The 57,162-nt window shown below is 70.5% G+C and carries 47 protein-coding genes (2 of these 47 only partly in view); 20 read left to right on the forward strand and 27 right to left on the reverse strand.

The genetic code is table 11. The annotated features are described in order from the left end of the window. Both F3T56_RS08250 and F3T56_RS08255 read left to right on the forward strand, forming a co-directional pair. Positions 1 to 1,077, forward strand: partial view of a sodium/solute symporter gene (locus F3T56_RS08250; RefSeq protein ID WP_149824037.1) — the 3' portion only. 669 nt of this gene lie to the left of the window's left edge; 1,077 of the gene's 1,746 nt are visible here — the last part of the coding sequence; the start codon falls outside the window, past its left edge; it ends in the stop codon at positions 1,075 to 1,077. A gap of 50 nt (positions 1,078 to 1,127) precedes the next feature. Then, positions 1,128 to 2,360 (forward strand): sensor histidine kinase, encoded by a 1,233-nt coding sequence (locus F3T56_RS08255; RefSeq protein WP_149824038.1) that lies wholly within the window; start codon positions 1,128 to 1,130, stop codon positions 2,358 to 2,360. 43 nt (positions 2,361 to 2,403) lie between these two features. Here F3T56_RS08255 and F3T56_RS08260 read toward each other — a convergent pair whose 3' ends face one another. The 7 genes from F3T56_RS08260 to F3T56_RS08290 form a co-directional block, all read right to left on the reverse strand. Continuing rightward, complete coding sequence (locus F3T56_RS08260) at positions 2,404 to 2,559, reverse strand: hypothetical protein (protein ID WP_149824039.1); 156 nt, start codon at positions 2,557 to 2,559, stop codon at positions 2,404 to 2,406. A 14-nt stretch (positions 2,560 to 2,573) separates the two neighbouring features. Further along, the gene (locus F3T56_RS08265) at positions 2,574 to 4,433 is read right to left on the reverse strand and encodes a serine/threonine-protein kinase (protein ID WP_149824040.1); all 1,860 of its coding nucleotides are present in this window, start codon (positions 4,431 to 4,433) and stop codon (positions 2,574 to 2,576) included. 16 nt (positions 4,434 to 4,449) lie between these two features. Continuing rightward, positions 4,450 to 5,859 carry a PASTA domain-containing protein gene (locus tag F3T56_RS08270; RefSeq protein ID WP_246203492.1) on the reverse strand — a complete coding sequence of 470 codons (1,410 nt, stop codon included), beginning with the start codon at positions 5,857 to 5,859 and terminating at the stop codon, positions 4,450 to 4,452. 235 nt (positions 5,860 to 6,094) lie between these two features. Continuing rightward, entirely contained in the window at positions 6,095 to 7,039 is a 945-nt protein-coding gene (locus tag F3T56_RS08275) for a cytochrome c oxidase assembly protein (RefSeq protein WP_149824042.1), read from the reverse strand. A gap of 210 nt (positions 7,040 to 7,249) precedes the next feature. Further along, positions 7,250 to 8,275 (reverse strand): 6-phosphofructokinase, encoded by a 1,026-nt coding sequence (locus F3T56_RS08280; RefSeq protein WP_149824043.1) that lies wholly within the window; start codon positions 8,273 to 8,275, stop codon positions 7,250 to 7,252. Positions 8,276 to 8,532: 257 nt separating this feature from the next. Beyond that, on the reverse strand, positions 8,533 to 9,261 hold the full coding sequence (locus tag F3T56_RS08285; protein ID WP_149824044.1) for a type 1 glutamine amidotransferase: 729 nt from the start codon (positions 9,259 to 9,261) through the stop codon (positions 8,533 to 8,535). Between the two features lie 23 nt (positions 9,262 to 9,284). Continuing rightward, entirely contained in the window at positions 9,285 to 10,523 is a 1,239-nt protein-coding gene (locus F3T56_RS08290; RefSeq protein WP_149824045.1) for a MurT ligase domain-containing protein, read from the reverse strand. Positions 10,524 to 10,674: 151 nt separating this feature from the next. On the opposite strand from F3T56_RS08290, the gene def reads away from it, so the two are divergent. Then, complete coding sequence (def, locus tag F3T56_RS08295; protein WP_172638851.1) at positions 10,675 to 11,214, forward strand: peptide deformylase; 540 nt, start codon at positions 10,675 to 10,677, stop codon at positions 11,212 to 11,214. 116 nt (positions 11,215 to 11,330) lie between these two features. Here def and F3T56_RS08300 read toward each other — a convergent pair whose 3' ends face one another. After that, entirely contained in the window at positions 11,331 to 11,978 is a 648-nt protein-coding gene (locus F3T56_RS08300) for a TetR/AcrR family transcriptional regulator (RefSeq protein WP_149824047.1), read from the reverse strand. 177 nt (positions 11,979 to 12,155) lie between these two features. Between F3T56_RS08300 and F3T56_RS08305 the strand changes: the two genes are divergently transcribed. Continuing rightward, entirely contained in the window at positions 12,156 to 13,385 is a 1,230-nt protein-coding gene (locus F3T56_RS08305; RefSeq protein WP_149824048.1) for an acyl-CoA dehydrogenase family protein, read from the forward strand. A gap of 31 nt (positions 13,386 to 13,416) precedes the next feature. On the opposite strand, the gene F3T56_RS08310 is transcribed toward F3T56_RS08305, so the two are convergent. Beyond that, positions 13,417 to 14,646: a cytochrome P450 gene (locus F3T56_RS08310; RefSeq protein WP_149824049.1), complete on the reverse strand. Its 1,230-nt coding sequence runs from the start codon at positions 14,644 to 14,646 to the stop codon at positions 13,417 to 13,419. A gap of 296 nt (positions 14,647 to 14,942) precedes the next feature. Between F3T56_RS08310 and F3T56_RS08315 the strand changes: the two genes are divergently transcribed. Continuing rightward, on the forward strand, positions 14,943 to 15,551 hold the full coding sequence (locus F3T56_RS08315; RefSeq protein WP_149824050.1) for a thiaminase II/PqqC family protein: 609 nt from the start codon (positions 14,943 to 14,945) through the stop codon (positions 15,549 to 15,551). Between the two features lie 61 nt (positions 15,552 to 15,612). Here the strand turns inward: F3T56_RS08315 and F3T56_RS08320 are convergent, their stop codons facing one another. From F3T56_RS08320 to F3T56_RS08340, 5 genes are all read right to left on the reverse strand, one after another. Next, complete coding sequence (locus tag F3T56_RS08320) at positions 15,613 to 15,846, reverse strand: DUF6213 family protein (RefSeq protein ID WP_149824051.1); 234 nt, start codon at positions 15,844 to 15,846, stop codon at positions 15,613 to 15,615. A 25-nt stretch (positions 15,847 to 15,871) separates the two neighbouring features. Continuing rightward, positions 15,872 to 17,257, reverse strand: a complete 1,386-nt coding sequence (locus F3T56_RS08325; RefSeq protein ID WP_149824052.1) for an NADP-dependent succinic semialdehyde dehydrogenase — start codon at positions 17,255 to 17,257, stop codon at positions 15,872 to 15,874. 65 nt (positions 17,258 to 17,322) lie between these two features. Next, positions 17,323 to 17,793, reverse strand: coding sequence for an NUDIX hydrolase (locus F3T56_RS08330; protein WP_149824053.1), 471 nt, complete (start codon positions 17,791 to 17,793; stop codon positions 17,323 to 17,325). After that, entirely contained in the window at positions 17,790 to 19,328 is a 1,539-nt protein-coding gene (locus tag F3T56_RS08335) for an ATP-dependent DNA ligase (protein WP_149824054.1), read from the reverse strand. The genes F3T56_RS08330 and F3T56_RS08335 overlap by 4 nt, the downstream gene beginning before the upstream one ends. A gap of 177 nt (positions 19,329 to 19,505) precedes the next feature. Then, positions 19,506 to 20,489: an NAD(P)/FAD-dependent oxidoreductase gene (locus F3T56_RS08340; protein ID WP_149824055.1), complete on the reverse strand. Its 984-nt coding sequence runs from the start codon at positions 20,487 to 20,489 to the stop codon at positions 19,506 to 19,508. A 78-nt stretch (positions 20,490 to 20,567) separates the two neighbouring features. On the opposite strand from F3T56_RS08340, the gene F3T56_RS08345 reads away from it, so the two are divergent. The 6 genes from F3T56_RS08345 (at position 20,568) to F3T56_RS08370 (ending at position 25,907) form a co-directional block, all read left to right on the forward strand. Then, on the forward strand, positions 20,568 to 21,152 hold the full coding sequence (locus F3T56_RS08345) for a helix-turn-helix domain-containing protein (RefSeq protein ID WP_149824056.1): 585 nt from the start codon (positions 20,568 to 20,570) through the stop codon (positions 21,150 to 21,152). Between the two features lie 111 nt (positions 21,153 to 21,263). Further along, positions 21,264 to 22,241, forward strand: a complete 978-nt coding sequence (locus F3T56_RS08350; protein ID WP_149824057.1) for an NADPH:quinone oxidoreductase family protein — start codon at positions 21,264 to 21,266, stop codon at positions 22,239 to 22,241. Further along, complete coding sequence (locus tag F3T56_RS08355) at positions 22,238 to 23,422, forward strand: acyl-CoA dehydrogenase family protein (RefSeq protein WP_149824058.1); 1,185 nt, start codon at positions 22,238 to 22,240, stop codon at positions 23,420 to 23,422. Before F3T56_RS08350 ends, F3T56_RS08355 begins: the two co-directional genes overlap by 4 nt. After that, on the forward strand, positions 23,419 to 24,528 hold the full coding sequence (locus tag F3T56_RS08360) for an acyl-CoA dehydrogenase family protein (protein ID WP_149824059.1): 1,110 nt from the start codon (positions 23,419 to 23,421) through the stop codon (positions 24,526 to 24,528). Before F3T56_RS08355 ends, F3T56_RS08360 begins: the two co-directional genes overlap by 4 nt. Before the next feature lie 194 nt (positions 24,529 to 24,722). Next, positions 24,723 to 25,580, forward strand: coding sequence for a phosphatidylinositol-specific phospholipase C/glycerophosphodiester phosphodiesterase family protein (locus tag F3T56_RS08365; RefSeq protein ID WP_149824060.1), 858 nt, complete (start codon positions 24,723 to 24,725; stop codon positions 25,578 to 25,580). Positions 25,581 to 25,712: 132 nt separating this feature from the next. Further along, positions 25,713 to 25,907 carry a hypothetical protein gene (locus tag F3T56_RS08370; RefSeq protein WP_149824061.1) on the forward strand — a complete coding sequence of 65 codons (195 nt, stop codon included), beginning with the start codon at positions 25,713 to 25,715 and terminating at the stop codon, positions 25,905 to 25,907. 330 nt (positions 25,908 to 26,237) lie between these two features. Here the strand turns inward: F3T56_RS08370 and F3T56_RS08375 are convergent, their stop codons facing one another. From F3T56_RS08375 to F3T56_RS08390, 4 genes are all read right to left on the reverse strand, one after another. Continuing rightward, complete coding sequence (locus F3T56_RS08375) at positions 26,238 to 27,416, reverse strand: phosphodiester glycosidase family protein (RefSeq protein WP_149824062.1); 1,179 nt, start codon at positions 27,414 to 27,416, stop codon at positions 26,238 to 26,240. A 150-nt stretch (positions 27,417 to 27,566) separates the two neighbouring features. Further along, entirely contained in the window at positions 27,567 to 27,923 is a 357-nt protein-coding gene (locus F3T56_RS08380; RefSeq protein WP_149824063.1) for a DUF779 domain-containing protein, read from the reverse strand. A gap of 51 nt (positions 27,924 to 27,974) precedes the next feature. Continuing rightward, positions 27,975 to 29,459, reverse strand: coding sequence for an alginate lyase family protein (locus F3T56_RS08385; protein WP_149824111.1), 1,485 nt, complete (start codon positions 29,457 to 29,459; stop codon positions 27,975 to 27,977). Between the two features lie 180 nt (positions 29,460 to 29,639). Beyond that, positions 29,640 to 31,706, reverse strand: a complete 2,067-nt coding sequence (locus F3T56_RS08390; RefSeq protein ID WP_149824064.1) for a pectinesterase family protein — start codon at positions 31,704 to 31,706, stop codon at positions 29,640 to 29,642. 402 nt (positions 31,707 to 32,108) lie between these two features. On the opposite strand from F3T56_RS08390, the gene F3T56_RS08395 reads away from it, so the two are divergent. The 5 genes from F3T56_RS08395 (at position 32,109) to F3T56_RS08415 (ending at position 37,167) form a co-directional block, all read left to right on the forward strand. After that, the gene (locus F3T56_RS08395) at positions 32,109 to 33,122 is read left to right on the forward strand and encodes a substrate-binding domain-containing protein (protein WP_149824065.1); all 1,014 of its coding nucleotides are present in this window, start codon (positions 32,109 to 32,111) and stop codon (positions 33,120 to 33,122) included. 244 nt (positions 33,123 to 33,366) lie between these two features. Continuing rightward, positions 33,367 to 35,763 carry a sensor histidine kinase gene (locus F3T56_RS08400; protein WP_149824066.1) on the forward strand — a complete coding sequence of 799 codons (2,397 nt, stop codon included), beginning with the start codon at positions 33,367 to 33,369 and terminating at the stop codon, positions 35,761 to 35,763. A gap of 49 nt (positions 35,764 to 35,812) precedes the next feature. Then, the gene (locus tag F3T56_RS08405; RefSeq protein WP_020114533.1) at positions 35,813 to 36,241 is read left to right on the forward strand and encodes a roadblock/LC7 domain-containing protein; all 429 of its coding nucleotides are present in this window, start codon (positions 35,813 to 35,815) and stop codon (positions 36,239 to 36,241) included. Position 36,242: 1 nt separating this feature from the next. Next, entirely contained in the window at positions 36,243 to 36,599 is a 357-nt protein-coding gene (locus F3T56_RS08410) for a DUF742 domain-containing protein (protein WP_149824067.1), read from the forward strand. Beyond that, entirely contained in the window at positions 36,586 to 37,167 is a 582-nt protein-coding gene (locus F3T56_RS08415; protein ID WP_149824068.1) for a GTP-binding protein, read from the forward strand. The genes F3T56_RS08410 and F3T56_RS08415 overlap by 14 nt, the downstream gene beginning before the upstream one ends. A gap of 4 nt (positions 37,168 to 37,171) precedes the next feature. On the opposite strand, the gene F3T56_RS08420 is transcribed toward F3T56_RS08415, so the two are convergent. The 4 genes from F3T56_RS08420 to F3T56_RS08435 form a co-directional block, all read right to left on the reverse strand. Further along, positions 37,172 to 37,777, reverse strand: coding sequence for a TetR/AcrR family transcriptional regulator (locus tag F3T56_RS08420; RefSeq protein ID WP_149824069.1), 606 nt, complete (start codon positions 37,775 to 37,777; stop codon positions 37,172 to 37,174). Between the two features lie 28 nt (positions 37,778 to 37,805). Next, entirely contained in the window at positions 37,806 to 39,824 is a 2,019-nt protein-coding gene (locus F3T56_RS08425) for a galactose-binding domain-containing protein (protein ID WP_149824112.1), read from the reverse strand. 313 nt (positions 39,825 to 40,137) lie between these two features. Next, entirely contained in the window at positions 40,138 to 41,253 is a 1,116-nt protein-coding gene (locus F3T56_RS08430) for a LacI family DNA-binding transcriptional regulator (protein WP_149824070.1), read from the reverse strand. A gap of 164 nt (positions 41,254 to 41,417) precedes the next feature. Further along, a complete protein-coding gene (locus tag F3T56_RS08435; RefSeq protein ID WP_149824071.1) occupies positions 41,418 to 41,807 on the reverse strand; it encodes an HGxxPAAW family protein in 390 nt (129 codons plus the stop codon). A gap of 121 nt (positions 41,808 to 41,928) precedes the next feature. Here F3T56_RS08435 and F3T56_RS08440 point away from each other — a divergent pair, with 121 nt between their 5' ends. Beyond that, positions 41,929 to 42,390 carry a MarR family winged helix-turn-helix transcriptional regulator gene (locus tag F3T56_RS08440; RefSeq protein ID WP_149824072.1) on the forward strand — a complete coding sequence of 154 codons (462 nt, stop codon included), beginning with the start codon at positions 41,929 to 41,931 and terminating at the stop codon, positions 42,388 to 42,390. A gap of 126 nt (positions 42,391 to 42,516) precedes the next feature. Here the strand turns inward: F3T56_RS08440 and F3T56_RS08445 are convergent, their stop codons facing one another. After that, complete coding sequence (locus F3T56_RS08445) at positions 42,517 to 45,693, reverse strand: glycoside hydrolase (protein ID WP_149824113.1); 3,177 nt, start codon at positions 45,691 to 45,693, stop codon at positions 42,517 to 42,519. 433 nt (positions 45,694 to 46,126) lie between these two features. On the opposite strand from F3T56_RS08445, the gene F3T56_RS08450 reads away from it, so the two are divergent. The 3 genes from F3T56_RS08450 to F3T56_RS08465 all read left to right on the forward strand — a co-directional run bounded on the left by F3T56_RS08450 (position 46,127) and on the right by F3T56_RS08465 (position 50,110). Then, a complete protein-coding gene (locus tag F3T56_RS08450; protein WP_149824073.1) occupies positions 46,127 to 47,377 on the forward strand; it encodes an RNA-guided endonuclease InsQ/TnpB family protein in 1,251 nt (416 codons plus the stop codon). A 289-nt stretch (positions 47,378 to 47,666) separates the two neighbouring features. Continuing rightward, positions 47,667 to 48,278, forward strand: coding sequence for a hypothetical protein (locus F3T56_RS08460; protein WP_149824074.1), 612 nt, complete (start codon positions 47,667 to 47,669; stop codon positions 48,276 to 48,278). A gap of 110 nt (positions 48,279 to 48,388) precedes the next feature. After that, complete coding sequence (locus F3T56_RS08465; protein WP_149824075.1) at positions 48,389 to 50,110, forward strand: hypothetical protein; 1,722 nt, start codon at positions 48,389 to 48,391, stop codon at positions 50,108 to 50,110. 72 nt (positions 50,111 to 50,182) lie between these two features. On the opposite strand, the gene F3T56_RS08470 is transcribed toward F3T56_RS08465, so the two are convergent. The 4 genes from F3T56_RS08470 to F3T56_RS08485 form a co-directional block, all read right to left on the reverse strand. Then, positions 50,183 to 50,824, reverse strand: a complete 642-nt coding sequence (locus F3T56_RS08470) for a cutinase family protein (RefSeq protein ID WP_149824076.1) — start codon at positions 50,822 to 50,824, stop codon at positions 50,183 to 50,185. Between the two features lie 80 nt (positions 50,825 to 50,904). Then, positions 50,905 to 52,137, reverse strand: coding sequence for a PucR family transcriptional regulator (locus F3T56_RS08475; RefSeq protein WP_149824077.1), 1,233 nt, complete (start codon positions 52,135 to 52,137; stop codon positions 50,905 to 50,907). 125 nt (positions 52,138 to 52,262) lie between these two features. Further along, positions 52,263 to 53,231 carry an alpha/beta hydrolase gene (locus F3T56_RS08480; protein ID WP_149824078.1) on the reverse strand — a complete coding sequence of 323 codons (969 nt, stop codon included), beginning with the start codon at positions 53,229 to 53,231 and terminating at the stop codon, positions 52,263 to 52,265. A 33-nt stretch (positions 53,232 to 53,264) separates the two neighbouring features. Beyond that, a protein-coding gene (locus tag F3T56_RS08485) for a type I polyketide synthase (protein WP_149824079.1) crosses the window boundary here: on the reverse strand, positions 53,265 to 57,162 show its 3' portion. 344 nt of this gene lie beyond the right edge of the window; 3,898 of the gene's 4,242 nt are visible here — the last part of the coding sequence; its start codon lies off the right edge, out of view; its stop codon occupies positions 53,265 to 53,267.

A 57,162-nucleotide genomic window follows, 5' to 3' on the forward strand; every position in this document is an offset into this window, starting at 1 on the left:
CGCGTCGACGAGAGCCTCGACCTCAAACTCGCGAGTCCACTGACCGTCACCGCCTCCGGCACGATCGACGGCCGCCGCTACGAGGACCGTCGCGTCGACCTGCCCACGGGCACCCACCGCGTCGAGCAGGGCACCCGACTGACCTTCACCAAGGGCGACACCGTCCCGGTCGCCGACCGCGGCAGCAACGGCGGCATGTCCACCTCCCTCGCCGCGGGCCGCGAGGAACGCCCGCTGTACGCCACGTACGGGCTGATCCTCGCCACCTTCCTCGGCACCATGGGCCTGCCCCACGTCGTCGTCCGCTTCTACACCAGCCCGCACGGCGTGGCCGCCCGCCGCACCACGGTCGTCGTCCTCGGCCTGATCGGCGCCTTCTACCTCCTCCCACCGCTCTACGGCGCCCTCGGCAGGCTCTACGCCCCCGAGCTCACCCTCACCGGCGACGCCGACGCGGCCGTACTCCTCCTCCCGGACCGCATGATCGGCGGCCTCGGCGGCGACCTGCTCGGCGCGCTGGTGGCGGGCGGCGCCTTCGCGGCGTTCCTGTCCACCGCGTCCGGGCTGACCATGGCCGTAGCCGGCGTCCTCACCCAGGACGTACTGCCCTCACGCGGCGTACGGCACTTCCGGCTCGGCACGGTCCTCGCCATGGCCGTACCGCTCGCCGCGAGCGTCCTGGTGGGCGGCCTCCCCGTCGCCGACGCGGTAGGCCTGGCCTTCGCCGTGTCCGCCTCCTCCTTCTGCCCGCTCCTCGTCCTCGGCATCTGGTGGCGCCGCCTGACCCCGCCGGGCGCCGCCGCCGGCATGCTGGTCGGCGGCGGCTCGGCCCTCCTCGCCGTCGCGGCCACCATGGCCGGTTTCCCCGGCACCGGCGCCCTCCACGCCCTCCTGGCCTGGCCCGCCCTCTGGTCGGTGCCCCTCGGCTTCCTGACGATGGTCTTGGTGTCCCTGGCCACGCCGGGCAAGGTGCCCGCCGAAACGGCCTCCATCCTGGCCCGCTTCCACCTGCCGGAGGAACTGGTGGGCGGACAGTCGAGAGCCGCGTCGAAGGAGATCGAACTGTGGCGTCGGTGAGGACGGAACCCTTGAGCGGTGAGCGGTGTACCACATGCAGGAGGTGAACGATGAGCGGTGAAGTCAGCGGGTTCCTGGCCGGGTTCTTCGTGGCCGTACTACCCTTTCTCGCGGCCGGCTTCTGGCTGGGGCGCCGTACCGCCCGGCCCCGCAGCAGCCTCGGCGGACTCGGTACGCCCGTCGAGCACGCCACCTTCCAGACCTTGCACACCGCGACGCTCGCCGCGCCCCCGCTGCGCGCCGGCCTCACCGAGGAGACGGCCCGCAAGTCCGCCAAGCGGCTGCGCACCCTGCTCGGCACGGACGCGCTGTGCCTCACGGACCATGAGTCGGTCCTCGTCTGGGAGGGAGTGGGGGAACACCACCGCGCCGAGATCATGGGACGGCTGGCGGGCCCCCTGGAGAGCGGCCGGGGCGAGGCCTTCCGCCTGACCTGCGACATCCTCGACTGCCCGGTGCGCTGGGCGGTTGTCGCCCCCCTCACCGTCGACGACCGCGTCCACGGCGCGCTCGTCGCCTGCGCGCCCCTGGAGTCCGCCGTGCTCGTACGGGCCGCCGGCGAAGTCGCCCGCTGGGTCTCCGTACAGCTCGAACTCGCCGATCTCGACCAGTCCCGCACCCGCCTCATAGAGGCCGAGATCAAGGCCCTGCGCGCCCAGATCTCCCCGCATTTCATCTTCAACTCGCTCGCGGTGATCGCCTCGTTCGTCCGCACCGACCCCGAGCGCGCCCGCGAACTCCTCCTGGAATTCGCCGACTTCACCCGCTACTCGTTCCGCAGGCACGGCGACTTCACCACCCTCGCCGACGAACTCCACGCCATCGACCACTACTTGGCACTCGTCCGGGCCCGCTTCGGCGACCGTCTCTCCGTCACCCTCCAGATCGCCCCGGAGGTCCTGCCGGTCACCCTGCCCTTCCTCTGCCTCCAGCCCCTGGTCGAGAACGCCGTCAAGCACGGCCTCGAAGGCCGGACTGTGACTGCCGCGGGCAAGAGCCACATCAGCATCACCGCCCAGGACGCGGGCGCCGAGGCGCTCGTCGTCATCGAGGACGACGGCGTCGGCATGGACCCCGCGCTGCTCCGCCGCATCCTGGCCGGCGACGTCAGCCCCTCGGGCGGCATCGGCCTCAGCAACGTCGACGAACGGCTCCGCCAGGTCTACGGCGACGACCACGGCCTCGTCATCGAGACCGCGGTCGGCGCGGGCATGAAGATCACCGCCCGACTGCCGAAGTACCAGCCGGGCGTACACCCGGACGGAGGAATACCCGGTGTCTGAAGGCCCGGAGTCCGAAGGCCAGGCACTCTCCGGGGCGCGGGCCTCAGGTGCGCGACGCCACCATCCCGAGCGTCAGCAGGCCGAGGACGACCCATCCGAACCACAGCCAGCCGTTGCTGCCGAGCGCCACCGAGTAGGCCGTCACCACGACCAGCCCACCTACGGTGAGCACCCCCATGGCCTTCGTCGAACCGGGCATCGCGACACCCCTTCTCAGGCTTCTTCTCCCTCCATGGTGCCCCCACTGGAGGAAATGACCGTACAGACGACGTAATGGGCGCCCTTTTTCCAGCCGTCCTCGCTGATCCAGTACTGGGAGCCGGTGACGGCGTCCTCGTAGCCGTACTCCTCCGGGGGCATGTTCCGCGCGCAGGCGGCCAGCGCCTTGGTGGTCGCCTCTTCGTAGGTCGTGCCGGCGGGCATCTCGTGGAAGCCGAGGACTTTCTGCTGATGGGGGCCCTGGCACGAGACGAGCCGGACCTTGGTTTCGGAGATCGGTTCGAGGCAGTCCTGCTTCTGCATGGTGGCCGCATCGACGAACACGGTGCTCCCCACCTGGCGGTGGCGCCCGATCGGCCCGTACACCGGCCTGCGCTCGCCCAGCAGCAGACAGGCGACACGGTGCCCAGCGGCGTCGAAGCCGTCGTCGGTCGGGGGCACCGGGTAGGAGCGGATGTCCACGAGATTCCCGCGGTCCTCCTCGGTGAGCTGTTCGCACAGGGCGGCCCCGCCCGCCTCGGCGTCCTCGGCGGAGGACGCCTCGTAGAAGGCCATCACCTGTCCATCCACCGCGGACCCCGTGCACTGGGGCACCAACCGGAGCCGCGGCGTGCCCTCGAACCGGGCGGCCGTCCAGGTGACGTCCACGCAGTCGCCGTCCTTCAGGGGCTCGGCCAGCCCGACGGCCTCCCCGTACGGCAGCGCCTCTCCACCGCTGCCGCCGTCCCCGCCCGGCAGGTTCCCCATCGCGTACCAGGCACCGCCCACCAGCAGGGTCAGGCCCAGTGCGGTCGCGACGCCGGCGAGCAGGGCCTTGCTGCGGTGAAAGCGGTGCCGCCCGGTGGAACCGGAGGGGTTCTCCGGCGGATACCACGGTGTCTCGTGCCGCACTCCGGAGCCGATGATCTCGGGCTCCACCGTGTGCGTCCTCTCGCTGGCCCACTGCGGCTGGGAGCCGAGGTCGGGCTCCGTGCGGGGGTGGACCTGGGGCGTCACGATGGCGGAGAGCGCGGCCTCGGTCTCGGCGGCGTTGATCCGGCGCACGGGATCCTTGGCGAGCATGGCGGCCAGCAGCGACTCCAGGGCACCCGCGCGCAGCGTCGGCCGCGGTTCCTCCAGGACGACCGCGGTCAGGGCCGCGATCTCCGAGTCCCGGTCGAAGGGCCCGTACCCCTCCACGGCGTAGTACAGCGTGCAGCCCAGTGAGAACAGGTCGGCCGCGGCGGTCGGCGGCCCGCCCTGCGCCCGCTCGGGCGCCAGATATCCGGCGGTGCCGACCAGGACATGGGTAAGGGTGTACCGGGTCTCCTGGGTGTCGGGCTGGACGGATATGCCATAGTCGGTGAGCAGGACCCGGGCGTACGGCGATCCGATGCGGTCGGGGGCGAGCAGGATGTTGGCGGGTTTGACGTCCCGGTGCATCACGCCCCGCTCGTGCCCGGCGGTGAGCGCGTCCAGCACGGCGAGCCCGATACGGGCACACTCGGCCGGCGCGAGGGGCCCGCGCTGGGTGACGAGCGCCTTCAGATCGAGGGCGCCCGGCACGTACTCCATGACGATCCACGGCAGTTCCTCGTGCTCCAGGACGTCGTGCACGGTGACCACGTGCGGGTGGCCGCGCAGTCCGGCGGCGTGCCGGGCCTCCGCGCGGGCCCGTGCGACCCGGGCTGTGCGGTCCCGCTCCGCCTCACCGGGACTGCGGAACACGATCTCCTTGAGCGCGACCTCGCAGTCCAACTGCTGGTCGTGCGCGAGCCAGACATGGCCCATGCCGCCGCTGCCCAGCCGGTTCAGCAGGAGGTAGCGGTCGGCGATGACCCGGCCGACTCCCGAATGCGGTGCTCCTGACTGCATCGGTCACTCCCAGGGGTCAGATCCATACGGGCTGGGCCGGGTCCTCTACGGGGGCTCCGGGATCGCCTCCGGGGTCTCCGGGATCGCCCGAGTCTCCGGGATCTCCCGGGTTCTCGGACGGGGGATCGCTGGACGGTTCGGGATCCGGCGGCGGGGCGACGCTGGTGGGACTGACCTCTGGCGTACTGGGGTCGGGGTCCGGCGGGGGAGGGAGCGCACTCGACTTGGAGGGCGTCGGGGTGGAGGTGGGGGTCGGTTTCGGCGTGGGAGTAGGCGTGGGCGTCGGGCTCGGTGTGGGCTTCTCGGGGCTGGACCTGGTCGCCGAGGGTGTGTCGCTGGGCTCCGGCGAGGACTCGGTCTGCGAGGGCGTGTCGCTGGACTCCGGCGACTCGGTCTCCGTGGGGGTGCCGGTGCCGTGCGTCGGCGAGGAGTCCGTCCCCGAGGGATCGGTCGGACCGGGACCCGTACCTGTGCCCGTGCCCGTCTCCGTGGGCTCGGGCCCGCTCGGTGTATCCGTATTCCTGCCGGGCCAGTCCACGTTCAGCGCCACGGCCGCACCGAACGTCAACTCGGTGCCCGGCCCGGGCTGCGACCCGGTCACCGGCGCGTCACCCGGCGGCATCTCGTCCCCGGCGACCGTCACCGCGAGGCCCTTGGCGGCCATGGCCGCACTGGCCTGGCCGAACGTCATCCCCTGCACGCGCGGCACGGCCTGCCGCTCACGCGTGTCGAACGTCTCGTCGGACTCGCCCGTAGAGCCGACCTCCCGGCTGATGCCCCTGTCGGAGTCCTCGACGTCGACGAGCTTGATCTCCTTCAGCTGCTCGGGCGCCGGCTTGACGACGACCGGGGCGGACTCGTCGTAGCCGTCCCACTTCTTGTTGTCGTCGTCGAATTCGACCTTGATGTCTTTGGGGTCCTCGTCGAACGCCTGCAGCGGGTTTCCGCAGCTGCACTTCACGGCGGGCAGACCCTGTTCGTCCACCAATACGGCGATGCCCGCCTCCAGCAGTGCATCGAACGGGACCCCCTTGCCCCCCTTGTAGTCGTGATTCTTCACAAGGGTGTCGTGACGCAACAGAACGGGCGTGAGATCGTCGAGATAATTCCCGATGCCATCGATTTCGACGCCCGCGATGTCGGCCCATACCTGAGCCTTTTTCTTGTTCTTGGGGTCGCTGAGGAAATCCTCGAGCTTGTCGACGTCGCAGACCTTCGGCTTCCGCGTGCCCCCGTACAGCCCCGGTGTGTTGCCCTGCTGCAGGCCGCTGTGCGGCTCCTGGGAGGTGATGCCGGGCTCGTCCCGGCCCAGCCGCTCGCCCTCGTCGAAGAAGGGCGCCAGGGACGGCACGCCCGCGGCCACCGCCTTCACCGCGAAGAACGTCGGAACCGAGTCACCGCATCCGCTGAGGATCACCACCCCCATCACCAGGACGGCTATCCTCCGGACGGCCGATTTCCCGGCCTTTCGCAAACATGTTCGCAAGCATGCGTGAATTGTCATGACCGCTCCCCCTGGCGGTTTCCCCCGTCGCCCCGCAGAGCGGAAGCAGGGCTCACGCATCATGCTACTGAATGGCAAAGCCTCTCAGTCAAGGAAAATACAAATGTGCGGTCGTGTGGCCAGACAAAAGAAATGGGGCCGGAAAAAGAATTGTGACTCAGCGACTGCGTGCGTTGAGTGAGGCCAGATAGGCGTTGTACGCCTCGAGTTCCTTGTCGCCGTCCCGGTCGGCCGCCCGGTCCTGACGCCGGGCCTGGCGCGACTCGGAGCCGTACCACTGGAAGAGCAGCGCGAGCAGCACCAGCACCGAGGGGATCTCGCTGAACGCCCAGGCGATGCCACCGGCCGCGTTCTGGTCGGCGAGCGCGTCGATGCCGAGGGAGGCGGGCGGGTTCTCGTACGTCTTCACCATCGGCGTGGACGCCATCATCAACGCGATGCCGAAGAACGCGTGGAACGGCATGCCCGCGAACAGCTCCAGCATCCGCATCAGATAGCCCGGTCGGTGCGGCCCGGGATCCACGCCCATGATCGGCCAGAAAAAGAACAGCCCGACCGCGAGGAAGTGGAGCATCATCGTGACGTGCCCCGGCTTCGACCCCATCAGGAAGTCGAACATCGGCGTGAAGTACAGCGCGTACAGGCTCGCGATGAACATCGGGATCGTGAACGCCGGGTGCGTGACGATCCGCATGTACCAGCTGTGCAGCAGCATCAGCAGCAGCTCACGAGGCCCCTTCCGCCCCTTGCCCGCCACCGGCAACGCCCGCAGCGCCAACGTGATCGGCGCCCCCAGCAACAACACGATCGGTGCCAACATACTGATCACCATGTGCTGCACCATGTGCACGCTGAACATGACCATGCCGTAGTCATTCAGCCCGGTGCAGGTCACGAGCAGCACGAGCAGCACACCGACGACGAAGGAGACGGTACGCCCGACGGGCCACTTGTCCCCCCGCCGCACGAGCCGCACGACCCCCCAGCCGTACAGCCCCAGCCCCAGGAGGCAGGCGACGAGGAAGAACGGATCCGCCGACCAGGCAAGCCCTCGCCCCAAGGTGAAGGGCAGGAGATCCATGCCATGCCCGCTGTGATCCATGACGCCGGCTCCAGATTCGTGGGGTTGAACGCAGTCCAGACTAGAACCGCCCAGGTCGATCACTACGACCGGGGGCCGGTACAACGCGCCCCGAAAGGGGCGCGTGGCTGTGTCGAATATGCGGCTCCGCTGCGTGGGCGCGACAAGCCCCCACAAACCCGCACCCGCCGAACAACCTGCTGAACCGAGCTCGTAGTCGCGGGCCGAAACCTAAAGCACGCACTCCGCCTCGGCGTACCGCTCCTCCGGCACCGTCTTCAGCGTCTCCACGGCCTCGGCCAACGGCACCGTCACGATGTCGGTACCCCGAAGCGCCGTCATCTTCCCGAACTCCCCCCGGTGCACGGCCTCCACCGCATGCCACCCGAAGCGAGTCGCCAGCACCCGGTCGTACGCGGTCGGAGTCCCGCCTCGCTGCACATGCCCGAGGATCACCGGCCGCGCCTCCTTGCCGAGGCGCGCCTCCAGCTCCACGGACAGCTGCCGCGCGATCCCCGCGAACCGCTCGTGCCCGTAGATGTCCTTGCCGCCCTCGTCGAACTCCATGGACCCGGCCTTCGGCTTGGCCCCCTCCGCCGCCACGACGATCGCGAACCGCTTGCCCGCCTCGAAGCGTTCGCCGACACGCGCCGCCAACTCCTCGATGTCGAAGGGCCGTTCCGGTACGACGATGGCGTGCGCGCCGGCCGCCATGCCGGAGTGGAGCGCGATCCAGCCGGTGTGGCGGCCCATGACCTCCACGACGAGGACACGCTGATGGGACTCGGCGGTGGTCTTCAGCCGGTCCAGCGCGTCGGTCGCCACGCCCACGGCCGTGTCGAAGCCGAAGGTGACGTCCGTGACCGCGATGTCGTTGTCGATGGTCTTCGGCACACCCACGACGGGCAGACCGTTGTCCGACATCAGCCGGGCCGCCTTGAGCGTGCCCTCACCGCCGATGGGGATGATCGCGTCGAGGCCGAGCTCCTCGAGATGGCCCTTGGCCCGCTGCACACCGTCCCGCAGATGCGAGGGCTGGACCCGGGAGGAGCCGAGGATCGTGCCGCCGCGGGCCAGGATGCCGGCCACGGCGTCGAGGTCGAGCTTGAGGTAGTCGCACTCCAGGAGGCCTTTCCAGCCGTCCCGGAAGCCGATGACCTCGTCGCCGTGGTCGACGACGGCACGGTGCACGACGGACCGGATGACGGCGTTCAGCCCGGGGCAGTCGCCGCCGGACGTGAGGACACCAATGCGCATAGCCCGAATACCTTCTCGACGTGGGCCGGGTCCGGACCGCGCTGTCCGGCAGGAATCCCCGCCACCCTACCGGCGGCAGGGGCCGTCGCCGTAGCGGGCGTCCGCCTGCTGGACGCCCCCGCACAGGTGAGCGGAGCCCTGGTCAGACGGGCTGTCACACGTGAGCGGAGGCACCTTCAGACGGGCTGCCGAACGGGTTCTCGGGCGGCTCCCGCAAGGCTGCTGAGGAACCGTTTCTCACCCTCTTCGACCCAGCGTCACGCGGGCTGCGTGGCCGCCGCGATGCGCTCGCCCCGCAGCGCCTCGAACCAGCGGTCGTCGGTCGGCGGCAGCGCGTTCACATCGAGCGCCAGCTTCAGCAGCAGGTCGGCGATCTGCGGGTTCCGCGCGAGCACGGGACCGTGCATGTACGTGCCGAACACGGTGTCGTTGTACGCGCCCTCCGTGCCGTCCCCCGTGCCGTTGCCCTTGCCGAGCCGCACGTTGGCGAACGGGCGGGCGGTGGGGCCGAGGTGGGTGATGCCCTGGTGGTTCTCGAAGCCGGTCAGCTGGGGCAGACCGAGGCGCGGGTCGATGTCCGCGAGGACGTCACCGACGCACCGCTCGCCCTCACCACGCGTCGTGACCACGTCGAGCAGCCCGAGGCCCGGCTCACGCTGCCCGAGGTCGTTGACGAACTCGTGGCCGAGGATCTGGTAGCCGGCGCAGACCGCGAAGACGATCGCGCCGTTGTTCACCGCCTGGTACAGATGCCCGTCGCGGCGCAGCCGCTCGGCGGCGAGCCGCTGCGGACGGTCCTCGCCGCCGCCGATCAGATAGATGTCGCCGGAGGTCGGGATCGGCTGGTCGCTGCGCACGTCCAGACGGGCCACGTCGAGGCCGCGCTGGCGCGCCCGACGCTCCACGACCAGGACGTTGCCCTGGTCGCCGTAGGTGCTGAGCAGGTCCGGGTAGACCCAGACGACCCGCAGGCTGTTGTCACTCATGAGTTCCCCTCGAGTCCTCGTGGTCAGTTGCCGACGCGGCGGCGCAGGTCCTGGAACGCGGTGTAGTTCGCGATGACCTCGATCCGGCCCGGCGGGCACATCTGCACCGCCTGGTCGAGGCTGTCGCAGACCTGGAAGTGCTGGTTCGCGACCTCCAGACGTACCGCGAGATCCAGCTTCCGGTCGCCGAGGACGAAGATCGGGTGGCCGGTCAGCCGGGTGTAGTCGACGTCCCACAGCCAGGAGGTGTCGGTGCCGTCGGCGCCGCGCGCGTTCACCGAAAGGATCACCGGCGACGGCGGCGGGTCGATCAGCGAGAACGTCTCCAGCCAGCCCGCCGGGTTCTTGGCGAGCAGCAGTCTGAGGTCGCGCTCCATGAACTGCACCACGTCGTAGCGCCCGGCCACGGCCTGCACCTGATACATGCGTTCCAGGGCGACCTGCGGCGGCACACCGAAGACGGCGGCGACGGCGGCCGACGAGGCGGCGTTCGCCTTGTTGGCGCGGCCCGGCAGCTGGAGGTGGATCGGCCAGGCCGAACCGTGCGGGTCGAGGACGTGGTCGCCGGAGAGCGCCCAGCTCGGCGTGGGGCGGCGGAAACCGCACTCACCGCAGAACCAGTCGTCGCCCGGCCGCTGCATCACACCGCCGCAGGACGGGCACGACCAGGCGTCGTCCTTCCACATCTGGCCGACGGCCACCCAGATCACGTTGGGGGAGGACGACGCGGCCCACACCACCAGCGGGTCGTCGCAGTTGGCCACGATGACGGCCTTGGTGCCGGCCAGACCCTCACGCCAGGCCTCCGCCATCATGCGGGTCTCGGCGGCACGGTCGAGCTGGTCACGGGAGAGGTTGAGCAGCGCGATGCACTTGGGGTCCGTGTCCCGGGCCACACCGGCGAGGTACTTCTCGTCGACCTCGATGACACCGAACTTGGCGTCCGAGTTCCCGGCGAGCGCCGAGGTGATGCCCGCGGGCATGTTCGCGCCGAGCGCGTTCGAGACGACCGGGCCGGCGGCGCGGAGCGCTTCCGCGATCAGCCGGGTGGTCGTGGTCTTGCCGTTGGTGGCGGAGACCAGGACGACGTCGAGGCTCTGCGCGAGCCGGGCCAGGAGGTCGGGGTCGAGTTTGAGCGCCACCCGGCCGCCGATCACCGATCCGCTACCGCGTCCCGCGGCACGGGATGCCGCCGCGACCGCCTTGCCCGCCGTCACGGCCAGCTTGGCCCGCGGCGTCAGCGGGTCCGAGTTGCCTGCCATCAGTTCTCGATCCTCCTTGCGTACAGAGCCGCGCCCAGTCCCGGCAACGTGTGGACCAAAGCCTATCGAGATCCACTCACGTGCCCGAATCCCGCCGGGGCGTTGCACTGGCTCGGCGGGTGATGTCGGGGGTGAACGTACTCTTGCGGCCATGCGACATGGCTCGATTCCGGGCGCCCGAGGGCGTGTTCTTCCCATGACACTGTTCGGGGACCCCGTGCTGCACGCCCCGTGTGAAGAGGTGACGGAGTTCGGGAGTGAACTGGAGCGGCTTGTGGAGGACATGTTCGCGACGATGTACGACGCGCGGGGTGTCGGGTTGGCCGCGAATCAGGTGGGCCGGAATGTGCGGGTTTTCGTCTACGACTGCCCCGACGACGAGGATGTGCGGCATGTCGGGCATGTGGTGAACCCTCGGCTGGTCTCGGTGGAGGGGATTGTGCTGCGGGGGCCTGAAGGATGTCTGTCGTTGCCCGGGCTGGAGGCGGGGACCGAGCGGTACGACGAGGCCGTGGTCGAGGGGTTCACGGTGGACGGGGATCGGGTGCGGGTGCGGGGGAGTGGGTTCTTCGCGCGGTGCCTTCAGCACGAGTGCGATCACCTTGAGGGCAGGGTGTATGTGGACCGGCTTTCGGGGTGGCGGCGTTCTTGGGTGAGGAGGAAGATCGCCAAGGCGCCGTGGGGGCGTTGAGTTCGTTGGCGGCTGCGGGTTCGTCGTGGTTGCTCGCGCCCACGCGGCGGAGCCGCACATCGACACAGCCCCGCGCCCCTGACGGTGCTGCCCCCGGGCGCGCTGACAAGGCACCCTCAGAAACCTGGACCGCCCACCTTGTCCCCCGCCGCTGCCAACCGCCCCCACAACAGATCCGCCAGGCTGCGGACCAGCTCCGCCCTCGTGCACGGGCGTTCGCCCAGCCACCAGTCGCCTGCCGCGAACATCATGCCTACGATGCCGTGGCCCCAGACCCGGGCGAGTCGGTGGCTGTCGGGGCCGAGGTCGAGGCGGTCCTCGATGACCTTGCCGAGTTCCTCGCCCATACGGCGCAGGAGGGGGGCGGAGTGCTTGCCGACGTCGAAGCCCTGGTCGACGCCGGGCTGGCCGCCCTCGGCGGGGTGCATCAGGAAGCGGTACACCTGGGGGCGGGCCTCGATGGCCGCCAGATAGGTGTCGAGGGTGGCCTCGACGCGTTCGCGACGCTCCGCGGGAGCGTCCAGGGCGGCCCGCAGGGAGTCGAGGAGGGCGTCGGTGTGGCGCTTGGCAAGGGCGGCGTAAAGTCCGCCCTTGTCGCCGAAGTGGCGGTAGAGGATCGGCTTGGTAATGCCCGCCTCGGCGGCGATGGCGTTCATCGACGCCCCCGGGCCGTCGCGGAGCACCACTCGGTCCGCGGCTTCCAGCAGCTCGCGCCGACGGCGGTCGGCGGACCGTTCCTGATCGGTCCGCTGCGTGGTGTCCATGATGTCTCCCCCAGGCTGATTTCGGTGACGCCTGCGCAAAGTAACACTGATTGGCACGTCCCGATCGAACGGGCTACCGAGCCCGACCCGGGAGTTGACTTTTCCTACCGACCGGTAACAGACTCAAGTTACCGCAGGTAACATCTTAGTGCAGTGCCCGGAAATGCTGGAGGGGTCATGGCTGAGTTCACCATGGAGCTGAATGAGGAGCAGAGGGAGGTCCGCGACTGGCTCCACGGGTTCGCCGCCGATGTGATCCGCCCCGCCGCCGCCGAGTGGGACGAGCGCGAGGAGACGCCCTGGCCGGTCATCCAGGAGGCCGCCAAGGTCGGCATCTACTCCCTCGACTTCTACGCCCAGCAGTACTTCGACCCCACCGGCCTCGGCATCCCCATGGCCATGGAGGAGCTGTTCTGGGGTGACGCCGGCATCGCCCTCTCCATCGTCGGCACCGGCCTCGCCGCCGTGGGCGTCCTCGCCAACGGCACCGAGGAGCAGATCGGCACCTGGATCCCCCAGATGTACGGGGACGCCAACGATGTCAAGGTCGCCGCATTCTGCTCCTCCGAGCCCGACGCCGGATCCGACGTGGCCTCCATGCGCACCCGCGCGGTGTACGACGAGGCCAAGGACGAGTGGGTGCTCAACGGCACGAAGACCTGGGCGACCAACGGTGGCATAGCCAACGTGCACGTGGTGGTGGCCGTGGTCGACCCCGAGCTCGGCTCCAAGGGCCACGCCTCCTTCATCGTCCCGCCGAACACGCCCGGTCTGTCCCAGGGCCAGAAGTTCAAGAAGCACGGGATCCGTGCCTCGCACACCGCCGAGGTCGTGCTTGAGGACGTACGGGTTCCGGGTTCCTGCCTCCTCGGAGGCAAGGAGAAGCTCGACGAGCGGCTGGCGCGGGCCCGCGAGCGGGCGAAGGCCTCCGGCGGCGAGCGTGTGAAGAACGCGGCGATGGCCACGTTCGAGGCGTCCCGTCCGGCTGTCGGTGCCATGGCTGTGGGCACCGCCCGTGCCGCGTACGAGGTGGCTCTCGACTACGCCAAGACCCGTGAGCAGTTCGGGCGTCCCATCATCGACAACCAGGGCGTCGCCTTCCAGCTCGCGGACATGCGGACGGCTGTGGACGCGGCGCGGTTGCTGGTCTGGCGGGCTTCGTGGATGGCGATCAACGGGAAGCCGTTCACCGCGGCCGAGGGGTCGCAGTCGAAGCTGTTCGCGAGCGAGACGGCCAAGAAGGTCACGGCCCAGGCCATTCAGATACTGGGCGGCAATGGGTACACGCGTGAGTACCCGGTGGAGCGGATGCATCGGGATGCCGCCATTTACACGATCTTCGAAGGTACGAGTGAGGTTCAGCGGTTGGTGATCGCTCGCGCGTTGTCGGGAATGCCCATCCGCTGACGATGTCTGAGCGGGGTCGACTGCACGATCCTCACCAGGAGACGGGGACGGCTTCTGGGCCGCGGATCAGCGTGCCCCGGCGCCAGGTGACCTCCTCCGGCGGGACCGCGAGCTTCAGGCCCGGTACGCGGTCCAGGAGCGTGTTCACGATCAGTTCCGTCTCCAGCTTGGCCAGGTTGGCGCCCGCGCAGGAGTGGGCGCCGTAGCCGAAGGCCAGGTGCGGGTTCGGGGTGCGGTCGAAGTCGATGCGCTCGGGGTCCGGGAAGACGTCCGGGTCGCGGTTGGCGGCCAGGTAGGAGACGTAGACCGGGTCGCCCGCGCGGATCCGGACGCCGTGGAACACCACGTCTTCCAGGGCGATGCGGGAGAGGCCGACGGCGTTGCGGTGCGGGATGTAGCGCAGCAGCTCGTCCAGGGCCTGCGGGCGCAGGCCGGGTTCGTCGCGCATGCGGGCGAGCAGGTCGGGGCGGGTCAGGAGGATGAAGAACATCTGGCCGGTGTTGTTGGTGACGGCCTCGCCGCCGATCTGGAGGGGTCCGGCCAGGTCCATCGCCTCCTCCGCGCTGATGTCGCCCCGGCCCACGGCCGCCCCGAGCAGGGAGATGACGTCCTCGCCGTCGGAGTCCCGGTGCGCGGCGACGGCCTCCGCGAAGTACGCCTCCATGTCCCGCTTGGCCCGCTCGCCGGCCTCGATGCCGTACGTGGAGGATCGGATCCGCCGCGTCCAGTCGTGCATGTCCTCACGGTCCGCCTCCGGGACGCCCATCAGCTCGCAGTTCACGGCGATCGGGAAGGGCTCCAGGACCCGCTCGATCAGGTCGGCGGGCGGGTCGTCGCGCAGCATCGCGTCCACCGTCGCGTCGAAGGCGCGCTGGGCGTTGTCGCGGAGGCGTTCGACGCCACGAGTGGTGAAGGCGGACGCCACGGAGCGGTGCAGCCGGGCGTGGTCGGGTTCGTCGACTGAGTCCATCGCGCCCGGCTGCGGGGTGAAGTGCGGTGCCGGCCGGGTGACTTGGCGGCCCACGACCTCCTTGCGGCTGAACCGGGGGTCGTTCGTGACCAGCCGTACGTCGTCGTAGCGGGTCAGCAGCCAGGCCCAGCCCTCGCCGTCGGGCAGCTGGATCCGGCTGATCGGACCCTCCCGCATCAGCTCGGCCAGGACGGGGTCGAAGTCGACCCCGGTCAGATTGAGGGCGGGCCAGTGCCGTACCGGAGGGGCCGCCATGGTCTCTTCGCCGGTGGTCGTGTCGCTCGTCGTCATGTCATGCCGTCTCTTGTGTGGTCACGTTGTCTCTTGGCCCGCGTGATCACGTACTCCGGGACGGGCACCGCGGCTCTGCGTGAAGTCGCCATGGAACGCGCCTGCTTTCGCCATCCGGAAGGCCATCGCCCCTCGGGTACGGGGTGGTTCAGGTGGTCCCACCACGATCACCCGGCGGGCCGGGGATCTCGCGCCGGATTACTCCAGACCGGCGAAGCGACACGGACCACCGCGCACTACTCCGAACCGGGCGTCCATGCCAACGTGGACCACGCCGCGACCGACAGGAGCACGCGATGACCCACCCCGCCAACCCCCTCCTCCCCCTGATCACCAACGGCACCGCCGGACGAGACACCCTCGCCGCACTCGCCATGGAACAGCGGCTGGTGATCGCCGCGGACCTGCGCTCCTTCCGCCACCTGGCGGAGCGATCGGCGGCCGAGCCCGATACCGCTGCCTTTTTCGCGATGCTCGCCGAGGGAGAGGTGGTGGCGGGAGAGCGGCTCGGGGCGTTTACCGAGGCATGTGGCGTGGACGAGGAGCGCTCCACGGCATACGAGCCGCTACCGGGCTGCCAGGCCTATCCGTCGTACGTCGCCTGGCTCGCCCTCAACGCCTCACCCGCCGACGTGGTCCTCGCCCTCACCGCCAACTTCGCGACCTGGGGCGGCTACTGCACCACCATCGCCAAGGACCTCCGCCAGCAGTACGGCTTCACGGACGAGGCAGGCGGCTTCTTCGACTTCTTCGCGGAGCCGTCACCGGAACTGGAGGAAAGGGCAAGGTCGGCGGTACGGACGGGAGTGGAGATGGGGCGAATCAACGAGACGTTGGCCCACCGCTACGGCCGCCTGCTGCAGAGCTACGAATCCATGTTCTGGACCACACTCGCGCCCCGATAGGGGCGCGGGGAACTGCGCGATCAACCACAAACAACCAGCAGTCATCACCAAACCGCAGCTCTTACGGCGCTCCGCTGCTGTGAGCGATGCACGCCACGTCGATCCGGTCGGCCAGCTTCGCCAACTCGATCGTCAGCGCAGCCACCGTGTCCTCGTCCAGCCCCTCCGCCCCCGCCTCCACCAGGTGCAGCCACCGCCCACCCACGGTGCGCAGCAGCTTGCTCACATCGGCGGCAGCCACCTGCAGGGTCCCGCGGTCGTCGACGATCAGAGGCAGAGTCACTTCGCGGTTCACAACGGGGATGTTAGCCGTGGAACGCTCACACCCCGTGCCATACGGTGGTGATGTTGCAGAACTCGCGGATTCCATGTCCGGACAGCTCACGCCCGTATCCGGACCGCTTGGCTCCGCCGAAGGGAAACGCCGGGTGGGAGGCGGTCATCCCGTTGACGTACACCCCGCCCGCGTCGAGGTCCCGGACAAAACGCTCCACCTCGGTCGCGTCCCGTGTCCACACGTTCGAACTCAGCCCGAAGGGTGTGTCGTTGGCGATCGCGATCGCTTCGTCCAGGTCGGCGGCCCGGTACAGCGTGGCGACCGGACCGAAGGTCTCCTCGCGGTGGACGCGCATCTCGGGGGTGATGCCGGCGAGGACGGTCGGCGGGTAGTACCAGCCGGGCCCGTCGGGGCGCTCGGCGCCGCACAGGACCGTGGCGCCGCTCTCGACGGCTTCGTCGACCAGTGCCGCCAGGTCCTCGCGGCCCCGCTCGCTGGACAGGGGGCCGACGTCGGTGTCCTCGTCCAGCGGGTCGCCGACCTTGAGCGCCCGCATGCCGGCCACGAACCGCTCGGCGAAGGCGTCGTACACGTCGGCGTGCACGATGAACCGCTTGGCGGCGATGCACGACTGCCCGGCGTTCTGCGCCCGGGCCGTCACGGCGACCTCGGCCGCCCGGTCGACGTCGGCGGACGGCATCACGACGTACGGGTCGCTGCCGCCCAGCTCCAGGACCGTCTTCTTCACCTCGTCCCCGGCGACCGAGGCGACGGACCGGCCCGCGGGCTCGCTGCCGGTGAGGGTGGCGGCGCGGACGCGCGGGTCGCGCAGGATGCCCTCGACCGCGCCGGAGCCGATGAGCAGCGTCTGGAAGCAGCCTTCGGGGAAGCCCGCGCGGCGGAAGAGGTCCTCCAGGTAGAGCGCGGTCTGCGGGACGTTGGAGGCGTGTTTGAGCAGGCCCACGTTGCCCGCCATCAGTGCGGGCGCGGCGAAGCGGATCACCTGCCAGAGGGGGAAGTTCCACGGCATCACGGCCAGCACCGGGCCGAGCGGGCGATAGCGGACCAGGACGCGGGAGGCGCCCGAGTCCTTCACGTCCGCGTCGGAGGGCTCCACGTCCGTGAGCAGCACCTCGGCGTGGTCGGCGTACCAGCGCATCGCCTTCGCGCACTTCGCGGCCTCGGCGCGGGCCTGCATGATCGGCTTGCCCATCTCCGTGGTCATCGTCCGGGCGACGCTCTCCGCGTCCTCGTCGAGGAGGTCGGCGGCCTTGCGCAGGAGACGGGCGCGTTCCGCGAAGGACGTGGTCCGGTAGGTGCGGAACGCGGCGTCGGCGGTCGCGAGGCGGCGTTCGGTCTCCTCCTCGCCCAGGGCGTCGTACGTTTTGAGCGTCTCGCCGTTCGCCGGGTTCACCGTCGCGATGGGCATGGCTGACCTCCTGCGTGGGCTGTCCTTCGACCTTCCCGCGCGGCGGCGCACGCCGCAACGCGGGCTCAGGCCGAGTGCTCAAGGAGGCGGTCGAGAAACTCCGCCTGCGCCTTGACGATCACGGCTCGGGCCCGATCGACGGGCAACCACTCCACACGGTCCAGTTCGGGGAACTCCTGGACCTGCCCCGACCTCGGCGGCCACTCCATGCGGAAGGTGCCGGGAACGACGGTCGCCGGGTCGAGGTCCGCCTCGATCGCCCAGGCCGTGACGATCTTGCCGTTCGCCTGGCGCACCTCGCCCAGCGGTACGGCCTCGCCGTCGGGCGGAGCCAGCCCCAACTCCTCCTGGAACTCCCGGCGCGCCGCCTCCCAGGCCGGCTCGTCGGGGTCGTACTCGCCCTTCGGCACCGTCCAGGCGCCCGCGTCCTTGCGGGCGAAGTACGGGCCGCCCATGTGGCCGAGCAGGACCTCGACGCCGTCGGCGGTACGACGGTGGAGCAGCAGGCCCGCGCTGCGCTTCGGGGCGGTCGTCACCGGGTGACCTCCGGGTGGGCGGCGAGCAGGGTCTCGACCGTATCGGCTTCGGCCGGGGACTTGTCCTCGCGGTAACGGACCACGCGGGCGAAGCGGAGGGTGACACCGGCCGGGTAGCGGGTGGAGCGCTGGAGGCCGTCGTAGGCGATCTCGACGACGAGTTCGGGGCGTACGCTCACGCCCCAGCCGTGGTCCTCGACGGCCAGTTCCTTGAGGCGTTCGGTCTGCCAGGTCAGCATCGCGTCCGTCATGCCCTTGAACGTCTTGCCCAGCATCGCGAAGGAGCCGTCGGCGCTGCGGGCGCCCAGGTGGAGGTTGGAGAGCTTGCCCGTGCGGCGGCCGTGGCCCCATTCGGCGGCCAGGACCACCAGGTCGAGGGTGTGGACCGGTTTGACCTTCAGCCAGGAGGCACCGCGCCGGCCCGCGCTGTAGGGGGCGTCGAGGGCCTTGAGTACGACCCCCTCGTGGCCGCGGGCGAGTGTGGCGGCGAGGAACCTCTCCGCCTCGGGGAGATCGTCGGTGCCGTTCACGAGGGTGCGGCGGACGCGCATCGGCTCGGGGACGAGGCGGGCCAGTTCGGTGTGGCGGTCGGCGAAGGGCAGGTCCAGGAGGTCCTGGCCGTCGACGGAGAGCGCGTCGAAGAAGACCGGGGAGACGGGGACCTGCCCGGCCGCCGTCGCCACGTCCACGCGCGAGCCGACCCGCCCTGCGATCTCTTGAAAGGAACGCGGCCGTCCGTCCTCGTCGAACGCGATCACCTCGCCGTCGAGGATGAACCGCTCGCCTCTCAACTTCCGGGCTGCGGTGGTGAGTTCGGGGAGGCGGTCGGTGATGTCGTCGAGGGTGCGGGTGTAGACGCGTACGTCATCGCCGTCGCGGTGGAGCTGGACGCGGATGCCGTCCAGTTTCTCCTCCACCGCGCAGGTGCCCAGCTTCGCCACGGCCTCCGTGACCGAGGAGGCGCTGTGCGCGAGCATCGGGAGGACGGGGCGGCCCACGGTGAGCCGGAACCGTTCCAGGGCCGGTGGGCCGTCCGCGAGGAGGGCCTGCGCCACGGTCTGCAGGGAGCCGGCCAGCATCACCGCGCGGCGTACGTCGGTGGCGGGGGCGCCGGTGGCCTCGGCCAGGCCCTCCACGGCCAGTGCGTCCAGTGCGCCCTGGCGGACCTCGCCGGTGAGGAGGCCGAAGAGGTAGCGCTGTTCGTCCTCGGTGGCCGCGGCCAGCAACTCGGCGACCAGGCACTTGCGTTCGGTCTGTGAGCCGGGGCCGGTGGCGGAGCCGATCGCTGTCAGGCGGGTGTCGATGTCTTGGACGGTGAGGGTGGGGGTGGGGGCGGGTGGGATGGGCTGGTTGAGGAGTTTCCAGCCGATGCCGAGGCGGCCCTGGGGGAGGCGGCCTGCGAGGTAGGGGATGACTATGGGGACGTCCGTCGGCTCGGCGTCCCGGAAGAGTTCGGCGAGCAGAGCGGTTTTCCGGGAGCGGGCCGAGGTGGCGGCGATCTCCTGGGATACGTGGGCCAGCCGGGCGAACAGCATGTGGCCATGGTGCAACGGGGGGAGGGTTTTCGCCCCCGCCGCCCCTACCCGTCCCGACCCCGGGGGCTCCGCCCCGGACCCCCGTGGGGTGGGTGGGTTGTCTGTGGGTGGGTGGTGAATCGCCCTTCGGGCTCGTCCTCCAACGCCGGACGGGCTGGATGTTGCTGGGCCGGGCTGTCAGGTGCGGGTAGTCAGTGGGGAAATCGCTGTCGGAATGCGGGTGTCCAAGTCGGTCATCAGTAGGTCGCCGTTGATCGTTGCCCCCGCTCGGTAGCCCGCGGCCGCCGCGTTGATGACCTGTTCGGAGAAGCCCATCGCGTTGCCGGCGGTCCAGACGCCCGGGATCGTGGTCTGGCCCGTCGCGTCGACTACCGGGTAGGTGCCGAAGGGGGTCTCCTGGAGTTCGGCGCCCAGGTGTTCCAAGAGGGTGGTCTGGGGGATCGGGCGCGGGGCCACGAACAGGATCGAGCGGTCGTGGATCATGCCGTTCGTGAGGCGAAGGCCGGTGAGGCGGTCGGCCTCGATTACCAGTTCGGAGACCTCTCCCGGTACGACGGAGACATTGGCGGCGGCGAGCCTGCGGAGGTCCTCGTCCGTCAGGGCGTCCTCGGGGACGGTGTGCAGGAAAAGGGTCACGTCCTTGGACCACTGGGAGACCATCAGCGCCTGGTGCACGCTCTGGGGGCTGGTGGCGAGGACGCCGAAGGGCTGGTCCTGGACCTCCCAGCCGTGGCAGTACGGGCAGTGGAGGACGTCTCGTCCGAAGCGGTCGGCGAGGCCGGGGACCGGCGGGAGTTCGTCCTTCAGGCCGGTGGTGATCACCAGGCGTCGGGCCTGGATCGTGCGGCCTCTCGCCAGGGTTGTGGTGAAGGTCTGTTCGTCTTCGGTTCGGGTGGCCTCCACCACCCGGTCCCGCACCAGGTCGACGCCGTAGCGGGCGATCTCCTCGCGGCCCATGGCCAGGAACTCCGCCGGGGGGATTCCGTCCCGCGACAGGTAGCCCTGCATATGGGCGGCGGGGGCGTTGCGGGGTTCGCCCGCGTCGATGACGAGGGTGCGGCGTCGAGCGCGGCCGAGGACGAGGGCGGCGGAGAGCCCAGCAGCTCCGCCGCCGATGACGATCACTTCGTACTGCTCCGAAAGTTCGGTCTGTTCGGTCATGGTGACCACCTCCACGGAGACAGTCACTCAAAGGGTGCGGGATTGACAAACTTCTTTGCTGATTCTGCAATAGGGGTCATGGCCACCGATGACGTTCTCGCAGAAGTCGGACCGCGGCTGCGGCGGATCCGGAAGGACCGGGAGGTGACGCTCGCGGGGTTGTCCGAGGCGACCGGAATCTCCGTGAGCACCCTCTCGCGGCTGGAGTCGGGGCTGCGCAAGCCCAGTCTGGAGCTGCTGTTGCCCATCGCCCGGGCCCATCAGGTGCCGCTGGACGAACTGATCGGGGAACCGGCGGTCGGCGATCCACGGGTGCGGTCGAAGCCGATCGTGCGGCACGGGCGGACGTACTGGCCGCTCACCCGGCAGCCGGGCGGCCTCCAGGCCTACAAGGTCCTCATCCCGCAGAGCGAGCAGGAGCCGGAGCCGCGCACCCATGAGGGGTACGAGTGGCTGTACGTGCTGGCCGGGAGGCTGCGGATGGTGCTCGGCGCGCATGATGTGGTGCTGACCGCCGGGGAGGCCGCCGAGTTCGACACCCGGGTTCCGCACTGGTTCGGGTCGACGGGGGAGGGGCCCGTGGAGTTCCTGAGTCTGTTCGGGCCGCAGGGGGAGCGGATGCACGTACGAGCGAAGCCCGCGGCGCAGTCGTCGCGGTCGTGACGCACCCTGCCGTCCCCTGAGGAGCAAGTGTTCCCTGAGGGCAAGCGACTGCTTAGTATGCACGTGTCAGTCGATCCCGGTTCAGACGAAGCAGTCCCGTGGAGGCACCGCATGCAGGCATGGCAAGTGCACGAGAACGGCGAGCCGAGCGAGGTGATGCGGCTCCAGGACGTGGAGCGGCCCACGCCCGGTGACGGCCAGGTCCTGCTGAAGGTGCGTGCCGCGAACATCAACTTCCCGGATGTGCTGATGTGCCGGGGCCACTACCAGGTCAGGCCGCCGCTGCCGTTCACGCCCGGCGTGGAGATCTGCGGCGAGACCGAGGACGGGCGCCGGGTCATCGCCAACCCGGCGCTGCCGTACGGCGGCTTCGCCGAGTACGTGGTCGCAGATGCCGCCGCCGTCCTGCCCGCGCCCGAGTCGCTGGACGAGGCCGAGGCCGCCGCGCTGCACATCGGCTACCAGACGGGCTGGTTCGGTCTGCACCGGCGGGCCCGGCTCGAAGCCGGGGAGACGCTGCTCGTCCACGCCGCCGCGGGTGGGGTGGGCAGCGCGGCCGTACAGCTCGGGAAGGCGGCCGGGGCGACCGTCATCGGGGTCGTCGGCGGCGCCGACAAGGCCGCCGTGGCCCGGGAGCTGGGCTGTGACGTGGTGGTCGACCGGCGGAGCGAGGACGTCGTCTCCGCCGTGAAGGAGGCCACCGGAGGCCGGGGCGCGGATGTGATCTACGACCCCGTGGGCGGCGAGGCCTACACGCAGTCGACCAAGGTCGTCGCCTTCGAAGGGCGCATCGTGGTCGTCGGCTTCGCCAGCGGGACGATCCCGAGCCCCGGCCTCAACCACGCCCTCGTCAAGAACTACGCGATCCTCGGCCTGCACTGGGGCCTGTACAACACCAAGAACCCCAAGCTGGTCCAGCACTGCCACGAGCAGCTCACCGAGCTGGCCGCCCGGGGTGTCGTCAAGCCACTGGTGAGCGAGCGGGTGCCCCTCGACGGGGCCGCGGCCGCCGTCCAGCGCGTCGCGGACGGGGTCACCACCGGCCGGGTCGCCGTAGTGCCCACGCTGGAGAACGGAGCCTCCGCATGACCGACGCCCCCGAACTCCGGCGCCGTACCGCCGAGTTGCTGGCCGCATACCCGCCGGCCACCACCGACCGCCTGGACTTCCTGCGCGCCCGCTTCGACGCGGGACTCGCCTGGGTGCACTACCCGGAGGGCCTCGGCGGACTGGGCGCGCCCCGCTCCCTCCAGGCCGTCGTGGACGCCGAGCTGGAGGCGGCCGGGGCCCCCGACAACGACCCGCGGCGCATCGGGATCGGCCTCGGCATGGCCGCGCCCACGATCCTCGCCTACGGCACGGAGGAGCAGAAGCGGCAGTACCTGCGGCCGCTGTGGACCGGTGAGGAGGTCTGGTGCCAGCTCTTCAGCGAGCCCGGCGCCGGGTCCGACCTCGCCGCGCTCGGGACGAGGGCCGTACGGGAGGGCGACGGCGACTGGGTCGTCAACGGGCAGAAGGTGTGGACGTCGAGCGCCCACCTCGCCCGCTGGGCCATCCTCATCGCCCGCACCGACCCGGACGTGCCCAAGCACCAGGGCATCACGTACTTCATCTGCGACATGACCGACCCGGGCGTCGACGTCCGGCCGCTCCGCCAGGTCACCGGTGAGGCCGAGTTCAACGAGGTGTTCCTCACCGACGTACGCATCCCGGACGCACGTCGCCTCGGCGATATCGGCGACGGCTGGAGGGTCGCGCAGACCACGCTGAACAACGAACGCGTCGCCATCGGCGGTATGCGGCTGCCCCGCGAGGGCGGCATGATCGGGCCCGTCTCCAAGACCTGGCGCGAACGCCCCGAACTGCGCACCCACGACCTCCACCAGCGGCTCCTCAAGCTCTGGGTCGAGGCCGAGACCGCCCGCCTCACCGCGGAGCGGCTGCGCCAGCAGCTCGTCGCCGGACAGCCCGGCCCCGAGGGCGCCGGCATGAAGCTCGCCTTCGCCCACCTCAACCAGGAGATCAGCGGCCTGGAGGTCGAACTCCGCGGCGAGGAAGGCCTGTTGTACGACGACTGGACCATGCGGCGCCCGGAGCTCGTCGACTTCGTCGGCCGCGACGCCGGCTACCGCTACCTCCGCTCCAAGGGCAACAGCGTCGAGGGCGGGACCACCGAGGTCCTGCTCAACATCGTCGCCGAGCGTGTCCTGGGCCTGCCCGCCGAGCCGCGCACCGACAAGGACGTCGCCTGGAAGGACCTCGCCCGATGAGTACGACGAGCGCGACGAGCGCGACGAGCGCACAGCCCGACCTCCTGTACTCGGAGGAGGAAGAGGCCCTCCGCGCCGCCGTCCGCGACCTGCTCAGGGACCACTGCGACGCACCCGGTGTCATCGCCCGCACCGAGTCCGACGCGCCCCACGACCGCGAGGCCTGGAAGGCGCTCGCCGACGGCATGGGGCTCGCCGGGCTGCTGATTCCCGAGGCCCACGGCGGCCAGGGCGCAACGCACCGCGAAGTCGCCGTGGTCCTGGAGGAGTTGGGGCGTGCGGTCGCCCCGGTGCCGTATCTGACGAGCGCCGTCGTCGCCACCGAGGCCCTGCTCTCCTGCGAGGCCGCCGACCTGCTCGCCGACCTGGCGACCGGCCGCAGGATCGGCGCCCTCACCGTCGCGCTCCACATCGCCCCGGGCGCCGCCTACAAGGTCGTACGGCATGAGGACGGCGCTCTGCACGGAGAGCTGACCGGCATCGCGGACGCGGCCGTCGCCGATGTGCTGCTCGTGCCCGCCGACGACGGCGGTCTGTACGCGGTCGACGCCTCCGCCGCGACCGTCACCCCCCAGGTGTCCCTGGACCTGACCCGGCCCCTCGCGACCGTCACCCTCGACGGGGCGCCCGGCCGCCTCCTCGGCGATGCGGAACCCGCCGTACGACGAGCCCTGCTCGCGGGGGCCGGGCTGCTGGCCTCCGAGCAACTCGGGCTCGCCGAGTGGGCGTTGACCGAGACCGTGCGCTACCTCAAGGAGCGCAAGCAGTTCAACCGGCCCGTCGGTGGCTTCCAGGCGCTCAAGCACCGGCTCGCGCAGCTGTGGCTGGAGGTCGTCAACCTGCGGGCGGCCGCCCGGAACGCCGCCGACGCGCTGGCGAGGGACGAGGACACCGCCGTCGCGGTCGCCGTCGCCCAGGCCTACGCGGCGCCCGTCGCCGTCCACGCCGCCGAGGAGGCGCTGCAACTGCACGGCGGGATCGGCATGACGTGGGAGCACCCGATCCACCTCTGCCTCAAGCGGGCGAAGGCCGACTCGATCGCGTACGGCACGGCCGGCGCCCACCGCGGGGCGCTGGCCGAACTGGTCGACCTCCAGGCCCCCTGACGTACCACCGGGGAAGAGCAGGGAAAGCCCGCCCCACCTGGGGCGGGCTTTTTCGTGTGCCTCAGTGCGCTTCCCGCGGACGGGATGAACAGGGAGCGGCAGTCCGGCCAACTCGCGCCACGTACAGGCTCTTTGTGCGGCCAGGTCCCCCATACTCGCTGAGGTCCCGTACGCCACTCAAAGGGAGGCAGAGCATGGCCCTCACCACCCGTCGCAGAGCCCTCACCACCCTCGGCGCCGCCCTCGCGGGCGCGGTCGCCCTGCCCGCCACCAGCGCGTGGGCGGGCGAACGCAAGCACGGCCCGCGTCCGCTGTGGCGTGCCCACGCGCACAACGACTACGAGCACCCGCGACCCCTGTTCGACGCGCTCGACCACCGCTTCGGCAGCGTCGAGGCCGACATCTTCCTCGTCGGCGACCAGCTCCTCGTCGCCCACGACCCCGTCGACCTCGACCCCACCCGCACCCTCGAATCCCTCTACCTCGACCCGCTCGCCGCCCGCGTCCGCGCCAACCACGGCTCCGTGTACCGGGGACAGCGAGGCTCGCTGCAACTGCTCATCGACATCAAGACCGAGGGATCGTCCACGTACCTCGCACTCGACCGCCAACTGCGGCGCCACAAGCACCTGTTCACGACCTACGAGCACGGCAGGGTGTACCCGGGCCCGGTGACCGCCGTGATCTCGGGCGACCGGGCCGCCCGCGTGCCGATGGAGGCGCAGACGGTACGGCGCGCCTTCTACGACGGCCGACTCGCCGACCTCGGCGGCGCGGCGCCCGCCTCCTTCATCCCGCTGATCAGCGACAACTGGACGCTCAACTTCACCTGGCGGGGCGAGGGGGCGTTCCCGGCGGCCGAGCGTGCCAAGCTGCGCACGATCGTCTCCACGGCGCACGGGCGTGGGCAGAAGGTGCGCTTCTGGGCGACGCCGGACGTGCCGGGGGCGGCCCGGGACGCGCTGTGGGGTGAGCTGGTCGACGCGGACGTGGATTACCTCAACACGGATGATCTCGCGGGGCTCGAAGCGTTCCTGGACGGCCGGCGGTAGACATCTTGATCAGCGTCCGGTCGGCGTAGACACCACACGTTCGGCGGATACGTCAGCCGCACGGACGAACCCTTCGCTACGCCACACTTACGGCCGAATGCCGCGAAGTGGGCGTGGCGGAGGAGGTTGACGATGGCCATTTCCATCTCTGTGGTGGTCCTGCTCGTGATCCTGACGGTGATCTTCATGCGCAACGGTTCGCTGAAGTTCTCGCACGCCGCGGTGTGTGTTCTGCTGGGCTTCTACATGGCCGGCACGAGCCTGGCCCCGACCATCCACAACGGCCTGACGGCCACGGCGGACATCGTCAGCAGCCTGAAGCCGTGATATCGCGCCGGGTTTCTTCGACCCCGCCGCCCCTACCCATTCCCGTCCCCAGGGGTAGCTGCCCCTTCGGCCCCGCTTCGCGTGAGAGCTCGGGGGGTGGGGTTTGTATGGCGGGTGCGGGTTGTGTTGGGTTGCTCGCGCAGTTCCCCGCGCCCCTGAAGGCACGGCCCTGCGGGCCGCTGAAAAGACTGGGGCGCAGCCCGTCTTCTCAGGGGCGCGGGGAACTGCGCGACAAGCCCCCACCCACCCGCACCCGGCGCAGGGGGTTGAAGGGGCGCAGCCCCTGGGGATGGGAATGGGTAGGGGCGGCGGGGGCGGAGAAATGGGTGGTCAGCGCCAAGGGTTGGTGAAGAGGCCGATGGCGTTGGGGACGGGGCGTTCAGTGCCGGCGGTGGGGTGGTTTCGTACGGTGACCTCGGTGGTCCCGGGGGTGCGGGCGGCCAGGGTCGTCGAGCCGCCGCCGTCCAGGCTGAAGGCGTCGACCGAGCCCAACTTCCGCATCATGGCGGCCACTTCGGCGATGGTCAGACCCGTGCGGTAGGCAGGGGCTCCGTCCAGGGCCAGCAGAAGGAGGCGGTGGCCGCCGTCGGCGATGCCCGCTGCCGTGCGTACCGCCGAGGTCGTGTCGTCCAGGCCGGGGAGCGGCCGGCCGGACCGCAGGACCGGGTAGCCGCCGACGGCGAAGGCGTACGGGATGCGGGTCGACGAGGCCACCAGACGGTGACGCACCTTGACCGCGTCGCCCGGCGACAGCTTGCGCAGCCGCTGGGCGCCCGCCTCGCGGCCGACCAGGACGGTCGTGCGGGGCTCGATGGCGCCGCTGCCGGGGGTGGCGGCAGAGGCCACCACACGGCCGTCGGCGATCCGCACCTCGTGGGTGTCCGTGCTGCACGGCGCCGCCCGGTCCGTGTCCGTGCCGCAGACCGCCCGCATCCGGGAGACGCTGCCCCAGTCCGAGGTGAACGCCCCGACGGAACCGACCGGCAGGGCGTACTGGTTGAGGCCGCCGAGCGGGAGATCGCTCTCGGGGGTGGTGACGGAACCGGCGAGGGCGATGCTGTCGAGCCGGGCCCGGCCGTCGGCGGTGACGCCGAGCACGTCCTTGGTGCTCGTGCCGGGCGGCAGAGCGGGGCCGAAGCGCTGCCCGTTCGGTACGGCGGCCTTGAGCGCGCGCCCGCGGGCGATCGCCGGGCCGACCGACGCGCCCGTGGCGGCGACACCAGGATGCTGGGTCTCGGTGATGTTGAAGAAGTCCCCGTTGACGCCGGCCACGGCACCGGCCGACGTGGCCAGTTGGGACACGGTGGCCCGTGCGGCCACCTTCCCCGGGTAGAGGAGCCCCACGCCCACCTGGCGGCTGCGCAAGTTGACGCTCAGGACGTGTGCGTGCGCCACGCCCTGGGCCGCGTCGATGTCGAACCGGGTGTACTCGATGCCCGGTGCGAGTTCGACGGCCTTCGACGCGGCGCCGGCCGGTGCCGCCCCCGCGAGGGCCGCCCCGGCCAGCACACTCCATGCCGCGAGAACCGTCAGTACCGTTCTGACAGTTCTGACTGTTCTGAATCGTGCGCCACGACGTGTCACGGTGCCCCCTGATGTCCCGTCAACTCTCCCAAGGCTCAAGGGGAGTGGACCAGACGAGGACCGGCCGCGCGGTGGCTACGCGTCGACGACGCGAGAACGGATGAGGAAACGCACTCCTTCGGGTGCCTCCAGGGAGAAACCGCTGCCCCGGCCCGGTACGACGTCCACGATCAGCCGGGTGTGGCGCCACACCTCGTACTGGCTGCGGGACATCCAGAAACCCACGGCCTCGTCGACGCCGTCGACCTGGAGCTCGGCCAGCAGGACGTCCGAGTCGCCGGTACGGAACTCGCCGTCCGGGTAGCACATGGGCGCGCTGCCGTCGCAGCAGCCGCCCGACTGGTGGAACATCAACGGGCCGTGGGCCGCCCGCAGCCGCCGGAGAAGGTCGGCGGCCGCGGGGGTCAGCTCTACACGCGGGACCACATCCATGGCCGTAGTCAACGCCCCGCCAGGTTGCGAGGACGTTGCGTGGGGCCGGCGTCAGCTGTGGGCGCCGCCGCCCGGGCGGTTGTTGCGGCGGCGCAGCAGGAGCAGGCCGCCCGCGAGGGCCGCGACGCCGCCGGCGGCGGACCAGGCCACGACTTCGGTGGTGCCGGTCGCGGCCAGGTCCTCGCCGCGTCCGCCCTGGGCGCTCGCGGAGGCGGACGGGGAGGGCGACGAGCCGCTCTTCTTCGTGCCGGTGCCGGACCCCGAGCCGGCGCCCGAGTCCGAACCCGAGCCTGCCGCCTTGGACGCGGACGGGGACGCCTCCACCTCCGCCTTCGTCGCCTTGTCCCGCGTGAACGCCAGCGTGCCGAAGCCCAGTTGGTCGAAGCCGCCGCTGTTGGGGCCGTAGTCGCCGCCACCGCCCTCGGGGGCCGCCTTGGCGGCGATGCGGGTGACGTAGGAGGCGTCGAGGCCGCGGCGCTTGGTGTAGTGGTTGGCGATCATGGCCCAGATCGGGCGCGTCATGTTGGGGTCGACGCCCGCCGCCTGGGACGCGGTCTCGCGGCCGGACCAGCCGTTGATCGCACCCTTCGCACGGGTGTTCTCGGTGTAGGCCACCTCGCCGCCCATGGCCCACTTGGCCACGTACTGGGCGCCCTTGAGGAAGCGGTTGTCGTCGTAGCCGTACAGGTCGATGCCCTGGTTCCAGGCCATCTCGCAGAAGGTGCCCATCAGGCCGACGCCGAGGAGGGCGTGGCCCTGGTCGCGGCCGGCCTCCAGCCACTCGGCGAGGCCGTCGTCGTGGACGACGGGGATGGCCTTCTTGACGGCGCCGAGGCCCTCGCCGTTCTTGAAGTAGTCGACGGCGCGGGCGACCTGGGCCTTGTCGTCGCAGAAGATGCCGGTGGCGAGGACGCAGGCCATGTTGGCGAGGTCCCAGTTGGGCCAGTAGTTGGTGACGACCGCGCCGTTGTGGTTCACCAGGAAGTCGTCGCTGAGCGGGGCGATGACGCCGCTCAGCATGTCCTGGAAGCGGTCGAGCGCGAAGTCGGGGTGATCGCGGACGAGCTCGGCGGCGTTGGCGATCTGGTAGCCGTACAGCCCGGCCGCCAGGAAACGGTCGGCGTTGCCCGCGATGGAAGTGAGCTTCTCCGACCAGGCGTTGAGGATGGCGACGGCGGTGTCGGCGTACTCGGCCTCGCCGGTGACGTGGTGGCGCAGGCCGTTCTGGTAGGCGGCGTGCACGTCGTTGTAGAAGGTCACGTAGTTCTGGCCCGTGCCGCCACGGACCACGGTCGCCTGCGGGTTGGCCTTCCAGCCGCTCTGCGCGTGCCGGTTGGCGGTCAGCTTCGCGAAGCCCGCCGTGTAGGGCTCGGCGCCCGCCTTCACCTTGGCCGCCATACGGGCCAGGTCCGCCTTGGTGTGGAGCAGACCGGGGTGCGCGTAGACGCCACCCGCCGCCGCGGCCGGTGTCGCCACCGCGCCCGTGCCGACGCCGAGCCCCGCCACGCCCGCGGCGGTTCCGGTGATCTTCAGCATGCTCCGGCGGCTGATCTGTGCTGTCACGGTGGAGGTCCTTGAGGTCTCGGGAACGGTTCGCAGCTCGCCCCTGCGTCGGCCCGCGCCGGGGGCTACGAACAGGAGACGCACCGACCCCGGGGGAGATAACAAAAAAAATGGGGGCGGTGCGTCTCTCGCCGTACGCGGCGGCGTCAGGTGTCAGGCGCCCGGCGTCCAGCCGCCCAGCCAGTCCGCGACCTCCTGGTCGGCGGCCTGGGCGTCCGTCAGCTGCGGCCGGTTGGAACTCGAACTGCCCGCGCCCGCACCGGTGTTCTTGTACTCGGCGAAGCGGTCGTCCTTCCAGGAGAAGCCGCCCATGTCGGACCAGGGCGTGGACTTGATCGCGGCGCTGAGAGTGCTGTTGCGGACCGTGGTCTGCGGGTCGACCGTCGTGTCGCCGCCCGGGTGCCAGTTGCGGCCGAGGAAGAAGCTCGCGTTGGACACGTCACCGTTGACGGTGGAGCGGTTGATCAGGATGCCCTTGCGGTTCGCGGGCGTGCTGGGCGCGGTGATGTACCCGGCGGAGGTGCCGTTCCAGCGCTTCTTGAGGGTGATGACCGACTTGTCGACGACGACCGTGGCCCGGCCGAAGATGAAGTCGACGTTGCCCGTGACGTAGGAGTTGCTGACGTAGACCCGGCCGAGCTTGTCCTTGGCGGCGGTCTCCAGCTCCAGGGTGTCCTGGTCGCCGTTGACGATGACCCCGTCGAGGACGATCCGGTCGGCCTGCGTCAGCAGCGCGACGGCCTGGTGGCCGGAGAGGGACTGGTTGGCGGCCTCGTCGAAGTCGTTGGTGACCGTCAGGTTGCGGACCTGGGAGTCGTCGGACTGGATGGACATGGTGGCGCTGCCCGGGGTGCCGTAGGTGCCCGAGCCGTCCGGCTTCTGCATGCCGGCCGCGTTGCCGTAGACGATCGTCGTGTCCTTGCGGCTGGCGCCCGAGCCCTGGATGGTGACGTGCGGCTTGTTGGCGGGGACCTTGACGACCTCCCGGTAAACGCCGGGCTTGACGGAGATCACGACCCGCGAGCTGTTGTTCGCGGGCACGGCGTCGACGGCCTTCTGCACGCTGGTGTACTGGCCGCTGCCGTCCTTGGCGACGGTGAGCGTGGTGGCCGCGGCGGCCTTGGCCGTCGACGTCGTACCGATCGAACTACGCGGTCCCGCACCGGACTTGAGGAGTGCGGGCACGTCCGTGGCCTTGTCGAGCGTGTAGGCGTAGTACGACTTCGGGTCGAAGGCCGTGCCGCCGCTCTCGTTGCGGCCGGAGGTGCCGGAGAAGACGTTGCCGCGCTGGACCAGGGCGGCCGTCGCGTCCTTGGTGACCGGGTTCCGCATGCCCTGGAAGTAGCTGTTCTCCAGGACCATCTTCGTGTTGCCGCGCGCGTAGTTGCCGTACGACGAGGTGATGTCCGTGCCGGACACGTCCTCCAGGAAGTTGTTGTACAGGTGCGCGTGGGCGACGTTGTCCGTGGAGGGGTTGCGCTGCTCGGTCTCGCGGATCCAGTTGTGGTGGATCGTCAGGTCGGCGGTGGTGTTGGTGGTCCAGCCGATGCCGAAGGTCTTGTTGTTCTGGCTGAGCTTGTTCCAGGAGACGGTGACGTACGTGGTGTCCTTACGGCTGTCGATCAGGCCGTCCGCCATGTGCCGCAGATCGTTGTGGTCGATCCAGACGTGGTGGGCGCCGTCCATCTGGACGGCGTCGAAGTCGTGGTCCTTGTCGTTCCAGGTGCCCTGGTAGGAGTCACGGATCGTCAGATTGCGGATGATGACGTTGTGGACGCCGGAGCCGAGGAAGAAGCCGCCGCCGACGATGTGTCCGGAGGTCCCCGAGCCCACGATCGTCTTGTCCGAGGCGACCTTGATCTCCTTGCCCACCGGGTTCATGTTGATGGTTCCGGCGACGACGATGACGTACGGCTCGGCGGCGGTCGCGTACTTCTCCAGGTCGGCCAGGGTCTTCACGGTGACGGTCTTGCCGCCCCGGCCGCCGTACGTTCCGTTCTGGCCGAGCGCGTTGACCGACGCGAAGCCGTCGGCGACATCGTCGGCCCACGCCGCGCCTGCCGCCCCCGCTGCCGCGGCCTTCGGCTGGGCGTCCTCGCCGAACACTCCGAAGACCGTCCCGTAGGCCATGGTCCCCGCGGCGGCCAGGGCCAGTGGGGCGCCGATGGCCAGCGCTGTCTTCCTTCTCCGGTGGCGGGCCTTGCTGCGGTTGTCGCTCACGTCGCTTCCGTTCCTGTGGAGGGGGGTGGTCAGCCGAGCAGTCGCCGCCGGACGTGAAGAGGTTGCCGCCCTTCCGTAGGAATTTCAGCCCTGAGCAAGGGGGTTGGGGCACGGAAGGCGGATTGGCCGGGAATCGCCCCTTGTTCGAGGGGGGAGTCGTGGTGCGGCGAGGGGTCTGTCAACGGCCGCATCCGACCACGCCCGTTGACACGTGTGTGCTGGTCAGCCCGTCGCTGTCACAGCAATACATCGATTGTGTTGTTCACTTGACTACCGGGCGTCACACGCGATTGGCTCCGCCCAGCGAAAGTCGGCCAGTTACCGCACGTCATCGCGGTGAACGCGGCATGTCGCGCTCCCCGAACGTCCCGCCCCGGTCGCACAGCGAGGTGCCGCACCCCCATGACTCCACCCCCCGCGCTTCACGGTTTCTCCAGATCCCTCCGTGCCGCGGCGCTCGCGGCCGCCGCCTGCCTGACGGTCGCCGGCTGCTCCGTCCTCGGCGGAACGGACTCCGATCCGGATACGGAGTCGGCGGGCGGAGCGGGCGGCAACGGCATGAAGGTCGCCCTGATCACCCACAGCGCCGAGGGGGACGCCTTCTGGGATCTGGTGCGCAGAGGCGCGGAGGTCGCGGCCGCCAAGGACGGCATCGAGCTCACGTACGAGAGCGACCCCGACCCGGCGGGACAGGCGCAGCTGGTGCGGGACGCGATCGCCGACAAGGTCGGCGGCATCGCGGTGACCCTGGCCAAGCCGCAGGCCATGCGGAGCGCTGTCGCCGAGGCCCGTAGCGCCGGCATACCCGTCGTGGCCCTCAACGCCGGTATCGACGCCTGGACAGCGCAAGGCCTGCTGGCGTACTTCGGCCAGGACGAGAGCGTCGCCGGCCAGGCGCTCGGCAACCAACTGGACGCCCAGAAGGCCAAGCACGCGCTGTGCGTCATCCACGAACGCGGCAACGTGGCCATCGAGGCCCGCTGCGCCGGAGTGCGGAAGACGTTCGCCGGGCAGACCGAGAACCTCTACGTCGACGGCACCGACATGGACGCGGTGACCGGCGCGATCACCGCGAAACTGCGCCAGGACCCCACGATCGACGAGGTGGTGACGCTCGGGGCGCAGTACGCGCTGGCCGCCGTGGGCTCGGTCGACGACTCGGGCAGCAAGGCCGAGGTCGCCACCTTCGACCTGAACGAGGACCTGGTCAAGGCCGTGCGGAGCGGCGATGTGCAGTTCGCGGTGGACCAGCAGCCGTACCTCCAGGGCTATCTCGCGGTCGACTCGCTCTGGCTCTACCAGACCAACGGCAATATCAGCGGCGGCGGGGTCGAGCCCGTGCTCACCGGCCCGGCGTTCGTCAACAAGAAGAACATCGCCGGAATCGCGAAATTCGCGGAAAACGGCACGCGTTGAAGAATGTGTGAGGGGCTTATGCATCTGCCGTGCAGGGTACGTGTGCGCCCGGACAAACGGAACCTTCCGTTCGGGCGCGATCACGCCGCGGAACCCAACCATCCGGAACGGTCGTGTAACGGCGACCCCAAGCTTTCGACCTCCACTGATACATGCGTTCACTTGTACGGATAACATCCTGCGCATCCCCTGTGTGACGTACCTCTGACCCCTTCCGCTCCCCGCCAACCGCCCAAGGACGACGATGCCCCCACGGACCGGCGCCCGGCGCCGTCTCGGCTCCATCCGTCTCTCGCTGATCCTTCTGGCTCTGATCCCCAGCGTCACGCTCACCGCCAGCTGGGCCATGACGACGACCCAGATGTTCTCCGAGGGGTTGAGCCTGCGGTCGCAGACCGGGCTGAGCAAATCGACCGGCGCCATGGGAACCGACGCGACCCTGGCCCTGCAGCGCGAGCGCGCCCTGTCCGCCGCCTACATGGCGGCCCCCGGCAGCTCCATGGGGGCCCTGGAGGAGCAGCGCCGGCAGACCGACGCGACGGTCGCGAAGCTGGCCTCACGCGCGGGCGCGATCGAGGAGGCCCCCGACCGCATCGGTGAGCGGCTCTACTCGGTCATGGCCGGCTCGGGCAGTCTCGAGTACTACCGGGACCAGGTGGACAGCCCCACCGACATCACCCCCGAGCAGGCCCTGGACCAGTACTCGTCGATCATCGACGACCAGATCCACGCCTTCCAGGAGCTCTCCCAGGTCGACGACGGCGACCTCACCTCGCAGGCCGGTCCGCTCGTCACCCTCGAACAGGCCGCGGAGCTGGTCTCCCAGGAGGACGCGCTCCTCACCCTCAACTGGCCCTCCGGCGAACTCGACGAGGCATCCCGGGACCGCTTCGTCCAGGTGGTCAACGCCCGGCGCTGGCTCGTCGACAACCAGCTCGTCCCCTCGCTGGAGGGCGAGGTGAAGGCCAAGGTCGAGCGGATCGTCCAGGGCAAGGACTGGCAGGCGCTCCAGGCCGTCGAGGACCAGGTCCTCTCCGCTCGCACCACGGGCAACGGAGCCGCCCGCAAGACCGACCTGCCGGACGTGCAGGCAGACTGGGACGCCGCCATGACCCGGCTCTCCGCCCAGTACGAGCAGCTGATCCGGGAGCAGACCAAGGCCCTGCTCGACCGCAGTGGGGAAGAGGCCCGCGGCCTGCTGATCACGGCCGGTTCCCTGAGCGCCGGCGGCCTCGGCGCCCTGCTGCTGTGCGTCGTGATGTCGTGGCGCATCACCCGCTCCCTGTCCCGCCGGCTCACCGGCCTGCGCACGGCAACCCTGGGCCTCGCCCAGGAACGGCTGCCCGACGTCGTGGCCCGGCTGGAGCGGGGCGAGAAGGTCGACGTGGACGCCGCGGCGGCCCCGTTGGACTACGGCACCGACGAACTCGGCCAGGTGGCACGTGCCTTCAACATCGCCCAGCGCACCGCCGTGCACACTGCCGTCGAACTCGCCGACACTCGGCGCGGCTTCCAGCGGGTCATCCTCGGCATCGCCCGGCAGAGCCAGAACCTGGTCAACCTCCAGCTCACCAAGCTCGACAAACTGGAGCGCCAGCACCAGGACCCGGAGATCCTCAAGGGCCTGTACGAGCTGGACTCCACCGCGAGCCAGTTGCGCCGCTACGAGGAGAACCTCGTCATCATCAGCGGCGAGCGGCCCGGCCGCACCTGGTCCGAACCGGTCGCGCTGATCGACATCCTGCGCAGCGCCGTGGGCGAGGTCGCCGAGTACCAGCGGGTGGAGGTGCACACCGAGGACGACGTGTGGATCGCCCCGCCGGCCGTGGCCGACGTGATCCACCTCCTCGCCGAGCTCATCGACAACGCCACCTCCTACTCGCCCGCCCCCAGCCCGGTGGGCGTCCGCGCGGCGATCGTGGCCAAGGGCCTCGCCATCGAGATCGAGGACCGCGGGCTCGGCATGTCCGAGGAGGACTACGCCGCCTTCAACGCCCAGTTGGCGGTGCCCCCGCAGTTCGACGTGGTCGCGCTCGCCGACGACCTCCGGCTCGGCATGTTCGTCATCGCCCGGCTCGCCACCCGGCACGGCATCGCCGTCACCCTGCGCGCCTCGCCGTACGGCGGCACCACCGCGATCGTGCTGATCCCGCACGAGATCGTGGTACGCGAGGCCCCCGACGAGGACGGCACCGACGCTGCCGAACTGCCCGTACGGACCTCGCTGGTGGCCGCGCGGGTCGCCGCAGCCGAGCCGGAGCCCGTACGGCACGACCGGGACCGTACGTTGGATTCGGCGCCCGTCGCGAACGGGCGGACCGCCGAAGCCGTCGCGGACGGTGCCAGGACACAGCCGACCCACACCAGGAAGCCCTTGGCCGGGAAGAAGGGTGGCCTGATGCCGTTGCCCCGCCGGATCCCGCAGACCAGCCTGGCCGCCGAGTTGAAGGAGGAGGCGCTGACCTGCCCGGACGGCGACCGCGACGACGACTTCACCGCCGAGCGTGCCGCCTCCTCGCTCGCCGGATTCCAGCGCGGAACCCTCCAGGCACGTGACGACGACGCGGAATCCGAGTACGCAGGGGAGGAACCCGCACCATCCGAAGACCCAGGAGACCGGCTCCCCGCCTCCGGCACCTGACGTCCCCACCGACTCGCCCTCCGCAGACCGCTCATTGAAGGACACACAGATGACACGCCCCATCCCCGCCACGCACAGCCAGCTCGACCAGCTGCTCACCGGACTGGTGGACCGCGTCGCCGAGGTCGACCACGCCGTCGTGCTCTCCGAGGACGGACTGGTCGTCAGCAAGTCCACCGCGTTCCTGCGCGACGACGCCGAACGCCTGGCGGCCACCGCGTCCGGCCTGATGAGCCTCAGCAAGGGCGTCAGCATGGACTTCCGCGGCGGCCCCGTCCGGCAGTTGCTCATCGAGATGGGCAACGCCTTCCTGATCCTCACCAACGCCGGACCCGGCGCGAATCTCGCGGTGCTGACCCGGCAGGGAGCGGACGTCGGCGTGGTGGCGTACCAGATGAACATGCTGGTCAAGAAGATCGGCGAGCACCTCAGCGCGGCCCCACGCGCCGGTGTCGTCGCGGCCGACAGCGGCGAGTGAGGTGAACGGAGGCGACGAGGCGGGCCGGCTGGTTCGCCCGTTCACCCTGACGGGCGGCCGGACCAGGCCCGCCCGCGGCGACTTCACCCTGATCACCATGGTGACGGCGGTGGACCCACAGCCGGCCGGGGGCACCCGGCCGCAGCCCGAGCACGCACGGATCCTGAAGCTGTGCGCGAAGCCGATCGTGGTGGCGGAGCTGGCCACCGGGCTCGACCTCCCGGTGAGCGTGGTCACCATCATGCTCTGCGACCTGCTGGAGGCGGGCCGGATCAGCGTCCGCCAGCCCAGCATGATCTCCCGCACCCCCGACCTGGACCTGCTGAAGAAAGTGAGGGACGGCCTTGGCCGGCTCTGACCCCACCCCCCAGGCGACCTCGGCACCCGACGCGGTGAAGATCCTCATCGCCGGCGGATTCGGCGTCGGCAAGACGACCATGGTCGGGTCGGTCAGCGAGATCGTCCCGCTGCGCACCGAGGAACCCCTCACCACCGCGAGCCTCGGCGTCGACGACCTCGACGGCATCCCGGAGAAGCAGGCCACCACGGTGGCCCTCGACTTCGGCCGGATCAGCATCGGCCAGGACCTCGTGCTGTATCTGTTCGGCACGCCAGGGCAGCAGCGGTTCTGGTTCATGTGGAACGACCTCGCCATCGGCGCCCTCGGGGCCGTGGTCCTGGTCGACGTGCGCAGACCCGAGTCCAGCTTCGCCGCCATCGACTTCTTCGAGCGCCGCGGGATCCCGTTCGTCATCGGCGTCAACGGCTTCCACGGCGAGCACCCGTACGAGCCGGACGACATCCGTGAGGCCCTGGCCCTGCCCGAGCACATGCCGGTGCTGCTCTTCGACGCCCGGGAGCGCACGTCGTGCCGTGACGTACTGATCGCGCTGCTCGACCAGTTGATCGCCGCGTCCGCCCGCTGAGGCCCTACGGGCGGACGTCCTCCCTTACGAGACCGGCCACATGATCGGTGATCGTGTCGAGGATGTCCGCCCAGGCCTCGTCGTCGCCCAGGACCAGGAAGTTCAGGGTGAGCCCGTCCGTCATGGCGGCCAGATAGCGGGCCAGCACCGGGACGGGAACGGTCAGTTCGAACTCCATGGTCCGCCGCAGCTGCTCGATCAGCTCGGCGTAGGTGTCGCGGTACATGTCGTACTGTCGCCGCGCGAGATGCTCGAACCCGGGCTCCCTGAGGGCGTACTGGGTCAGCTCGTAGGTGAGCATGTGCTCGCCCGGGTGGGCGGACACATGGTCCCAGTACGCCTGGAAACCGGCCCGTACGGTCTCCCTGAGTGTCTCCCGGGGCCGGATCGCCTCCCGCACCAGGGCCACGTAGTGCCCGGTGATGGCGGTGATGACGGACTCGATCAACTCCTGCTTGGATTCGAAGCAGTAGTGGAAGACGCTCAGCGACACGCCCGCCTCGGCCGCGATGGACCGGGTCGTCGTCCTGGGGACGCCGTCCCGGGTCATCGCGCGGATGGCCGCCTCGGTCAGCTGTCTGCGCCGCTCGGCCGACGGCAAGCGTGCCATGGTGGTTTCCTTCCCCCGTTGTCACAGGTCAGCTGCCGTACACGCCGACCTCGTACAGGGAGTACCCCCAGTCCGTACCGCGGTCCACCCCCTGCATGCGAACATATCGCGCCGTGACACCCGAGAACGTGGCCGTGTCCAGGCCCCCATTACCGGCGGTCGTGGACCACACGGTCTTCCAGGTCGAGCCGTCGGTGGAGACGTCGACCCGGTACGACCTGCCGTAGGCCCGTTCCCAGTCGAGGGTGACCTTCTTGATCGTGTGCGAGGAGCCGAGGTCCAGCCTCAGCCACTGGTCGTCGCTCCAGTCGCTCGCCCAGCGGCTGTCGCCGTCGCCGTCCACGGCCCGGCCGGGCTGGTAGCTGGTGAAGGGGTTCGACTCGGACGAACTGGCCGTCGCCGTCACGCCCTTGGCGAGGTTCACGCCGGCCTGGTGGTCCTCGGAGGAGCCCCAGGTGCCGAGGTATGACTCGGCGCCCCGGTACAGGTCGTCCACGACGCCCTGGCCGCCGACGAGCCGGATGTCCTCGATCCAGTCCGGGACCATGCCGACATGGGCGGCACCGTCGGTGTTGTAGTCCCAGGTGCGCTCACCGGTGATCTGCTTGTCGATGCTGGAGCCGCCGTCGACGCTCCTGAAGGGATACGTCACCGGGTTCGAGGTGTCCGCGCCGCGCGGGGCGGGGTGGTCGCCGATGCCGTTGAAGTCCGTGCCGTAGCCGTAGCCCACGTCGTACTTCTCGCGCAGCGCGTCGGTGCGCTCGGCCTCCTCGCTGAACTCCGCGGAGCCGTGCATGTACTGGGCTACGAAACCGCCGAGGGAGTAGACCCGCTCGGTCCAGTTCAGATCCATCCAGCTGTGCGAGGACAGCACGCCCGGGTAGGACTCGGCCTCGAAGATGTCGAGGACGGCGCCGGTGGCCTTGACGCTCATGTGGTCGATCTCGAGCATCATCTTGCGCTTCATCATGCCGCGCACGGCGTACTCGCCGAGATCGGTGAGCCCGCGTACGTTGCACTGCGCGTCCTCGTCGTACTCCGGCACCTCGGTGCCTTCCGGCAGATCCTCCTCGGCCTCCGTGGACGCCTCACCGATCGGGTTGTCCTTCTGCGGGCCGGTGCACTTCTCGGTCTGCCAGAAGGTGCCGGTCGACAGGAACTGGCCGACGTTGATCGCCGTACCGAGGCCGTGCTCGTCGAAGCGGACGCCGCACAGCGCGTTGTCGAACTTGTGGCACAGGAACATGCTGCGCACACCCAGGTCGTACAGCTCGTCGAGGCCCTTGTCGATGTCCTCCTTGCTGCACTGCGCGATGTCGAGGATCTGCTTGCAGCCGAACGGCTCGGAGGTCTCCACGCCCAGGATCACGGCGAGCTTGCCCTGCGCGATGACCTCGCGCGCCTGCGCGCTGTCGGTGACGATCCGGAACCAGCCCTTGCCCGTGCCGCCGTACATCGCGTCGATGTAGTCCTGCAGGTCGTACGTCAGCTTCGCCTGCAGCCGGATCGACGTCATCTCGTCACAACTACGGTCCTTGAACGGGTAGATCGAGCAGATCATCCCGTTGGTGACCAGGTCGTTGACCAGGACGCGCTGACCGCCGCGCCAGGCGCGCTCGATCCAGGCGTAGTAGTTCGCCTGGTGGGTCATCGAGTCGTACGCCGGCCAGTCCTTGAACGTCGGCCAGCCGACCGGGTCGTGCTTGCCGTCACCGCCGTGGGTGATGTAGTCGAAGAGCGCGAGCGAGCCGTCCGGGTAGTGCTCGGGGCAGTCCTTCAGCGCGTCGGCGACGCCCGAGGTGGAGAACACTTTGCCGCAGATCAGCCGGCCGCCGAACGCCTCGTTGGAGAACAGGTGGTTGTGCGCGTCGACGAACCCGCGCACCTCACCCGCCGAGTCCGTCCCCTTGAACGGCTCGCCCGTGACATTGATCTGCGAGTCGGGCGACGGCCGGGAGGCGGGGAGCCACCAGTCGCCGGTGGCGGCCGAACTGGACGAGGGGCTCAGCAGCATGCCCATCGCGGTCAGGAACAACGCCAGAACCATGAGGGGTCTGCGTTTGTGCTGGGCACGTCGAGTCCTGGTCATCACTCACGTCCTCGGTCGAAGGGTGGCGCGGTCGATCGGCATTGCCAGACCTTCCGGGACGCGTTGAACACCCACGACGCCATAGCCCGATTGTCATGGCTGGCACAAGCGATGTGACGAGAATCGCTCCGCGGGTGATGCGAGTCAATAGTCCGGGACGATTGACCTGATGGCGGCCGGGGCCCGACGACGAGGTGACGATTCGTCAAATGCCCAGGAACATGGACGGATTGTCCGGGAGTTGCCGGAGAGTTGTATTGGGCGGGTTGTGTCAGGGGAGCGCGCGGACCGACTGACGGATCACCAACTGCGTGCTCAGCACCACGTGGTCGTCGCCCCCGATGCGCTCCTCGCGCTCCAGGGCCAACCGGACCGCCGTGCGCCCCAGATCCTCGTACGGCACCCGCACCGTCGTCAGCGCGGGGGAGAGGTCGGCGGCGAAGGGGACGTCGTCGAAGCCGACGATCGAGACGTCGCCCGGGACGTCGAGACCGGCCTCACGCAGGGCGGCCAGCGCGCCCGTCGCCACCATGTCGGTGCCCGCGAAGACCGCCGTGAACGCGAGACCGGCCGCCAGCGCCTGCTTGGTGCGCTGGTAGCCCGAGAGGCGGGTGTACGGGCCCGGCAGGTCGAGTTCCTCCTGGTACGCCACGCCGTGCGCGCGCAGCGCGTGCCGGAAGCCGTCCCCGCGCTGCTCGCTCGTGCTGAGCCCGGGGGCCCCGCTCAGGAAGAGCACGTGTTGGTGTCCCGCCGTCAGCAGGTGATCCGTGGCCTGGAACGCGCCGCCCCGGTTGTCGTACTCCACCACCGTGACCGGCAGATCGCCGGGCAGGGGCGGGCGGCCCACCAGCACCAGCCGGGAGCCCGCCGCGTCCAGCGCCGTGGCGTACTCGGCCATGCGCCGCCGGTACGCCTCGTCCTGCACCGCGCCGCCGACGAGGACCACCGCGGCCGCGTGCTGCTCGCGCATCAGCTGCACCAGGTCGTCCTCGCGGGCCGGGTCGTCGTGCGTGGCGCAGACGAGGCTCAGCCGGCCCCGGTCGGCGGCCTCCTGCTCAACTCCCGCCGCGACATGGGCCAGCGAGGGCCCTGTGATGTCCTTGATGACCAGGGCGACAGGGCCGGCGACCCGGCCGGAGAGCGCCTTGGCATGCACGTTCACGACATAGTGCAGTGCCTCGACGGCCGCCATGACGCGGGCCCTGGTCTCCGTGGAGACCGGGTAGTTCCCGGCCAGCGTGCGGGAAACGGTTGCTACGGACACGTCGGCCTTCGCGGCGACGTCCCGGATCGTGCTGGGCCGCTCGCCAGCCGTGGTGCTGTTCCGTCGACGTCTGGCTCCGCTGGGGTCGGGCTTCTTTCGGCGACCGCTTTCATTGACCGTCACGTTTCGACGTTACTGCATTCGGGGGCCTGTCGGGCGGGGGAGGTTCATGATCTCAGTAAACGGTTACTCCCTCTTTCGGCCTCGCCGCAGCGCAGCGTCGTCCTGTTCCCTCCGTGGCATCCGCCCGCATCCGGCACCACCGACCGCGAACCACTGGCGGGCCGTCAGGAGGACGACTCGGCCGAGGCCGAGGCCGAGGCCGTAGCCGTGGTGGCGGTCGCGGCCACGGTCGGCTCCGGTATCGCCGGTGTGCGCGCCGGAACGCCGCGACGGCCGGCCAGGTGGCAGCCCAGGCAGTCGGGGTGGCCGCCGCGCGCGGAGCGGTCGCGGCGGAGGAACGGCCACTGGTCGCGAGGCCGTGGGCCGGGCGGCTTGCCCCAGCCCGCGAGGTGCAGGCCCCAGGTGACCAGGAGTGCCACCACCGAAATGGCCAGCCCCAGCGGGATGCCCGGGCCCCAGCCGCAGACGCCCATGCCGGCGGCGACGGACCCGACCGTGCCGATGACGGAACCGGTCCACCCGGCGACGGTGTGGCCCTCGTCGTGCAGACTCACGTGTGCGCTCCCCTCCCGCGCCGCGCCGTGCCGTGCCACGGCATGCCGCGGCCACGCCACCGGCGCCCGACTATGATGTCTTAGCAAGTAAGGAATCTAGCCTGCGCCGGAGGCGTTTTCAATGGAGGGCCAGCCCCGCCCCACCGTCCCGGAAGCGATCAGCGCCATGGACGGCCTCCTCGCGACGAGCATCGTCGGCCAGCAGGAGTTCGCCCGGAAACTCGGTCTGAGCGTCACGGACCTGGTCTGTTTCGCCTACGTCCTGGAGGCCGGGGACACCCCGGTCACGGCAGGCGATCTGGCCGAGCACGCGCACGTCACCACGGGGGCGGTGACCGGCGTCCTCAACCGCCTGGAGCGCGGCGGCTTCGTGACCCGCCGACCGGATCCCGCCGACCGGCGCCGGATCCGGGTGATCGCCGTACCGGACGCGGCCGAGAAGGTACGAGCCGTCTACGAGCCGTACTACGCCCGCCTCGCGGAACTCTTCGCCCAGTACACGCCCGACCAACTCGCCCTCCTCACCGACTGGTTCACCAGCGCGGGCCAGCTGGCCCGGGCCTATCTCGAGGAGTCGAGGTGACGCGGACAGCGGGAGTGCCCCATGACGAGCGAACGCCCGGTGCCTCCTTCCCCGGTCGGCTGAACTTCCGGGGAAAGAGGCACCGAGCGCTTCGCGGCCCTCGGGGGCTAGGACGGTCGGATCAGGTCAGCGGCGTACGAGGGTGATCCGGTACTCGCGGGTCTGTGAACCGTCCTCACCGGTCACGGAGACGACGGCCGATGTGCGCCCGCTCCGGTCCACGGTGACCGTCGCGTACGGGTCGCGGGCGGTTGCCGTCACCGTTGCCCGGGCGGGGTTGTCGGTGACGACGCGGTAGGTGGTGGTGTCGGGGTCGAAGGATGGGACGGGGGTCCCGTCGACCTCGATGGACGAGGCGGCCGCGTCCGAGGAGGTGCCGGGGTTCTTGGCGTACACCTCGGTCTCGCTCATGGTGATGTAGCCGCCCGGTCGTGCGGTCATGACCACGCGTACGGCGGTCGCCGGTGCGGGCGCCGTCAGCGGGACGTCGATCACCGGGGTGCCCTCGGTGCCGACCGTGATGGACTCGCTCGCGTCGGTCCATGGGCCGTCGGCGGTCGTTCGGGTCTGCACCTTCAGCCTTTCGGGGAAGGAGATGTTCGTTCCGTCCCGGTGGAAGTGGGCGACGAGGCGGGTGAGGTCGCGGGCCTTCGGCAGGGTGAAGGCGATCGTGTCGGACGGGTTCTTGGTACCCGACTTCCAGTTGGACCAGGCCTTCTCGGCGGTGTTGCCGTTGCGCAGGCGCTCCGCGGAGTAGCCGCTCTCGGTGAAGGTGGCTGCGACGGAGACGTTCTCGTCGGGCGCGATGTTGGCCGCCACCGGTTCCGTGACCTGCACGCGTACCGTCGCGTCGACCGTGCTGCCGTCGACGACCCGGGCGGTGCCGCGCAGGGTTACGACGCCGGTCTTGCCGAATGCTCCGTCTGGTGCCGCTTCCCAAGTCACGGGAAGGTCGGTCCGGCCGCCGTGCCTGCCGACGGCGGTGACCGTCCCTGGCAGCTCCGGCCGGCCTCCCGCGTACGTCTTGGCGCGGCCCGGGAGGGTCGAGGCGATCGTGTCGACGGTGACGACGGCCTTCGCGCGGATCTTCCGGCCGAGGGCGTCGGTCGCCTCACCCTTGACCCGCACTGTCCCGGGCTCGCGCCACTTCCGGTCCGAGGGGAGGTCCCACACCACGGGGAGCGAACCCCGGGCCCCGTCACGGAACCCCGGCGTCACCGTCTCCGGCAGCTTCGGCCGCAGACCGGGGACGGTGAACGACTTGGCCGGTTCCGTGCGCAGTACGGTCTCGTCGGTCACCGTCCAGCGCTGGTTCGCGGCCGAGGTCGGGGTGTACGTGGACACCTTGGCGCCGTCCGCCGAGGACTGCCCGGTGACGTCGATCAGGCGGCCGGTGGCGGCGTTCACGAAGGTCCAACTGCCGTCGCCCGTGGTCGACATGGTCCACTGGGCGGCTTCGGGGACCTCGCTGCCTTCCGGGCCGGGGTCGTCCAGTACGGCTTGGTTGTCGCGTACGGCGAGTCGCTTGCCGGTCGTCGCGTTGGTGACGGCGTAGCGCTCGCGGTTGTCGGTGCCGGGGGTCAGCTGCTCCACGGACCACAACTGCTGGGCACTCGCGGCGTCGGTCGTGCGGATGACCACGCCGGTGCCGTCCTCCGACGGGGCCAGCGACTTGCCGCTCTGTGCGCCCTGGAGCCGGTAGACGTGCCCGGGCTGGACCAGCGCGGCGTCCTTCGCCACGCCGCTGACGCCCTTGACCAGGAAGGTCGTGACCGACTTCGCGGGGACGTCGAGGGTGGCCGAACGGTCGGTCACCCGGACCGGGGCGCCCTCGACGAGGGCGCCGTCGGCGCTGGTCACGACGGGTGTGACGGTTGCCCGCGGGGAGACCTTGGCGAAGCGCGAGAGGTCGAGGGTGACGGAGCGCGCGGACGTGCCGCCGTTGACGTGCACCACGGTCGCCGCACGGCCGGACTTCTTCACGGCGGCGACGCTGGACGGGTCGTCGACCTTCACGAAGTGGTCGCCGGGCCGGATGTGGTGGGTGAAGTTCCGGATGGTGTGGAACTTGGAGTTGGCCCGGATCGGACAGGTCTCCAGGGTGTCCTCGGCCGTGCAGTTGAACGGGACGTGGATGCTGCCCCAGTTCTTGCCGGCCGCGGCCTGCGGGATGGAATCCTCGATCGGCTGCCAGAACACCCAGGCGGAGGGCTCCAGTTCACGCATGTCATCCACCATGCGGGTGGCGATGCCGAGGCCCGGATCCATGCTCGTGAAGTCGGTGCCCGTACCCCAGGTGCCCTCGACCTCGCTCATCCAGAGCTTTTTGTCCGCGCCCTTGGCGATGTCACGGGCGCTGGTGCGCATGCCCGTGCCGTACGTGTGCACGTTGAGCTGGGGGAGTGCCGCTCGCGCGGAGGCGTCGTAGGCGTTCCAGTTCTGGGTGAAGATCGAGGGGTTGGTCTCGTCCATCGCCGAAATCGCGGCGTCGGTCCCGGCTCCTTGGAGCGCCTTTTCGAGCGCGAGGACCACCTTCTGCTGGAGCGCCGGGCCCGCGTGCGCGCCCTCCTGACGGCCGCCCGTCGGCTGGCCGTCCGCGCCGATCTGGGTGCCCCAGTAGTTGGTGTTGGGCTCGTTCAGCGGGGCGATGGTGTCGAAGTCGATGCGGTGCCGCTTCTCCAACTCCTCGGTCACCCGCACCAGATACGTGGCGAACTCGTCGACGCGGTCCGCGCGGATCTGGTCCGTGCTCGCGTCGAAGCCGCCGGAGACATAGCCGCTGACGGTCTGGAACCAGGGCGGCGAGTTGCTGAACGCCTCCCACGTGGTGATCTTGTCCTTGATCTGGTCCACCCACCAGCGCTGGCCCGCGTCGGCGTCCCAGTCCCAGTGGTCGGGGTTGTCCGGGTCCCACCACTCCATGTCCTCACGGGTGGTTCCCTCGGGGGCCTTCCAGTAGCCCTCCATGGTCGCGCCCGTCTTCATGTAGTCCTTGCGGACGTCCGGGGCGTTGCCGCCGCCGATGTTGTAGCGGGCGATGTTGAGGGCGAGGCCGTCCTCGTCGAACAGCATGTCCACGAGTTGTCTTCGGATGGGTTCCGGGTAGCGGCCCGTGGCGTTGGCGAACCAGACGAGGCTCGTCCCCCACCCCTCGAACTCCTGCTGCTGATACGACGGGTCGATCCGTACGGTGACCGCGCTCTGCGCCGCCGCGGCCGACACGTCCGCGGTCGCCGAGGCCGATACGTCCGCGGTCGCCGGCGGCGCGGCCATGAGGCCCGCGCCGAGGACCAGGGGAACCATGGGTGCCAAGGCCCGGACGATGCGATGTCGTGGCGTCACGACACTCCCTTCCATAACACGGAGGCGGGCACGACTTCGTTGACATGCCCAAAACACGTGCTTAGCATTCAGGAAACTGAAAGCGCTTTCTAGTCCCTGTTGTGCCCCTGTTGCTTTCCGTTCTCGCACGGCCCAGGAAGATCCGCCCCATCGCCCGGGAGGAACCACATGAGGTCGTCGTTACGCGCGATTCCCGCTGTCACGCTCACCCTGTTGCTTGCCGCGACGGTCGCGCCCGCGACCGGGATTCATTCGCATGCTCCGGCCTTCAGACCGGGGTGAAGTGAATCTCGCGGTGTTGTTCCGGTGGAACCGGGCAGTGCGCGGAGCCGGTGACATCTCGCGCACATGTTCCCGGCGACAGTAGGTGTTCGAGCTTTCTAGGGTGATCGTCATGCAGCTCCGGTACGCGTTCAGGCTCTACCCGAATGCCGGTCAGCGCACTGCGCTGGCCAGGGCGTTCGGGTGCGCCCGGGTGGTGTTCAACGACGCGGTCCGCGCCCGTGAGGACGCCCGCCGAGCCGGGCAGCCGTTCCCGACGGCCGGAGTGCTGTCTCGGAGGCTGATCACCGAAGCGAAGCAGACGGCGGCACGCTCATGGCTGGGCGAGGCGTCCGCCGTCGTTCTCCAACAGTCCCTGCGGGATGCCGAGGCCGCCTACAAGAACTTCTTCGCCTCTCTCAGGGGCACCCGCAAGGGCCCAAGGATCGGCCCGCCCCGCTTCAAGTCCCGCAAGGACGCCCGGCAGTCGATCCGGTTCACCGCCAACGCCCGCTGGAACATCACCGGCAGCGGTCGTCTGAACCTGCCGAAGATCGGCGCGGTGAAGGTGAAGTGGTCCCGTAACCTGCCCGCCACCCCCACCTCCGTCACCGTCGTCATGGACGCGGCCGGGCGGTACTTCGCCTCGTTCGTCATCGACACCGACCCTGCCGCCGACGCGGCCCGGATGCCCGAAACCGACCGCATCACCGGCATCGATCTCGGCCTGACCCTCCCCCAGACTCCGTCCGGGGGGACCCCCATCGCGGTCCTCTCCGACGGCACGAAGATCGACTCTCCGCGCTTCCTTCGGCGCGCGGAGAAGAAGCTGAAGAAGGCCCAGAAGGAGCTGTCCCGCAAGCAGAAGGGATCAAAGAACCGGGCCAAGGCCCGCCTGAAGGTCGCCCGCGCCCACGCCAAGGTCGCTGACGCACGCCGTGAGTTCCACCACCAGCTCTCCACGAAGCTGATCTCCGAGAACCAAGGGATCGCCGTGGAGGACCTGTCGGTGTCGGGACTGGCGCGCACGAAGCTGGCCAAGTCCGTCCATGATGCGGGCTGGGCGTCGTTCGTGAACATGCTGGAGTACAAAGCCGCCCGGTACGGACGCACCCTGGTCAGGATCGGCCGGTTCACACCGACCTCCCAGACCTGCTCCACCTGCGGCGCCGTGGACGGGCCCAAACCCCTGAACGTGCGGGAATGGACCTGTACCGCCTGCGGCACCGTCCACGACCGGGACACCAACGCCGCGATCAACGTGAAGACGGCCGCCGGACTGGCGGTATCGGCCTGCGGAGCGCCGGTAAGACCAGGAGCAATCCCGGCACAGCGCGAAGAAACAGGAAGCCACGGATTCCCCACCGGAAACTGTGCCGCGTAGTGGCACAGTTTCCGGCGGAGAAGGCCAGAATCCTCGCCCTTCAGAGCGAGGAGCATGTCAATCCGCGAGCGGTTACGACGCCTCCGGGCCCGGCCGGCTCGTCCAGCGGAACAACGTCTTCACCGGGTCCGGTACGTGCGAGACCAACGGCACCGTGACCGAGCCCCGCACCTACTACAGCTACACGCTGGACCCCGCGAACAACGTCCCCGCGCTCGTACGGGCCGGGGCGGGCGTCGGCAAGATCGGCGCTTGATCACTCCCCCCACGCACACAGGAGGACCCCCACATGAGTTCGCCGCGCAAGAAGACGGTCATAGCGGCCCTGGCTGCCGCACTTCTGGCCGGACCCGGTGTCGCGCAAGCCGTCCCGCAGGCCGCACCACAAGCCGCGCCGGTGCCCCAGCAGCGGGCCGTGGCGGCCACCATCACCTGGACGCTCGTACGGGCGAGCAACCCCACCCAGGACCAGCAGACGGCGTACAACCTCATCACGGCGGCCATGAACAAGGCGGTCGCCCGGTACAACAACCTCAGCGACCTGGGCAAGAACATCACCGTCCACTACAACCCGAGCGTCCCCACCGCCGACGGCAACATCAACGGGACCATCCGCTTCGGCAGCCGCAGCTACATGACCGAGCGGACCGCGCTGCACGAGATCGCGCACACCATCGGCGTGGGTACGAGTTCGGGCTGGTCGCGGTTGGGCGGCAGCGGCACATGGACGGGCGCTCAGGCCACGGCACTCGTCCGGCAGTACGACGGGTCGAGCGCCAAGATCTCCACGGGCGGTGGCCACTTCTGGCCGTACGGACTCAACTACGAGAACGAGTTCTCGAACACGGCGGCCGACCGGCATGTCCACATCGTCGCCGCGATGGTGCGTGACGGGCTATAACTCCGGTTGCAGTAGAGGCAGTTGGTGCCTGGTGACAAAAACGCCGACAGGAGCTGCGTTGTTGTGAGCATGGGGCGGTGGGGCTGTCGCGGCGGTCCTACCGTCCCCTCATGAATACGAGTCGCAGCAGGAGAAGAACGTGGCGTGGCGCCGCGCCGGCGGTGCTGCTGACCGTCGGGGCGTTCACCGGGGCCGCCCCGGACGCCCGGGGAGAGGACGCGCGGTCCGAGACGGTCGTGACGTCGACGAGTCCGGTCGAGGGTGTGACCGAGAGCGTGGTGCGGGTGAAGTCACCACTGCCGGCGTCCTTCGGGGCGCGGCCGGCGGCGTGCGACTGGCTGTCGTATCTGCGCTACCGGGCCGCCGACGCACCGGCGGACTCGGCCGACGCCGACCGGATCCTCGTCGCCCAGCCCGGGATCCTGGAAGGCGCCGGCGCCTTCGACAGCGTCGCCCGCAACACCGTGGCACGCGCCGCCGAGCAGGGCCGGCACATCGAGTTCTGGGCCCTGGACCGGCGCTCCAACTGCCTGGAGGACCGTACCGGCATCGCCTCCGGCGATCAGCACACGGCCGTCGACTACTACTACCGGGGCGGACAGGTCGAGGGCCGTACCTTCGCCGGGTTCGTCGGCAACGACCGGCTGGGATGGATGGCGGGGCTCGGCATCGAGCGGACCGTCCGCGACCAGTACGACCTGCTCACCGCCGAGTTGCCCGATCAGCGGTTGCGGGAGGAGAAGGTGCTGTGCGGCGGGCACTCGCTGGGCGGAGTGATCACCGGTTACTTCGCGACCGCCGACTTCGACGGCGACCCGGCCACCACGGCGGACGCCGGACACCACCAGTGCGCCGGGTACTTCGCCCTCGACACCACCGTCTCCACCTCGCTCGCCGACCTGAGCGGCAGCATCCCGGACGACACCAACCTGCCCGACATCGGGCTCGGTTACGGCGTGGTGCAGGCCGGGCTCGACAGCGGAGTGCTGCCGCGCTCGCTGTCCGCGCCGGTGCTCCTCAACCCCGAGACGATGACCCTGCTGGCCATCGCCGGCCTGGGCGCCGTACAGGATCCCGGCGGCGAGGCCGATCTGCCGGGTTATCTGCCCCTCAACACCAACATCGAGGCGACCAACCGCTTCCTGTTCTCCGAGGACACCGCCACCTTCCTCACCGGCTCGCCCGCGGTGAAGGACTTCCGGCTCACCAACGAGGCGATCCTCGGCGCGCTGATGGACGACCACTCCGTACCGCTGGCCTTCCTGCAGAGCAGCGTGGGCTTCTTCGACGGCGGGCCGATCGTCGACAAGAACTTCCCCGTCGCGAACGGCGGTGATCAGCAACCGGGGTTGTTCGGCAGCGAGTACAAGGCCATTCCGGATCAGCCGCGCGGGCCGCTCTACACATGGCGGAATTACGACCGCGTCGGCGATCCCGACGACCCCGGGTACCGGTCGGCCGACGGGACGCCGTTCACCGACGCGGGCAAGGAGGTCACCGACATCCAGGAGCTGGCGCGCAGCCTGGCCGAGCAGCCGCTGGACTTCACCGAGCAGTACTTCCCGACGAAGCTGGTCACCGATCTCCAACTGGCCACCTCGCCGCAGGTGAAGCGGCTCGTCGTCCACCCGGCCGGGCTGACCGCCAACCCGACGCTCACGGTCCTCGCGGGTGACGGACTCCTGGCTGGCCGTGTCCCGGACGACCTGGACCCCGTGGTCGCCGAGGGCTACCAGCACCTCGACGTCCTGACCGCCGCGCCCGAACAGAACGACGGCCGACCCGAGCCGGTCTCGACGAGCCTGACGGAGTTCGCCCGGGATCCGCGATAGCTGCGCCCCCCCCCCGCAAGGGAAGGACCCGGGAGGTTTGCCCTCCCGGGCCCTTCGACGTGGTGCGGGGGCTCAGACCTTGCCCGCCGCGAAGGCGGCCGCCGCGTCGGCGTTCGCCGTGTAGCCGAGGTGGGCGCCCACATCACCGCCGCCGTTCTCGCAGACGGGATCGCCGGTGGCGCAGAAGTCGATGGTGCGGCTCTGGTAGGTGCCGGTGACGCTCTTGCCGATGGCCCGGATGGGGTTGCCGAACAGCAGCACGGCGGCGACCTTGGGTTCGAGCGCGGCGGGGATGGTGGCCACGATGGGGCTGCCGACCACCGCGCCCGCGCTGCTGATGCCGATCGAATTGTCGACGACGTTCGCGCCCTGCGAATAGCCGACGAGAATAAAACGCTGATTCGGGCAGGCGGACGCCTGGCTCCGGACGTGGTTCACCAGATCCATGTTGCCCTGCGCGGCCGAGGTGGAGGAAAGGTCGGCGGGATAGTTCACCTTGTAGCTGGACAGGCTTTTGCCGGTGATTTTCTTCTGCAGCGCGGAGTACACAGGGTTGCCGACGATGAAGCCGAGCGTGCCCGGCTCGAAGGTGCCGCGGGCCGCGACGACGTCGATGTCCGTGCAGGCGGCGGCCGTTGCCGTGGGTGCCGAGAGGGTGGCCAGTCCGACCCCGCCGACCAGGGAGAGCGCGGCGAGGCACAAGCGGATACGCATGGGGATCCTTTGCGGGTGGGGCGCAAGAGGCGCCTGTGGAAAAGGACGTCCCGAACGTATTCGCGTAAGCGGGTCTGGTGTTATGGACGGGAATTCAGGAATTCCTCGCCTTTTTGTTCCGAGGTGAGTGCGAGGATGAGATCGAGGCGGGTGCCGGGATCGTGCAGTGCGTCACCGAAGAGTTTCTCCAGCTGGCGCAGGCGATAGCGGACCGTCTGCGGGTGGATATGGAGACGGGCGGCCACATCGGGCACGTTGCTGCCGCTGAGCAGCCACGCCGACAAGGTTTCGGCGAGCCGCCCGCGCTGCCCCTCCGAGACCGCGTCGAGCGGAGCGAGGGCGCGCGACCGGAGATGGGCCAGCATCGGTTCGTCGCTGTGCAGCAGCAGGGTCGACAGATGGTCGGCACAGTGCACCACGTCCTGCCGGGGGAGGATGCCACGGCCCATCAGGCCCAGCGCCCGGGTGGCCCAGTGCAGCGACCGGGCGGCCTCGGTGAGCGGGACCGTCGGGCCGATCGCCGCAGGCCGGCCGCGCAGCGCGAGGGTGAACGCCCGGCCGCCGAACCGCCCGGTGCCGTCCGGGTCGGGCACCAGCATCCGGGGTGGCCGGGACTCCATGTCCACCAGCGCCCCCGCCGCCGCCAACGGCCACTCCTCCTCCCGCTGGTCCGGGGTGGCCGCCAGCGCGACGACCGCGACCTGCCCCGGCACCGACCAGCGGGCGCCGTGCGCCAGGTCCCGCACCGCCTCCGGGGACACCGGCCCCTCGTCCAGCAACAGGTCGAGCAGCCGCCTGCGCCGCCGCTCCAACTCGTCCGCGCTGCGCAGCTGCGCCTCCGCGTATCCGGCGGCGGCCGCCTCGGCGACCTCGTGCACGGTCCGGAACGCCAGCTCGCCCAGCGCCGCCACCACCGCCGAGTCCAGGCCGAGCTCCTCCGCCGTACGCCCCATCAGCCGCCAGGCGTGCAGCCCCCCGACCCGCAGCGCGGACTGCAGCGCGTCCAGGCCGCGACCCTCCAGGGCCTCGCCGCGCCCGAGTTCGTAGTACGTCGCGGTGATCGCGGCGCCCTGGCCGCGCGGATCGGCGATGTGGTCGACGAACAGCGTCAGGGCCTGGACGACCCCCGATCGGAGATGCTCGCGATACGCCCCGTCGGCCGGCCGGGCGTACTCCGGGACCTGTCTGCGCACCTCCTCCTCGACCTCGTCGGCGACCGACTCCAGCTGATCGCGGAGCGGTTTGGCGAGTTCGGGCGGGACCGGGGAGGCGCCGGGGCCGTCCGGTACGCCGTGCGGGGTGGGCGAAGCCACGGCGGACGCTCCTTTCACCCGGAGACGGCTCACCCGCGGGCTGTTGTTGCCCGTGGGGCGAGGGGCAAGTCCCGTGTTGGACGGACGTCCCCTGCGCTCCGTTCCGTGCCCCGACGGCACCGGCCTCACTCCGGCACCCCCAGCGCACGGGCGAGCATCGGCCACGACGCGGCGAACTCCCGCTTCCAGTAGGCCCAGCTGTGCCCTCCGCCCGCGTAGAAGTGCGTGGTCACCGGGACACGCAGCAGCGCGAGCGTGTCGGTGAAGGCATGGGCGGAGGGCCACAACGCGCTCTCCAGCGCCTCGGGCAGCCAGTCACCGATGCCGCCCACCACTCCACTCCCGCTGGACACGTACAGGGCGGTGCCGCGCAGCCCCTTGGCGCGGGACCTCGGATTGAAGTCGCGCCACGTGAGGAGGTTCAGGATCGGGTTGCCCCACAGCGAGAGGGGCGCCAGGTTCTCGCGGGCCACGATGGCGTCCATCAGGGTGGGCACCCCGGGGGCCGTGGTGTCGAGGATGCCGCTGTACGAGGCGGCCGCCGCGAACGTCCCCGGGTGCCGTGCCGCGTGTGCCATGGCGCCGTAGCCGCCGGTGGACACCCCTGCGACGGCCCGGACACCGGACGCCCGGTACTCCCGGGCGAGCAGCGTGGGCACCTCGCCGAGCTGGAACGTCTCGTAGTCGGGGCCGCTGCGCCAGGCCGTGGGAATGCCGGTCGGCCTCGCGTCCGGCATCGCCACGATCAGGTCCCGCCCCTCGGTGAACGCCTCGATGTCCGTCTCCCGGGTCCAGGACGTGTAGTCGTCGTGGGCGCCATGGAGGAGGTACAGCACGGGGTACGTCCGCCCCGGCCGCGTGTCGAAGCCGGACGGCAGGATCAGCCGTACGGGCGCGCTGCGGCCCAGGGCGGCGGAGGGCACGGAGACGTCCAGGGTGCGGGGGCCGAGCTGAGTGACGGCTTGAGCGGTGACGGCTCGACCGGCGGCTCTTGCGGTGGTGGTGGTCGTGGCGCCGAACAGGGCGGCCAGACCGGCGGCCGTCGCGGCCTTGGTGACGGTGCGTCGGGACACTCCGGTGACGGGGTGGGACATGGCGGCTCTCCTCGGATCGGGCCTCGGGTCGGGTCAGCGGGTCTTCGCGTCGAGCTCCCGCCGCAGCCGGGCGGCGAGCTCGTCGACGTACGGCGGGTCGAGCAGCGACAGATGGTGCCCCGCGACTCGTACGACCGTCAGGCTCGGGCACACCGCGTCCCAGCCGAGCGCCTCGTCGTCCCGTTCGTACGCCGGGTCGCGCACGCTGTGCGGAGCGGGCTCGGAGGCACGGAACAGGAACACCCGCCCGTCGTGGGGACCGGGCCGGTGGGCTTCACCGATCCTCAGGTCCAGGTAGGACGAGCGCTGGTGGGCCAGGACGGCGGCCGGTACGTCGGCGGCCTCGCGAAGCGCCCGCAGCACGAGGTCGATGCGCTCGCCGTCGTCGTCCGTCGCGACCAACTCGTCGTACGGCAGCGACAGTTCGACGCCGTACGTGTCGGAGACGTGGCGGGCGAAGCCGGTGAGGTGGGCGCGGATCCGGTCGGCCTGCGAGCCACCGCGCCGGGGCAGGGGCCGTACGGAGTCGATGAGCACCACCAGCTCCACGTCCCGCCCGGCTGCGGTGAGCTGCCGCGCGGTCTCCTGGGCGACGAAGCCGCCGAAGGACCAACCGCCCAGCAGACAGGGCCCGTCGGGGTGGACGGCGGCGACCGTCTCGGCGTAGCGGCGCGCCTTCTCGGTCACCGTTCGAGCCTCGTCGAGCCGCTCCAGCCCGTGGACCGGCCGCGCGTTCCCGAGCCGGTCGACGAGGGTCCGGTAGACGTCGGTGGTGCCGCCGGCGGGGTGGATGAGGAAGAGCGGAGGGTGGGAGCCGGAGGTGGTGGTGAGCAGGGGGCGCAGCGGGGACTCGGGGCTGGTTGTCCGCGCGGGTGGTGGTGTGTTCCGGATGCCGTGGGCCGGGGCCGACGTCGTGGGCAGCGCCCGTTGGATGCGGGCGGCCGTCTCCCCGACGGTGGCGGCGCCGAGCAGGTCGCGCAGGGCGACCTCGATGCCGAGATCGCGTTCCAGGGCGGTGCGGATGCGGACGGCCATCAAGGAGTCCAGGCCGAGTTCGGCGAAGGCGGAGGCCGGTGTGACACGGGTGGGCGGGTGGCCGGTGACGGCGCTGATGTGGTGACAGAGCCGGGCGGCGATCGAGGCGTCGTCCGCCACGTCGGCTTGCGCCGCGTTGGCTTGCGCCGCGTCGGCTTCCGCCACGCCGGCTTCCGTCCTCTCGGCTTGCGTCATGCCGGTCGCCATCTCGCGGCCGTACTTCGCCATGTCGGCCCGGGCCACACCGACCGCCGCCACACCGGCCCCCGCCCTGTCGGCCTTCGTCCACGGAACCCCCGCCACCGGCATCCCCGGCACGCCCGTCCCCTCGGCTCTCGCCCCTCGCCCATCCGTCCACCAATGCCGCACATGCCGCCACCGAGGCGCGGGCAGGTCGATGACGCGCCCCGGCGGCATCGGCAGGCGCAAACCCGCGGCGTACAACGTGCCCACCCCCGTGCGGAACTCGGCGGCCTCGTCGCCGTCCCGGCGCAGTGTGCCGAGGGCGAGGGAGCCGGGCGCGGTGTCGGTGATGGCGCGGGTGAGGACCGGGTGGGGGGAGATCTCGACGAACGTGGTGTGGCCGTCGGCGGCGGCCGCGGCGATGGCCCGGTCCAGCCGTACCGGTCGTCGCAGATTCGCGGCCCAGTGGGCGGCGTCGAAGACACAGTCGCCGCGCGGGTCGTCCAGGACGGTGGAGTAGACCAGGACGCGAGGATGGACACCTTGTATGTCGCTCAGCGCATCGGTCAACTCCGCCAGTAGCGGCTCGACTTGGGGCGAGTGCCCGGCACCCACGACCCGCATCGAGCGCGCGGTTCGCCCCTCCCGCTCCAGCCGGTCCACCAGCCGGGCCACGGCCGCCTCCTCGCCGGTGACCACCTTCTGGCCGGGCGAGGAGTGCACGGCCACGTGGACGCCGGGGAAGTCCCGTTCCAGAGCGGAGAGTTCGGTGTCGTCGAGGTCGACGACCGCCATCGCGCCGCCCAGCAGTCCGCTCAGCAGCCGGGCCCGTACGGCGACGACGCGGGCCGCGTCCGGTACCTCCAGGGCGCCCGCGCACACGGCCGCGGCGACCTCGCCCAGGGAGTGGCCGATGACGGCGGCGGGTTCGACGCCGTACGCCCGCCACAGCTCGGCGAGCGCCAATTGGAGCCCGAACAGGACGGGCTGGGCGACCTCCAGGCGCTCCAGGCGATCGAGATCGAGGTCCTCGCCGGACGCCAGTTGGTCGTAGAGGGACAGACCGCACTCGGGGGCGAGCTGGGCGTCCAGCTTCTCCACGGCGGCGGCGAAGGCGGGTTCCTCGGCCAGCAGTCGACGCCCCATGCCGGCCCACTGGCTGCCGTACCCGGAGAAGACCCACACCGGGCCGCGCCCGATGACATCCCGGTCGCCGGTCAGCACCCGGGCGTGCGGGCGTCCGCGCGCCAACTCGCCCAGACCGTCGTCGAGTTCGGCGCCGCTCCGGGCGACGATCGCGGCCCGCACCGGCCCCCGCCCGGCGCGTCCGGCGAGCGTGCGGGCCACGTCGGCGGGGTGCGCGGCGGATCCCTCGGGCGTCCGGAGCCAGTCGGCGAGCCTCCCCGCCGTGTCCCGGAGACGGGCGATGTCGACGTCGGAGAGGAGGTGAAGGCGGGCCGAAGGCTCCTCGGCCGGGGGCGGCGGCGACAGGGCGCCGGGTCGCCATTCCTCCAGTACCGCATGGGCGTTGGTGCCGCCGAAGCCGAATCCGGAGACCCCGGCGGTGGCCGTACCGCCGTAGCGGGGCCATGGTTCGGACTCGGCCACCACCCGCAGCCGTACGTCGTCCAGGGCGCTGCCCTCGCCGCAGTGCAGGGACGGGGGGATGAGGTCGTGGTGCAGCGCGAGCACCGTCTTGACCAGTCCGGCGATGCCCGCGGCGGACTCCAGGTGGCCGAGGTTGCCCTTGACGGAGCCGAGGAGCAGCGGCTGGTCGGGGTCGCGGCCCGCACCGAGCACGCCGGCGAGCGCGCCCGCCTCGATCGGGTCGCCGAGCGGGGTGCCGGTGCCGTGCGCCTCGACGTGGTCGATGTGCGCGGGGGAGAGACCGGCTCGCGCGTAGACGGTCGTCAGGAGGGCTTGCTGGGCCGCCGGGTTGGGGGCCAGGAGGCCGCCCGAGCGGCCGTCGGAGTTGACGGCCGTGGCGCGGATGACGGCGAGGACACGGTCGCCGTCCCGCTCGGCGTCGGACAGCCGCTTCAGCAGCACGGCAGCGCATCCCTCGCCGCGCCCGATACCGTCGGCCGCCGCCGAGAACGGCTTGCACCGCCCGTCCGGGGCGAGCGCGCCCGCCCGCCGGAACGCGACGGTGACCGTGGGGGAGAGCAGCACGTTCACCCCGGCGGCGATCGCCGTGTCGCTCTCGCCCGTGCGCAGGCTGACACAGGCGTGATGCACCGCGACCAGCGACGACGAACAGGCCGTGTCGACCGCCATGCTCGGCCCCCGGGCGTCCAGTACGTACGACACCCGGCCCGCGGCGACGCTCAGCGCCCCGCCCGCCGGGGCCCAGGGATCGACGGCCGCCGGGTCCGCGCCGGTGAGCGAGCCGTACTCGGGCGCGGAGACCCCGACGAAGACACCGGTGGCGGTACCGGCGAGGGAGACGGCCGGGACGGCGGCGTGGGCGAGCGTCTCGTGGACGACTTCCAGCAGGATCCGCTGCTGCGGGTCCATCACCGCGGCCTCGCGCGGCGTGATGCGGAAGAAGTCCGCGTCGAACGCGGCGATGTCGTCGAGGTAGCCGCCGTAGGGAAGCGCGTCGGCAGGCGGGAACGCGGTGAAGTCGCGCCACCGGTCCTCCGGGACCCGCCGGATCGCGTCGACGCCCCCGCTCAGCAGCCGCCAGTAGTCCCCGGGGCCGTGCACACCC

The sequence above is a fragment of the Streptomyces tailanensis genome (assembly GCF_008386495.1).
Taxonomy (GTDB): domain Bacteria; phylum Actinomycetota; class Actinomycetes; order Streptomycetales; family Streptomycetaceae; genus Streptomyces; species Streptomyces tailanensis.

Coding starts and splice junctions, on each gene's coding strand:
- F3T56_RS08420 (WP_149824069.1), bottom strand. CDS start 37,777: ATGGCACGCTTGCCGTCGGCCGAGCGGCGCAGACAGCTGACCGAGGCG.
- F3T56_RS08285 (WP_149824044.1), bottom strand. CDS start 9,261: ATGAGTGACAACAGCCTGCGGGTCGTCTGGGTCTACCCGGACCTGCTC.
- F3T56_RS08465 (WP_149824075.1), top strand. CDS start 48,389: ATGAATACGAGTCGCAGCAGGAGAAGAACGTGGCGTGGCGCCGCGCCG.
- F3T56_RS08395 (WP_149824065.1), top strand. CDS start 32,109: ATGACTCCACCCCCCGCGCTTCACGGTTTCTCCAGATCCCTCCGTGCC.
- F3T56_RS08460 (WP_149824074.1), top strand. CDS start 47,667: ATGAGTTCGCCGCGCAAGAAGACGGTCATAGCGGCCCTGGCTGCCGCA.
- F3T56_RS08340 (WP_149824055.1), bottom strand. CDS start 20,489: ATGACCGAACAGACCGAACTTTCGGAGCAGTACGAAGTGATCGTCATC.
- F3T56_RS08290 (WP_149824045.1), bottom strand. CDS start 10,523: ATGGCAGGCAACTCGGACCCGCTGACGCCGCGGGCCAAGCTGGCCGTG.
- F3T56_RS08255 (WP_149824038.1), top strand. CDS start 1,128: ATGAGCGGTGAAGTCAGCGGGTTCCTGGCCGGGTTCTTCGTGGCCGTA.
- F3T56_RS08370 (WP_149824061.1), top strand. CDS start 25,713: ATGGCCATTTCCATCTCTGTGGTGGTCCTGCTCGTGATCCTGACGGTG.
- F3T56_RS08265 (WP_149824040.1), bottom strand. CDS start 4,433: ATGCAGTCAGGAGCACCGCATTCGGGAGTCGGCCGGGTCATCGCCGAC.
- F3T56_RS08300 (WP_149824047.1), bottom strand. CDS start 11,978: ATGGACACCACGCAGCGGACCGATCAGGAACGGTCCGCCGACCGCCGT.
- F3T56_RS08400 (WP_149824066.1), top strand. CDS start 33,367: ATGCCCCCACGGACCGGCGCCCGGCGCCGTCTCGGCTCCATCCGTCTC.
- F3T56_RS08345 (WP_149824056.1), top strand. CDS start 20,568: ATGGCCACCGATGACGTTCTCGCAGAAGTCGGACCGCGGCTGCGGCGG.
- F3T56_RS08270 (WP_246203492.1), bottom strand. CDS start 5,859: ATGGGGGTGGTGATCCTCAGCGGATGCGGTGACTCGGTTCCGACGTTC.
- F3T56_RS08385 (WP_149824111.1), bottom strand. CDS start 29,459: ATGCTGAAGATCACCGGAACCGCCGCGGGCGTGGCGGGGCTCGGCGTC.
- F3T56_RS08335 (WP_149824054.1), bottom strand. CDS start 19,328: ATGCTGTTCGCCCGGCTGGCCCACGTATCCCAGGAGATCGCCGCCACC.
- F3T56_RS08365 (WP_149824060.1), top strand. CDS start 24,723: ATGGCCCTCACCACCCGTCGCAGAGCCCTCACCACCCTCGGCGCCGCC.
- F3T56_RS08425 (WP_149824112.1), bottom strand. CDS start 39,824: ATGGTTCTGGCGTTGTTCCTGACCGCGATGGGCATGCTGCTGAGCCCC.
- F3T56_RS08260 (WP_149824039.1), bottom strand. CDS start 2,559: ATGCCCGGTTCGACGAAGGCCATGGGGGTGCTCACCGTAGGTGGGCTG.
- def (WP_172638851.1), top strand. CDS start 10,675: ATGCGACATGGCTCGATTCCGGGCGCCCGAGGGCGTGTTCTTCCCATG.
- F3T56_RS08275 (WP_149824042.1), bottom strand. CDS start 7,039: ATGGATCACAGCGGGCATGGCATGGATCTCCTGCCCTTCACCTTGGGG.
- F3T56_RS08450 (WP_149824073.1), top strand. CDS start 46,127: ATGCAGCTCCGGTACGCGTTCAGGCTCTACCCGAATGCCGGTCAGCGC.
- F3T56_RS08350 (WP_149824057.1), top strand. CDS start 21,264: ATGCAGGCATGGCAAGTGCACGAGAACGGCGAGCCGAGCGAGGTGATG.
- F3T56_RS08305 (WP_149824048.1), top strand. CDS start 12,156: ATGGCTGAGTTCACCATGGAGCTGAATGAGGAGCAGAGGGAGGTCCGC.
- F3T56_RS08470 (WP_149824076.1), bottom strand. CDS start 50,824: ATGCGTATCCGCTTGTGCCTCGCCGCGCTCTCCCTGGTCGGCGGGGTC.
- F3T56_RS08325 (WP_149824052.1), bottom strand. CDS start 17,257: ATGCCCATCGCGACGGTGAACCCGGCGAACGGCGAGACGCTCAAAACG.
- F3T56_RS08440 (WP_149824072.1), top strand. CDS start 41,929: ATGGAGGGCCAGCCCCGCCCCACCGTCCCGGAAGCGATCAGCGCCATG.
- F3T56_RS08280 (WP_149824043.1), bottom strand. CDS start 8,275: ATGCGCATTGGTGTCCTCACGTCCGGCGGCGACTGCCCCGGGCTGAAC.
- F3T56_RS08315 (WP_149824050.1), top strand. CDS start 14,943: ATGACCCACCCCGCCAACCCCCTCCTCCCCCTGATCACCAACGGCACC.
- F3T56_RS08380 (WP_149824063.1), bottom strand. CDS start 27,923: ATGGATGTGGTCCCGCGTGTAGAGCTGACCCCCGCGGCCGCCGACCTT.
- F3T56_RS08480 (WP_149824078.1), bottom strand. CDS start 53,231: ATGTCCCACCCCGTCACCGGAGTGTCCCGACGCACCGTCACCAAGGCC.
- F3T56_RS08310 (WP_149824049.1), bottom strand. CDS start 14,646: ATGACGACGAGCGACACGACCACCGGCGAAGAGACCATGGCGGCCCCT.
- F3T56_RS08360 (WP_149824059.1), top strand. CDS start 23,419: ATGAGTACGACGAGCGCGACGAGCGCGACGAGCGCACAGCCCGACCTC.
- F3T56_RS08355 (WP_149824058.1), top strand. CDS start 22,238: ATGACCGACGCCCCCGAACTCCGGCGCCGTACCGCCGAGTTGCTGGCC.
- F3T56_RS08405 (WP_020114533.1), top strand. CDS start 35,813: ATGACACGCCCCATCCCCGCCACGCACAGCCAGCTCGACCAGCTGCTC.
- F3T56_RS08445 (WP_149824113.1), bottom strand. CDS start 45,693: ATGGTTCCCCTGGTCCTCGGCGCGGGCCTCATGGCCGCGCCGCCGGCG.